Consider the following 48,026-nt stretch of genomic DNA (forward strand, 5'->3'; position numbering starts at 1 on the left):
TTTTAGCTAACTGAACGACTTTGCTCGTGAAGCGGGAGATCTTCGACATAGAGCATCGGCGGTTTCCCGCTTCAACTTCCTAGTTCTGACGGTCGAAGCCGACGCTGTCCAGCGATTCACCAGAGCCGAATCTTCTCATGTCTCGCATAATAGCCGAACGTGATTGAAATTATAAGCTCCATGACTGGAAGACCGAGCGTCCCAACAGAGTTGTCTAGGAGGTCGAGGAACGGTGTCCCCCACACGTAGAGTTGGAACGGCGTGTAACTCAGGAGTGACGGCATCCTGAGGAGGAACACCGAGACAGAGACGAGTATCGTCGCTTGTCGCCGTAAAAACTGTGTTGCACCCCGAACGGTCGAGACACCGACTTCCATCATGGAGACAGCTGAAGTGATCGCAGCCGCGAAGAGGAGACCGAAGAACGCCCCCGCAACAATTCGCCCACGGGGAAGGAGCGAGAACGCTGCAGGAAGGGTGGAGAACGCCAGTTCAGTGCCGAGAGACGGTTCAAGATCGAACGTAAAGACGATGGGAAAGATGACGATGCCGGCCAAGACGGCGACAATCGCGTCCGCCACTGCAATGATAGTCGCGGCTCCGGGAACGTCCATCTCTTCGCCCACGTAACTCCCATACGTGATATCGATCTCATCGTGATGGGGACGCACGGCCGAACTAGCTTAGATAGGTATCTCCTCGGAAGCGTTACCGAAAAGATCGTTCGTGTCGCAGACGTCCCCGTACTGACCGTATCACTACCAGAAGACCACTGAGTCCACATCCGATCATCCATCACGAAACTTGATTTTCTCGACCTTGGGAGATACTGTGGTGGAGGCACCCAGTGGCGAGGATATTGTGATCGAAATCAACACCCAGTCTGAACCTCTTGGTCTCGACTGGCAGCGCGTTTAGGACTAACTCAGAGAAGTGGGTTTGCGGAAAAAGATAAACCTGACGTGAGACCGAATGACACCCGCCTCCGGCCAATAAAAGGCCTCGTCTGTACGTCTGACATACATACTGTCCACGGGGCTATTGGCGAGCGAGAAAAACTAAATGCGGCCTTCGGCACGAGTAATCAGAGGGCGTAGCGGAGCATCGCATAACGCTTCACATGAGCGAATACTTTTTTTAACTTGCCAACCGATATCACGAAACATCTGTCTCGGATACTTTGACATGTCCCACGAATTCACCCACCTGTTTCAGCCTGGTCGCATCGGTTCAACTAACATCCGAAACCGACTCGTGATGGCCCCCATGGGGACGAATTTCGCAAGTGAACGGGGCGAGGTTACAGACCAACTCGTCGAATACTATGCTGAGCGGGCGAACGGTGGGACAGGCTTGATTATTCTTGAGGTGACTGCCGTCGACCATCCGGTGTCTGATACGATAGCTAATCAACTCAGAATCGACGACGACAGCTGTATTCCAGGACTCGCAAGACTCACAACACGACTCCACAACCACGACGCGAAAGTATTCGTCCAGTTACACCACGCGGGTGGCCAGACGACAGAGTCCAAAACTGGGGGCATCCGTCCAGTTGTGCCCTCACAGGCCGAGCAAAGTTATAGTGCCCAGAACCCGAGAGTACTCGAGACTGAAGAAGTCGAAGACTTAGTTGGGGCCTTCGTTGGCGGGGCAAAGCGGGCCCGTAAGGCAGGATTCGATGGCGTTGAACTGCACGGCGCGCATGGATATCTTCTCGAACAATTTATGTCTTCGCGGACGAACAGTAGGGAGGACAAATATGGAGGCAGCCTTCGCGGGCGAATGCAGTTTCCCCTAGAAATTGTCGAGGGTATACGCGACGAACTCAGCACCGACATCAACCTCTCTTTTCGAATGAGTGCAGATGAATTCGTCGAGGACGGGTATGGGGTAAAGCAGAGCAAGCAAATGGCCGAATTACTCGAGGAAGCTGGTGTAGATATCCTTCACGTGTCTGCCGGGACCTACGGATCCGCACCACAAACGCTCGAACCGATGCGATTCGAAGAAGGTTGGCGGAGCTATCTGGCTGCTGAGATCGGTTCCGTTGTCGATATTCCAACCATCGCTGTCGGGGTGGTACGGCAGCCAGAGACTGCAGACAAGATTATCGCAGAGGGCAAAGCAACGTTCGTTGCAATCGGTCGGGGGCATATCAGCGATCCATACTTCGCACGGAAGGCCAAAGAGGGACGGCTAGAGGAGTTAAATCGCTGTATTGGCTGTAATATAGGCTGTATCGGTGAGGGATTTATGGCTGACAAACAGATGGGGTGTACGATCAACCCGGCAGTCGGCCGGGAGCGAGAATTCGCAATCCGAGAGTCAGCAGCCACACCGAAAGATATCATAGTCGTAGGGGCAGGCCCTGCCGGTGTTCAGGCTGCCATTCGGGCGACAGACCGCGGTCACGATGTGATGCTTTACGATGCCGCCGAAAGAATCGGCGGACAACTCCATATCGCAGCGCAACCTCCCGGAAAAGAAAAAATCCAGTGGTACTTAGAGTATCTTAAAGAGCAACTCTCGCACCGAGCGGTCGAGTGTCGCCTGGGTGAACGCGTCGACGCCGAATTGATACGTGACAGTGAACCAGATACGATCGTCGTAGCAACGGGGGCTCGTCCCAGGGAACTTGATATTCCGGGTGTCGATCAATCTCACGTCGTCCAAGCATGGGATATCTTGCGTGAGTCAGTACCTGTTGCTGGTGAAACGGCTGTGATAATTGGTGGTGGAGATGTCGGCTGTGATGTTGCTACCTATCTCGCTGCTCAAGGGACTGCGGTCACCATCGTTGAGCAGACGGATCGAATAGCACCTGACAAAGAGCGAATCAGTCGCATCGATATGCTTCAGCAGTTCGACAAGAACAGACGAATAGACACGAAAACCGGGGAGACAGTCGTTTCAATCGAGGAATCTGCCGTCGTCACTACGACTGAATCCGGCATCGAGTCCACCTACGAGACGGATACTGTCGTCGTAGCTGCGGGACATGAATCGAACAACGACCTCGCCATGGAATTGGAAGCCGACCCAGTTGAGGTGTACATTGTCGGCGATGCACGCGAATCACGAAATATTCTCCGTGCCACACACGAAGGAACTGAAGCAGGCATTTCCATCGGAAGTGCTTATCCCATGTACAGCCCACGATTTTGAGCGCGGTACTGAACTACCGGCGATTTGTGAGCGGAGCGTCGGTTTGACCATGTCAACGCAGGGTAAACGCTTCGAAGAGTCGTTCCCGATATCGGTAGCCGATCGCCGTTACCACGGCTAACCCGACTGCCAGGAGGATAGCTGCGTCGAAACGTCCTGCTTCAACGTACTCCCCGATGACATTCACTAGGAAAAACCCAGGTGCTCGACCAACAACGGCGAGCACGACGAGTTGCCAGAGCGGGAGTCGTGTGAGTCCGCCGACGAAACAGATGGCATCGTCCGGGAGTCCAGGCACCAGAAACATCACAAATAGTGCGAGTCGCTGATGATTGTCGTCAATATCATCGAACTTCATCAGCGTCTCGGCATGACTGATTTGCTCGACGTACGGACGGCCGTACCGTCGTGACAGCCAGAACGCAGCAGTGCTGCCTAGTGTGATACCGAGCATATTGTAAAAGGTCCCCCACCACGCACCGTAGAGATAGCCAGCGACGACGGCTAGAACCTGTCCAGGAACGGGAGCTACCACGACCTGTAGTGCCTGGAGAGCGACGAGTGCGAATGGACCAAGAATCCCGAACTCGCGAATGAGCAGGCGAAGCTCCTGCGGGTTGGTCAACAGAACGAGTTGTTGATGGACCAACAATGTTATCGTACCTACCAGAAGAAGACCCAATGCAGCATGAACGAGAAACCGTCTCCGAGCCCGTGGGGATTCGAATACACGAATTCCGCTCACCGCTGTTCGTAATCGAGCGGTCACAGTGTTCATATCTATACATATATTATCAATTACTTTGCGGTTGGCATGGTGGGAAACGTCGAACTGTCTCGGTTCCTCGAATAAACACCGACCAAACCTCGGAGGAAGGATTGTTCACTTCTGATTTTTCGGCAAGAGTTCATATGCCGACCGCCTGCTCCGGCCAATTGCAGTTGTTATCATATCTGAAGCGTCGAAACTGTACCACAAGGTCTGTTTTTGGGTAAAGTATAATACATTAGTTATCACATACCAAGATATGAGTGTACAAGAAGTAAGTCTCAGAAGTACGGTCGGCGGAATCACGGTTGAAGGACAACTCCACACGCTGAGCGTGTGGTTCATCCTTGCACTGCGGTTGATGATGGGTCTCGCGTTCCTTCAGGCCGGAATGAGCAAACTACTCGGTGACGGGTTTAGTGCAGCGGGCTACTTGGCGAACGCCCCTGCAGCGAACGGCAGTCCGTTCGCCGACCTGTTCATCACGATGTCCCAGATGCCATGGTTTATGGATTTCGTGAATATCGCGGTCCCGTGGGGCCAACTGTTCATCGGACTCGGGTTACTCGTCGGGTGTCTCACTCGGTTGGCGGCGTTCTGGGGAGCGTTTATGATGGTGCTGTTCTACTTCGGTAACTGGGATATCGCTCACGGCTACATCAACGGAGACTTCGCGTATATGCTGGTCTTCGTCTCGGTCGCAGCCTTCGGAGCCGGGCGTATTCTCGGTCTGGACGCGTACATCGAACAGTACGATATTGGGGGTCAACCACTCGTCGAACGGTATCCCTGGATGCGATATATCCTCGGTTGACACTCTCACGGAGGTCATGACCCTGTCTTTGGAGACCTCTTCGAGAGGAGACGTATTTCTGTCAATTCCCCCTGTGTACTGTCATGTCTCCACCACATGGCCTGGCAATCCTCCACCGGTTTCTGAATCGAATCAACCAACCGTCTGTTGGCTGGTTTTCATGAGATGGCTTCGATTTCGATAGAGGCTTCTTCCGGAGGAGCGTCGATCAATACGACTGCTTGTCCTTCGATGACCCGTGTGCCGGAACTGTCAACCACATCGGTTGTGACGAGATATTTATTTCGGCCGACTTCTTTGACAATTTCACAGACGGCAGTGACTGATTCTCCGATATCAACCGGCGCGAGAAAAGAGAGGTCCTGTGAGACGTAGATAGTTACTCCTGGCAAGCGTGCAAGAGCGGCACTGATGAGGCTGCTGACTAGCGTCCCATGAACGATTCGCTGGCCAAACCGGGTCCCGGAAGCGTACTCTTCGTCGAGATGTAAACGGTTTGTATCCCCACTCAGAGCAGCAAAAGATCGAACGTCTTGTTCAGTGATTGCCTTCCCGAATTCGACTCTGTCACCGACAGAGATATTGCGATCAGAAGACGCCATACTTTCGTACGTCCATTCATCGTGTTCATAAGCCGTCCCCGGTCGGACACGGTACCGATGCTTGCCAGACGTACTGGTGAGTTCGCTCCGATGAAGGATCTGTGGGACGGTCTCTGCGATATCGTCTGTTGAGATGAGTCCGACTAGAGATTCGTCTTCAATGACGACCAATCGGCTAATGTCGTTATCGTACATTGTATCGACAGCCTCGCCGAGGGTTGCCTCGGACTGGATAGTCGTGACTGGTGAAGACATGAACTCCGCCACGGCATGGCTTCCGGGATTGGAGATATTTCCGAGTACTTTGACGAAATCCGCACTTGTGACAATGCCAATCGGTCTGGTATCCTCAATGACAACAACTGATCCAATCGCTTCTTGATCACATAACGACGCTGCATCAGCCATGGCTGTTTCAGGACTGATGGTTTGAACTGGCCGACTCATCACGTCACTTACTCTAACTGGAAACGACATATGGCCCCTACGGAGGCAACCTCTTAAGCATTCACTGTGAAAGAGGCAAACCTCAGTTAGTTTTGTTTTTCTTCCTCTTGCCGAGGTGCAAATCCAGGTGGGAGCCCGACATGTCTGATACCAGACCATTCCTTTATTTGGAACTGGAAAAGGTGGGTCCCTTCCATCTCGCTTGCAGTCTCGAAGAGTTCGGGGCGCCACTTCGGATCTGACGACGCCTCGATGTCGGCCCGCTTATCCTCGGGAAGTTTTTGTATCGTTCCCGTCAGAATGACGCTTTGCCAGTGGAACATGGTCTCAGCATTGTAGACGAGAAAACTGGCGGACTCTGACTGCTCTACAAGATTCTCTTTTCGGCTCTCGGCGCCCACGACGAAAAAGAAGTAGAGGCATGAACCTCCGTCAAATCCATACGACATCGGGATCATGTACGGTGCACCGCCAGTGGCTAGGCCCAGGACACCCAAACTCTGACTCGAGAGGAAGCCCTCAACTTCGTCATCACTCATCTTCGACATCCCATATTTACCGAGTTCGTCGATTGTCATCGCAGTAACTATCTACACGACTAACGCGAATAACTGTTCCCCTGCCTACACAAGCATGTCCAGAGTTCGATTTGCGGCAAAGCAACCTTCTATTTAAACTCATGACGGGTTCCAAGGCTCCCGCATTCTGATACTTGTACTCAGAAGATATGGGATAGGGTATGAACCGATGATGCTGTGCGCATCTCGGGAGACCGGAGACATTCTTGAGAGAAATTGCATGGACCCATATTTCAATCTCACCGGCGATCCAATCAGCAAGTAAACGACACTAGCGACAATTTTAGTCCATTTCCAGTAGTGTCAAGAGTAGTGTCAGTTGTAAATTAATACACCTGATAACACGGTAGCAGTAATGTCAATATATTCATTTCCAATTTAGATATATAGTAATATCCAATAATTATATAACAGTAATATTTATATTTCGTTTCAAATGAAAATATATCTAACAAATACTAATAATAATTGTACTACTGTTATATCTATCATCATACTGTGGGTTCTCTGGTGAGCATTTCATAGCAGCACAATCCGGATATACGAGGTTATTGACACCACACTACTGGATTTCCAGTATCGCGAGAATTGCAACTGCAGTTTATCAGCTGACAGCATCGGTTGGTGAACACAACGATGTACGATTCAGTTCTAGTCCCGACCGATGGCAGCGAACACGGGGCCGCCATAGCCCGTGCGTTCAACGCGACTCTGCATATCATTACTGTCATAGACATGCGGACAGCAGGCGGACCATTCAATGCTGGTGGCCTCGAAAATGAAATAATTGACCGCATGGAGGCTGACGCCGAAAAAATCGTGGCCATCACGGACACTGTCGATGTCTCTGAAGAAATCCAGACAGCTGTCAGAAAAGGAAGTCCCGTTGAGGAGATTTTCTCATATCATGACGACCACGATGTGGATCTGATTGCAATGGGAACGCACGGCCGCTCAGGTGTCGGACGATATCTCGCAGGAAGCGTGACAAATAGTAGCATCGATAGGTCGAAGTCCCTGTTCTCACCGCCCGTGCGACCGAACAGAATCCGAATATGGACTCGTACGACGATATCCTCGTCCCGACGGTCGGAAGCGCGTCCGCAGCGGCCGCAGTCAAGCCCGCATGCGAGATAGCATCGCAGTTCGATGCCCGCGTTCACGCTCTGAACGTCATCAATCTCGGCGATGTTGCAGCCGGCTCCGAATACGCGCTGCCGAAAGACCTGATTGACTCACTGGAACCGCAAGATGAGAAAGAGACTGAACGGATCGCAACGCGAGCACGCGAGTCCGGAGTACAAACCGTTACACAGGTCGTGAGCGGGTCCCCGGCGTCAGATATTCTTGATTACGCTGCGGAGAACAATATCGATCTGATCGCGATGGGGACGCCCGGCCGGACTGGACTCAGTCGGTTCCTCCTCGGAAGCACGACAGAGCGGGTCATCAGACACGCCGATGTGCCTGTTCTGGCAGTTAACGCTCAAGATCAGTGAGTTAACTAGTCCTGCAATCAAACTTGCTCTCCCTGATTGTCCTCTTCCGAGTGGGTTCGGAGTCTGCTCGGTTTTCGGTTAGCTAGTCATCAATGACAGACAACTCAATAATGCACTTATTCCTATTCCTGTGGTGATAGTAACTATGTCTGCGGACAGCCCTGTCACGATGACGGACGAGGAAAGAGACGAGTTTCTGGACAACGGTGGGACAGGTGTACTTTCACCCTCTGCTGGTGACGATCCCCCTTATTCGGTTCCAGTCTCATATGGATACGATGTGTCGACCAGCACCTTCTACTTTCGATTGGCTGTTGGTGTACACAGGTCGAAAGGAGAGCTTGAGGACCGGCCGGTAACGTTCGTGACCTATCACGAGACGGATGAGGGGTGGCATAGTGTGGTCGCCAACGGACGGCTCGAAGATGTCGAACGGGAGAGGATTGAAACAGAAACGCTAGGAGGGCTCGAACACGTTGACATGCCCCTGATAGACATTTTCGAACGCCCACTCCGTGAAGTGAGCTTCGAATTTTATCGCCTCGTACCAGATGAAATAACTGGACGAGTCGAATCCTAACGAGACACGTTCCCCCATAGCATCCAGTCAACCGGTGGTTCCGCAGGAACCGATCTGATATTGGCGACGACATGGGTAGATAATGCTACTAACAGAACAGTCTTGGCGGACAAAATACTTGAATACGGGTATCTCAATTCACACACCCACTGAATGCGGAGGAGTTTGGCCCGAATACCTGTTCGCCCATATCTTATACTAGAGTCGCGGAGAAGAACCTTGGTTCGCTTACGGTACGGCAACTCATATGAAGATAGCAGTAGACCACTGATTTATGCCCGAAGACGCCCATATGCAATCGACTACTGATGTCTTTTCAGCACTTGACAGTGCCCCTGATGGGCTGTCGGAATCGGAAGCCCGAAATCGGCGTGAAAGACACGGTGAGAACGACATCACACAAGGTAGCAAACGAGCACCACTCGATATAGTTGTCGCACAGTTCGACAGCGCTCTTATTTGGGTGCTGGTTGCGGCGGCGGGACTTTCTTTGTGGGCGGGACATACTGTCGATGCCGTACTGATAACCGTAATCGTAGTCGTTAACGGTCTGTTTGGCTTCGTACAGGATTACCGCGCAGAGGAAACTCTCGAGTCCTTACGGGAATTGACCGCACCAACAGCGACTGTCAGACGTGACGGGCAGACTGTTGATATTGATGCGACCGAACTCGTTCCGGGTGATGTTGTCGAACTGAAGAGTGGTGATGTCGTTCCAGCCGATGGTCGACTGATCGAAGGACGTTCCATAGAGGTTGATGAGGCAGCACTTACTGGGGAGAGTGCCCCAGTCTCGAAAGGATGTGAACCGGTCGACACCGACGCGCCGCTGGCGGAGCGAGAATCGATGGTGTACAAGGGGACGAACGTCACACGTGGCTCAGGTGTTGCCGTCCTCACGGCAACCGGTATGGACACTGAAGTCGGGGCCATTGCCCGCGAGCTCGCGGGGACCGAGGAAACCGACACACCCCTACAGGAAGAACTCGATTCGTTAGGCCGGACGCTCGGCATCGGTGTGGTGATCCTAGCCGCACTCGTGATCCCACTCTTACTTCTCCGAGGTACCAAACTGGTCCAGGCGGGACTCACAGCGATCTCGCTCGCTGTGGCCGCGGTCCCCGAAGGACTCCCGGCGGTTGTGACGTTAACGCTGGCACTCGGTGTCCGGGCGATGGCTGACGAGAACGCCCTCGTGCGGCGTTTGCCCGCCGTCGAAGCACTAGGGTCCGTCGACGTTATCTGTACAGACAAGACCGGGACACTGACTGAGGGGCGAATGTCAGTCACCCGGGTCTGGGTCAACGATGCAGTTGTTGACCTAGACGTCACGGGTGAAGAATCCCTGTCTGATCGCATTGCCATAGTACTCCGTGGAGGAACACTGTGTAGCGATGCCACTCTTGACCAAGGGGACCCCACAGAACAGGCTATCGTCATGGCGGCTGACAAGACCGGAATCAATGTCGAACGTCTTCGGGAAGAGAATCCCAGAACGGACGAGATTCCGTTCTCGTCGGAGCGCAAATGGATGGGGACTGTTCACGACGACACGGTCTATATAAAAGGCGCCCCTGAAGTAATCCTCTCGAAGTGCTCCCACATCCTCACCGAGGACGGCCCCACGGATCTAACGTCCGACAGAGCCGAGGAGGTCCGGGAGCAGGTCGGGACGTTCGCTGACGACGCGCTCAGGGTCCTCGCGGTAGCTTATACAGAAGACGCAACCGTGGTAGAACGTGACGACGTAACCGGCGATGCTGACGATGTCAGTGCCGACCTGACCTTGGCTGGGCTGGTTGGGATGATCGATCCGGCTCGTGACGAAGTTGCCGACGCGATTGCAGCGACAAAGCGTGCAGGTATTGACGTGAAGATGGTGACTGGTGATAACGTTCGGACCGCCGCTGCTATCGCCGGCGAACTCGGCCTGGGGCAGACGGTTATGGAAGGCCGTGATGTCGAGCACCTCTCTGACGAGGAACTCGGCGAACGCGTTGAGGCAATCGACGTATTTGCACGCACGTCACCAGAGCACAAGGTGCGGATCCTGCAGGCGCTGCAAGCGAACGGCCACACTGTCGCCATGACAGGCGATGGGGTCAACGACGCACCGGCGTTGAAGAACGCCGACGTTGGCGTCGCAATGGGAATACGCGGGACTGACGTGGCCAAACAGGCCAGTGATGTTATTTTATTGGACGACAACTACACGACTATTGAGCGAGCGGTTGAGCGTGGGCGGGCCATCTTCGACAATATCTGGAAATTTGTCGCATACCTACTCAGTGCGAACATCGCTGAGGTCGCAATCGTGTTTCTGGCGTCGCTGTTTGGCTACCTCGTGTTACCGGCAGTGCAACTCCTGTGGATTAACCTGCTCACTGACGGATTGCCAGCCCTGGCACTCGGTGCGGACCCGCAAAGCGGTGACGTGATGGAGCGCCCGCCGCGCGATCCTGATAGGGGTATTGTTGATGGCCGTATGCTCGGGCTTGTCGGAGGAGCTGGAGCTGTCTCGACGGTGGTCATGCTCGGATTGCTGTTCTATCTCCTCAGAGGGGCCCCCGCCATTACCCCATACGCGATGACGATGGTGTTCACGGGATTTGTCGCACTGGAGTTCGAGAAGTTGTACGTCATTCGCTGGCTTCGAGAAACGCCAACGTTCTCGAATCCGTGGCTCGCACTCGCAGTGGGGGTGTCGTTAGTACTACAACTGGCCGTCCTCTATACCCCACTCAATCAGTACTTTGGCACGGTACCGCTGGGACTTGCCGACTGGATACTTATTGGTACTGTACTTACAGTCGCGCTTCCCGGATACCTCGCTGTAGTCAGCGCAATCAAACGGTATATTCCCATCGCCGCTGCCACCGGGACGTCTCCCCGTTAGGAAACTCTCAATCAGATGTCTGGTCCGGTTCAGATTCTCGCATCCATACCACCGGTACTGAGGATGTGCGGACGAGTTTCGCGCTGACACTGCCCATGGTGTACCTGCTGAAATCGGTTTGTCCGTGTGTTCCCATGATTGCGAGATCGATGTCATTCTCGGAAATATAGTTACGAATCACTTTCGATGGGTCACCGTGTTCGGTTACTTTGGTGACGGCGTCAAGCGATGATTCCTCAATCTTCTCGGTGGCTTCGGCCATAATTTCGTCCGCTCGCTCGGTCAATTCCCCCTCTTTCAGGATGGACCGTGCATCGGGACCGAGGCTGCCTGTCTCAACGACGTGAAGCAGATGGAGCGTTGCGCCAGCCGCTTCCGCGACATCGATTCCCTTCATCAATGCGAGTTCTGCACCACGACTTCCATCCGTTGGGACGAGGACGTGCTGGGGAGGATACGTGAGTGGTCGTTCTCTAGCAGGGTTGACTGCAATAACAGGGACTTCTGCAGTGCTGATGACACGCTCGGTGACACTCCCGAGGAGGAACCGTTGAATCCCGCGCCGTCCATGTGTTGGCATGACAATACAATCGATGTTGGACTGGTGGCTGTAATCGACAATCGTTTTGTACGGGTCGCCTTGGTGGACCGCAGAGACAACAGAAATTCCGTGCTCTCTCGCACGGTCAGCGGCTTCCTCAACGATACGTTCCCCTTCCTCTTCAAGGACATCGATGACATCGCCGCGAATGGTGGTGATGCTGTCTCGGCCGGTATCCGCAACGTTGAGGATATGAATCGTGGCTTCGTGTTCGGACGCGATTTGTAGTGCGTACTCGAGGACTGATTCTGCGGGGTCGCTTCCGTCCGTCGGGAATAGGATGGTGTCGTACATACTGGTGTTTTGGTGATGGAACGTGGATCAGCTGTTCGAACCGTCGATCATGCACCGAATTTCCTGGATTGATTGACGGATTCCTCGTCCGGTTGTGTCCTTCTCGAATGCTGCCCAAACCTGGACTGTTGCGCCAATAGCGAGGGTTCAAATCGATTTTTTTCGACGACTTCATCGATATTCAGGGACTCCCCCTAGAGAAGTACGGGCTACGCTATCATAACGTCTTGCCTGCTGGAACGCCATCTGTAGCTCAGAAAAAAGAAAGTCGCATAGAACCCCTGATAGGAGACATCCTGATGCATGGTTCGTCTGTCGCCGAATAGTTGCGGACACACGCTTTTTTAAAGTAAACTGTTATTATATTGAGGCATGGCAACAGTCCGCCGCCTCGTCATCGATGTATTGAAACCACACGATCCACCTCTGCTGGAATTTACCAATCGGGTTGCGGAAACTGAAAGTGTTGAGGGAGTGACGTCGTCTCTCATCGAATTGGATCAGGAGGTTCAGAACATTAAACTCACATTCGAGGGTGAGGACCTAGATTTTGCGACGATAGAAGAGACAATTGAAAATCTCGGTGGGTCAATCCACTCTGTAGACCAAGTTGCTTGTGGTGACTATGTTGTTAAAGATCGACGCACGCTACAGGATACCTGAGATCCGTGCCATCGATTCGACAGCTTCTGCGACGACTCCGCGGGAAAGAGGATGTTCTCGCGATCTCTCGTCGATACTTCATCTCAAACGGGTTCGACGGGACGCTCACAAGCATCGGTATCATTGTTGGTGCCGTCCTTTCGGGAGTTCCTGATGGGCTTACCGTCATCAAGATCGGGCTGGGTGCGGCAGTTGGACTCGGAACATCCGCAGTCTGGAGTGTCTGGGAGATCGAACGTGCCGAAACCCGATCCGAAATAAGACGCATCGAACAAGCAATGCTCACAGACCTTGGTGATACTCGTGTTCAACGGGAACAAAGTGGTGCACGCATCATGCACGCGATAATGAGCGGGCTTGGTCCACTTATCGGGATACTCATCCCGCTAAGCCCGTTCGTCGTTGAGGGGGCCGTTCTCACGATGCAAGAGGCAGCGCTCATTGCAGTCGGTCTAGGTATTGGTGTATTGGCTGTGTTTGGCGCGTATATGGGCTCGATTTCGGGACAGCGATGGTACGTTGCTGCAGCTCGGATGGGACTCGCCGGATTGGTCGTTGCTGTAATCAATTTCTTTCTCCCGGGATGAGGGAGTACCATCCCTCCGTTCCTCACATTTCATTAGTGGCGAAAATCCGATCCTCTTAACCGGTCCGGTAATCAATGTCGGTGAGCGTTCCGCGTCAATACGGTACTTCCCCAGGTCAACAACACGACGGCGATCAACGCGAGTGTCGTCGCCCCCAACGGGACCGTGGACGATTCATTTGATGCGACGGTCGTCCAGACGGACTACGGTCCATTGCTGGAACTCACGACGGAGGAGTTGCGCGTAGAGCCCCGGTATTACCAAATTGTGGAAGAAGACAGTCAAGGACGACGTGAGGAGATATCCCAGTCTGAGTACGACCCATCGAATCCGAACCATCAGAAAGTGTCATTCAGAACGGTCAGCGTCAGCGTCTCTGTGAACGCCGAATACCCGCTCGAAACCCAGAGTCCGATCGGGACAGAGCCGACGTTTTACACTAGAGAGATGGTGACGCGAAACGCAACAGAATGTCGACTCCCGAACCAGGGTGAAACAGTTTGTTTCGCGTACGACGCACCGGCGAACGCCAGTGTTGCTGGTCTCGTGACGTTTGGCGGGTACAACGAGTGGTTTACTGGTGGCTGGACAGGCAACGAGTACACTGACAGAGTTGAGTTCAGCGCCACTGGCCCACAGACGGGCTGGGTGACCGCTGAGGGCTACACCGAAACCGGTCGCGGGAACTATCCCTCACCAGAAACCTGACACCGTGTTGAAGACCTTCCTTTGACTCTCAACCGACCGATTGCGCTTCGGCCTCAGGGATACGGACATTAGCAGTCGGTCATGTTCCGCCTATCTCTCGCTGCTTGCAGACGTTCTTGTGTTCCCAGTAATGGTTAACCCCAGTCCGACTAGGCGTACAATGCACTTGGCTATCCGCTGTTACTCGGTAGTTGAACTGCCGTAGAAGCACAGATAGGCGGCCTGGTAAGCGTCCACCTCGAACTAGGAGTGTTTCTGGGTTTTCTGGTCACTTGGGGATCGTCCCCTCCTCCTTGGGTAACTCAGGTTCCGCCGGGCCGATCTGAGGTAACCAGCCTCGTAGCGTAGAATCCTCTATGATGATGAGTTTCGGGTGTTAGGATGCCGCGGTGTTCAGATAAGGATTGAAGAGTGAGGCGTAGCGTTTTCTGAGTGATTCATGCCCGAAAACGCTAGCCTCAGCGGTAGTATCGATCAACTCGACTTGGAATTTGTGGAGCGAGAAGCGACACCGCGACTGCTGATGAAGCTGAGTATTCAGCTACATCTGGTGGATTGTCACTTTCGAATACTGTTTCAGCTCTTGAAATATTTGGTATCCAACGCGCCCGTTCAACCGTGCATAATTGGGTTCACAAGGCTGATTTACAGCCCGAAGATGGTCAGTCACTGGATCACAATGCGGTTGACGAGACCGTGATCCAACTCAATGATGAGCAGTACTGGCTGTACGCTGCCGTAGATCCGTAGACAAATGAGCTGCTCTATACGAAGGTTAGACCGACCACAACGAAGGTTCTAGCTCATTCGTTCCTTGCTGAACTCAACGAGAAATACGACGTCGACGACGCTGTGTTTCTCGTCGATAGCTCTAAATCGTTACAAGCTGCCTGTCACCGACATGGTTTCGACTTCAGATACGAAAAACATGGAAATCGGAACGCTGTCGAACGTGTTTTCAGAGAAATAAAACGCCGAACTGTATGTTTCTCAAACTGTTTCAGCAATGCCGAAGCAGACACAGCCGGCGATTGGCTCAGATCGTTCAGCTTCGCATGGAATCAGCTAATCTGAACACGATGGTTCTGTCGCATCAAACTTTTAATCGGAAACGTGATTTTGGCCTTCTGTTGAATCTTTGATATCAATCCAACTCCAATTTTTGCCACCCTCTTGGGTGGAGGCACCAGAACGTGTCCAATTCACCAGACCACGGTAATGAGGAAGCACTGCTCACTGAACTCGCAACCTACCAGAACCGAAAGCTCCTGCTCTGGCAGCTCGCAGCCGATGGCCGTTCGTTCTGTGGTGCCCGGGTCGTCGCACAGGAACACGACCTGCAGAATGCACCTGTCGACGAGCAGGTCCAAGCCTTCGTCGATGATCTGCTATCAGACGGCCAGATCTGCCCAGAGTACGACGAATGGACCGACTGGGAAGCGCTGGAAGCGAGCCACGGCGAGACCGCCGACCAGTACCTCTAGGTCGGGCTCACTCTAGTCGCGATTTTGTGCTGCCTCAGTGGCTGGAGGCTTTCCAGTATGTTGCCTACGGTCGAACCACCGTTTGACCCGATCTTCGTCGAGGAACCGCCGCTCAGTCCAAACTATGAAGGAGCGATCATCAGCAAAGTCGGCTTACCGTTCTATGCCGACGTTGACCGTCCTGAGGAAGTTCCTGCTGACGAGCGCGAGCGAACCATCGACCTCGCAGAACGTATCCTGCGTGCCGGCGGCGTCCGAACTGGCTTTGGGCACCACGAAGAGGTCAGAACCTCGATGGAAACGTGGGCTCCCGATGCCGATGAGGATCGCGTCGGTGATCCCGGCTACTGGCGCTCCCACGTCCTCTTGCTGTCGCCCAGGGAACTGAACTTCGGGCAGCTAGACGGCGAACCCGAGGAGCAGTACAAGAAAGCCAAGACAGTGCTTGCCTGGGCCGAGGACTGTATCGACACCAATGTTCTTCAGGAGATCGAGCAGTCTCAAGCGGAGGATATCAAACAAGCATGGCGGGACGCAGCGGAAGCCGAACGGACACGGAGGGAAATCGAGCACTTCGCTGAGGATCCGCCAGACGAATTCGATGGGTGGACGAAACTTGACGCCGACCACGACGCTGTCAAGGTGGCCTACATCGCTGACAATCACGGGACGCCATCAGTTGCGACCGTCTTTGAGAGCGCTGCTGGCGAGTTGAAAGCGCTTGAGTTCACGCTGACGGAGTGGCGGGAGAACGACGGGAAACCTCGCGAGGCAAGGCCAAACCGGTATTGCGTCACGACTGACGGCGATGGGGCCTACGCACAACTCCGGTCCCACTTGCTGACCTTCGAGGTCGAGCCGATGGAGCGACTCGAAGTGTAAGTTACTCCAGCACTGAGTACGGTCAATTCGCAGACTTACCACACCCTGTTTCAAGTGTAACTACCACTGCTGTCTGGTGGTTTTCACTGGAAACGGTGGTGTGTGCACGCGTGAGCAGTAGTCATTTGATGAGGGCAGTGTTGGATCGAATATGTCGTTCAGTGTCAACTGGCATACGCTGTTGGAGGAGGCTGATGAACTTCCATCCGATGCAGTGCTGGTGACGCCACTCTCACACACGCCGTTCCGGATCAGTGAGACCCAGGAACACCGAATCATCATCGACTACGTTGAGAAGGATGAGACACGGCCACTCCAGCGCGAGCAGTTCGAGACGCTGTTTCGGCGGGTGCATGACGAACCATATCAAGAGTTCGCTCTTGACCGATTGCCACCTGACGCCGAATCCTTCGCTGCGGTCTGGTCGCTCCATCCACGAATGGAGATTGATGAAGACGCCGGCATCATCCGACAAAGCGACCTCGAAACTACGACACAGGTCTCCACGACCGGCGATGGGGATGAAGAAACCGAGCGCACTGAACCGGATCTGCAAGTGTACAGCGATGCACTTCTGTTGACTGATGCGCTTGAGCGCCACGACGTCGAACCGTTTGGTGATATCGAGACGGATACGCTGGTGGACCTATACACGATGCTGTCGGATGTCCAACGCAGTGCCAACGACCTTCGGAAAGAGGTCGCTGACGTCATACTGAGTCGGCTCCATCACGACCAGCCAGTGAGCGGGCAGTTTGGCTCCGTCCAGCGAACAGCACGCCGCCAACGCTCGCTCAAAGACGATGAGACTGTGCTGAACGCGCTGGAAGCCGCCGGGATCAACCGGGAGCGCGTGACGAGTGTTGATCGAGACAAGGTAGACGATGCTCTTGAGGTGACTGAACTATCCGAGACGGATCTGTACGACATCGAGAGTACAGAGTACGTCCACAAAGCCGATGTTGACGAGGAGACCAAAGAGACCCGGCTTCAGGGACTGAAAGATCGCCTTGTCGCCAGCGATGCTGACGATGACGAAGTCCAGGAGCTCCAAGACGAGATTGCGGAGCTCGAAGAGCGCATCGAGGAGCTGACCTCGTTTGATTCCGGGGCGTCCTATCACACTTCTTCAGCGACCGAATAAGCGCTCATCAGCTGTCTGCACGAACGGTTTCCTTTGTCAGAACATCTGATACTGGCGGAGAGATGGAATAACCACCCAGTCATCCATTAAGTGAGGATTTTTATCCGGTAGGTGAATACGATTGAATAATATAGATGTCGTCGGGATTGCGGCAGATTGAGTTGGTTGAACACGGGTTGGTTGATACACAACCACCAGTCCAACACGCCAGCCATGTCGTTGGTGTTGATGAGTCTGGAAATCAACACGATGGGCCATTCGTCATGACTGCGGTGCAGTGTCCACGATCATCTGGTGAATCCTTGGCTGAGTTACTTATTGAACTCGGCCTCCAGCCGTGGAAGAGCAAATCAAGTTCGACGCCGGATGGTTTGTCAAATGCGGAGTTGTCTGGAACAGTTGAGGAATTACTTACGTCTCTTGACTCCAGCCCTATTACTTGGTATGCCGTCGCTGGATGGGGTACGTATACTGTCGAGCAACGAGCGGCTACAGCCTGCATCGTCGCCAGTAAAGCTCTAACTGGTGGCTCTGGGACTATACCTAACTACCAGGGGCCTGCAGCACTGGTGCATGATGGCGGTGTCCGAATGTACGGCTCTCGTCAAGAACACCTTAGAAGAGCAGCGACACGGCAATTCAACGGGTTTGGTGACCGGGTTACGCCAGTTTACCTCACGCAACTCCAAGACGGCGACCGGGTTTATCCAGAACTGACGGCAGCTGATTACATTGCTGGATACATAAGAAGCCAGCTCCCCGAAGTTGGTATTGAGGGAATCGGTTATGATCTCCAGCGAATTGATGATTCTTGGAATGTCTCGGATGACCCTCCCTGTACGCTATACAGCCTTCGCTCCCGCGACCGTCGACAGTCACAACAACGGTACGACCGTGCAGCTGCATGGATCGAAGGACGCCGCCCCTCAACAGATGATGTCTGGGGCAGTCAGCCACTCCAGTCACTCGCTAATCGGTTACAATCCGATGTTGTACGGGAGTATCTGCTGAATGAGTTGTAACGGAAAGGAACCGCCGGACGTCAGCACACGTGCGCTGTGACCGCACATGCTTACCAGGTCAGTCCCCGCCACAAAGGCAAGGGAGTGACCTGCGTCCTCATCCGAGGTTAGAGCAGGTGAATATAAAAAAGTTCGCTTGTGATGGATGTGGAGGGCATTAATTTAACCAAATCCTTCCTCCTCAGTAGCCATGTCGGTATACTACGCATGGGAATTGTGAAGGACCGGTGGAACTGGGTCACTCAACATTGTCTTTCCGGAGGATACGCTTAATATCTATCAACTGTCACACCAGTTGTGACGGCCCTCTCAGATGGGTATACCTTGCGTCTGTTAGGATCGCATACATTGCTTCTGAAACCAGGGGGGTCCTACTGAGTCCTGCAGCTAGGAAGGGTGGGCGTCGGCGACGGCAGGGCACGTGGCGTCGCCTTCTATCGTAGTAGTCTTGGGACGATTCGTCGCTGTGGGTGGTCTGTCACAGGGGTCAGGTGGAACTCCCCGTCACAACAGGTGTGACACCTCCAGTCTGTGCTTTGTCGGTGGTTCCCTCCAGCAAATCCAAGCCAATGTAGCGTTTCTCCAGCAGGCCCTGGGCTGTCTCCATGTCCATCGTGAGAATCTCTGTGGACTCCTGTCGTCGACCGACCTGCCGGGACTTTGCTTGGATATCGGTGCCACCCAATTCGTGGAGGGAATCCCAGACGCGGGCGATGGTCTGGCGATGGGGTTGTTTGCCGAGTTCTGCGGTCAACGCTGTGGTGACGTCGTCTTTGGTCAGAAAGACGCCACTGCCATCAGTGCGTTTGGTCGCGAACTCGGGCCAGCGTTTCGCGATGGCAATCGCTCGATAGGTGTTCTGGCGATTGGACTCTTCGACGAACGCTTGCTTGACTTTGGCTTGGCGGCAGTTCGCGAAGAAATCCAGCGGCGAGCTGCTGGGTTCGATCCCCTCGGGCAGCTGCTCGGCGTCCTCTTGACGGTCGCTATCGGCTTCGAGTTGCTGGGCTTTGGCGATGGCACTCTTGGCGACATCGCGGGTGGTCTCCTGCTGGGCTTCGAGGTTGTTGAGGCGGTGGTCGTTCGCGGCGGCGTCACCGACGGCGTGGTGGCAACCTTGTGGGTCTGTTCGAGGTCGTCCTTTAGTTCGGTGACGCGTTCGTGGAGGTCATCGATAGTCGCGACCAGCGTCTCAAGAACACTCGAAACGAGGGGTGACACGTCGCCGTCGAGGTCGCTGACGAGTGACTGGAGTTCGTTGATGCTTGCTCCGCCCTGTCCGATGTCCATGTCGAGTTCGTCGGCGAGCGCCTGATCGGGGGCTGTGCTGTCGGTCCCGCTGTCGTCGGGGGTTGTGTTTCGTGGCATCGTGACCACAGTGCCCGTCCCCGGAATCGAACCGGGCAGTGCCGACCACGGCACGGGCTATCGGTGACGTAGCGGGCGCTATCTGGACGCGGTAGTTGGCTCGTGGCAACTCCGGACAGTCCAGTGGATTTGCCTCGTGGCAACGGACTGGATGCGACCTGCAGGGGTCATCAGGAGCCTCCCTGCAGCGTGGCTCCGGTGTCGGTGGACTCAGACTCTTGTCGCCACCCCGGAGCCTCGCAGTCGTCGTGGTCGACGCCGTAGCGGTTGCCGTGGCCGGTCATCGTTCGACCACCTCCCGTCGCTCGATGACGACATCGTGAGCGTAGTCACCGCGGCGGTACTGGTCGTAGTAGTTATCGATGGTGGGGAAGTCGGTCGTCCACTCGGTGTATGTTCGAGATCACCGACCATGTAGCGGAGTCGTCACAGGCAGGCCTGTGTGGGCGGGCTGTCGCGCTGGCGGAGTTCGGCGACGGGGACACGGAACGTCATGAGGTCCTCTGCTCGGCTGATAGCGGTCGTCAGCTCCTGCCGGCGCTGGGGGCAGTCATGCCAGCACACCCCCTCGTGGCTGGGAGGCTGTGGACCTGAGTGAGCAAGTTTTTTGAGAAACTGTCCTACGGCGGTCGAATGGGTTCCGGCCCCTGTCATCGACACGCCGCACACACTCTCCAATCTCCCTATCCCCTTTCCGTGGGCCCGGACCCCCGTTTTCGGGGTGCTGTGCGCTGTATTCAGAATTGATTACGAGGCGAAAATTACAATTATAGGGGCGACCCAATCTAACAGTACAGGTACAAAGTAGTCCACTTTGTCCTGGAAAATTGTCAGAGGCACACGAAGCAGTCCGCCGTCCACTACGACGGCGGACTGTTCCACGGATTGCTCTGTGATTGATTCCCCGGCAACAACCATTATTTATGAGCTTTGCGTGTATTCTGGTAGGGTACCAGTCGGTCATCACCTGCCCAGTGATTGCGTGCCTCTGACAGCATCGGCCGACTGTGTCCCCAGTTTTGCCCGCTGAGAAACGGCGCTGTACAGGTCGGTGCGCCATTACTGTGCACCCCCATCGACGATGGGCCGGGGCTGGTCACACAGGCCTGCGAGTGTTTCTGCCTGGCGCTGGAGTAGCTGTCTGCCAGCGTCAGTCAGCGTATACACGTTGGTGCGGGCGTCGAGGTCGTCGCGGTTGATGAGGCCCTTGTCGACGAGCTGCTCGAGATTCTGGTAGAGGCGGCTGTGGTTGATGGGGTCGGCGTAGCACTCGTCGAGATAGTCCTTGAGCGCGAGGCCGTAGGGATCGTCGTCGACGGCGGCGATGGCTTCCAGGAGGTCGCGCTGGAAGCCGGTCAGGTCGTGGTAGGTCGTCATTGGTCGCCTCCCGTCTCGACGGTATCGTTGTCGACTCGCCGGAGCGTCGCTGGCTGGGGCTGGTAACAGTCGCCCTGCACAAGCAAATCCAGCAGCGCCGTCATCGCCCGCTTGGCTCCATACTCTTGGGCGAGCGTATCCAGTACGTCGCCGATGGGTGCGCCGTGGCCGTCTTCGGTGGTGGCGATAACGTCGAGCGCGTGGCTGCGGATTGTGGGTTCTGCATGCGTCTCGACGACGAAGCCGTCCGTGTTCCTGAGGTAGGTGCTGACAGCGTCCAGCAGTTCGAGTTCTTCGTCAGCGAGGGCGGGCTCGGCGGCCTGCAGGACGGTGTCGAGTTTGCTGGCCGCCGCCGTGTGTGAGGGGATGGTGGTGCCGCCGTCGGTGACGACCAGGTCGTGGCCGGTGACGATAGCCAGCGACCGGGCGGCCTGGGTGATGGCGTCGTGGCCGTGGTCGGTCAGGGCGTAGGTACCGTCGGTGGTGGTGACAAGGTCGTTCGCTTCGAGGGTGTCGAGAGCGTCCGTGACGCGAGCATCGTCGACGTGGGCATGGCGTCGGACTAACGCACAGTATCTCGGCCAAGATACTGAGTACGTTGGCATCGACATCAGTGATGCGGTGCTCACAGAGGCGGAGCAGCGTCTTGACGACAGCTCACAGGAAACGACACTGTACGAGATGGATGCCCAGGATCTCGACTTTCCAAACGATAGTTTCGATACCGTCATATCCTCACTGTCGACGTGTACGTTTCCCAACCGGGTCGAGGCGCTCTCGGAGATGGGGCGCGTATGTGCGCCGGATGGACGGATTCTACTGTTAGAGCACGGTCGAAGCAGCGTCGGACCCATCGCTCGTTTCCAAGACTGGCGGGCAGACGCACACTTCGAGAAACACAGCTGTCGGTGGAATCAGGATCCACTCGCCGTTGTCGCCGAGTCGCCACTAACGACTATCGAGTCATCGTCCGCCTTCTTCGGTATGATTACAGAGATTCGAGGAGAATGCCTGGCCCTTTAGGGTCAGGATGAATCCGACAATCGGTTACACAACCCACCGTGGATAACCTTGCCTGATATTCCAGCAGATATTTAAAAAAACCCATCTAATTACAAGTGTAATGGTCACGGTGACTGTCACCGCGAAATTCCACAATCCATCTCTCTCGCGGCAGAAAGAGTGGCAACGCGCTACCCACCTCTACCGTGATACCAAGCAGTTCTGCATTGATGGGTGGAAAAACGGTGACTTCGATAAATCTGTGACCACAGCCAGCATCGATAACGATCTCTACTCGGCCATTCAGAATCAAGCCATTCGAGAGGCGAAATCTGACCACAGCAAGGACGGTGAGGTGCGCTACCGAGAGAGTCAACCGTTTGCCGTCAACAACCAGAACTGGGAAATCGACACCACTGAGAGCGGTACGGTGGTTGTCGGCTTCCCGTGTGTCTCCCAATGGTGGTACACGCCTATCGACGTGTACGAAGATATTGCTGCCCCCGTAGACCGTCTCGTCGAAGGTGACGCCAAGAAGACCCGTCTACAGGTCTATCGTCGCGGAGACGACTGGTACTGTACGTTCAATATTGAATACGACGCCGACACCTCGGGTGAGACACCCATCGGTGTCGATATTGGTGAACGCCACATCCTTGCTGTGACAGCCTACGGCGAAGACGAGTCGATGCTTATCTCTGGTGGTGAGGCGAAGTACGTTCGACGCAAATATCGTTCCCTACGCGATTCGCTTTCAGAGGCGGGTGCGCTTCGCGCACGTAACCGTGTGGGTGACAAAGAACAGCGTCGAATCAGAGACCTAAATCACAAACTCTCCCGCCGCCTCATCACGTTCGCAGAACAATTCGAGAACCCCGTTATTCGGATAGAAGACCTCGAAGGAATCCGTGAGAACAGTTCGTGGTCGGGTGTTCATTCCTGGCACTTCCACCAACTCCAACGGTTCATCACGTACAAAGCCGAACGTGCTGGTATCCGTGTCGAAAAAGTCGACGCGTACCAGACCAGTCAGGAGTGTTCGGTCTGTGGTTCGATGGGAACCCGTGATGGCGACCACTTTTCATGTTCAGAGTGCGACCGTGAACGCCACGCCGATCTGAACGCTTCGGAGAACATCGCTCAACGTCAGGGAGAACCATGCACGGCGTAGCAGTTCGGCTGACGCGGACCGTGCTACCTCGCTGGTTGAATAGCCAGTCGTCTTTGACGCTCGCTGTATGCGAGGAGGAAGGCCCCATTGACAGGGCTACACGCGCTGGAAAGCACGTCCTTGGTCACAACTGGACGGTAACCTTCGACGTTCCACGCGAAAGCGTCCTTGAGAACCGAGGAAACGCGCAACCTGAATATCCACTTCGTGGATTCCCGCGTCTTTAGGCGCGGGAGGATGTCAATGTATGGACTCCGAAAAACTCGAACAATAACGTCGGTGGCGTCAGTCCTCGGTCGGTTCGCCATCGTCGACCAGCACCGATTGCCCCTTTTCCTGGCCGGTGTCAGCGAGCAGCGACGGGTCTTTCTCCGGTTCCTCGGCTTCGAGCTGCTCGTCGAATCACTGGAACTCGCGGTCCAGCATCCCGTCACGTTCGAGGTTCCACGGGTCGCCGTCCTCGACTTTCGGTCCTTCGAGCCACGACTGGACGATGTTCCAGACGAAGATGAGCTGACCGACAAGCAGGATGAAGGCGCCCACCGTCGCGAGCTGGTGGAACGTCTGGACCTGCGTCAGCGGCGCGATAGCATCGTCGAATGCGTAGGTGGCGTAGCGCCGCGGCATGCCGAGGTAGCCAAGCGCCAGCATCGCGAAGAACGTGAGGTTGGTCCCGACCATCGAGAGCCAGAAGTGGGCCTTCCCGAGCGTGCGCTGGTACATCCGGCCGGTGAACACTGGGAACCAGTAGTAGATGCCCGCGAAGGCCCCGAAGCCGAGAGCACCCATCACGATGTAGTGGAAGTGGCCCACGACGTAGTAGGTGTCGTGGAGAATCAGGTTAACGGGTATCGAGGCGAGGAACACGCCGGTGACGCCGCCGATGATGAAGTTCGAGACGAAGCCGATACAGAACAGCATCGGCGTCGTCAGGCGCAGGCGGCCGTTCCACATCGTCGTGATCCAGTTGAATGTTTTCACCGCACTCGGTATCGAGATAGCGATGGAGACGGCCATGAACGAGGCCCGGAGCCGCGGGTCCATGCCCGTCGAGAACATGTGGTGGGCCCAGACGCCAAAGGAAAGGACGCCGATGGCAAGCGTCGAGTAGACGACGAACTTGAAGCCGAACAGCTTTCGGCCGGAGAACTTCGGCAGGATGAGGCTGACAAGTCCCATCGGCGGCAGGACGAGGATGTACACCTCGGGGTGGCCGAAGAACCAGAACAGATGCTGCCACAGCAGCGGGCCGCCACCCTCGACGGCGAAGAACGTCGTCGAAAGGTTCCGGTCGAGCAGGAGCATGACGATGGCGCTCCCCAGCAGCGGGAAAGAAAAGAGGATGAGCGCCGACTGGGTGAGGACCGTCCACGAGAAGATATCGAGATTCGCCCAGTTGACCTCGTCGTCCCGTTCCGTGAAGACTGTCGCGATGAAATTGATCGCTCCCATCGTCGCCGCGACCCCTGAAAGGTGCAGGCCGAGCAACATCAGGTCGACGCCTGGATTCGTCTGCTCGACCGACAGCGGCGTGTACATCGTCCAGGCCGTGCGGGCCGGTTCGATCATGTTCTCGGTCACCGGCGCGAGGAAGAAACCCGCCCAGATGAGCAGCGCCGCGGGCGGGAGCAGCCAGAACGCGATGGCGTTGATCCGCGGGAACGCCATGTCGTCGGCCCCGATGAGCAGGGGGATGAAGTAGTTCGCGAACGCCGCGATGATCGGCGTCCCGAACAGGAACAACATCGTGATGCCGTGACTCGTCAAGATAGAGTTGTAGGCGTTGTTGCCCAGAATCGCCCCGCCCGGAACGACGAGCTGGATGCGGATGAGTATCGCCATGACGCCACCGACGGCCAGCGCGATAACTGCGTACACCCCGTACAACAGCCCGATGTCCTTGTGGTCGACGGTTGTTAGCCAGCGAATGATACCTGCGGGCTTTTCCCGGTTGATGACCGGCGTCTCATCGCCCGTGACTGCGCCACCACCCGCCAGCGGGGTGTACGACCGCCAGTTCTCGATGCGCGTGAGTAGTGCGGTGATGCCAACAAGGAGGATGGCCATCAGCCCCGTCAGCACTAGATCTCCTACAGCCATTCTAAGGAATAGAAACCCGTAGTTGTATCATTCTGTAGATTAAACGTATAACACACTTATACCGGATTCAGAAGACTTGGTGGATTCCGTACCTTTCCGGACGTTACAGAGAATGCTGCAAAGGCTTCCAATGTGGTCAAATATGAACGGTAGCCTGCACTGAATCTATCCTTTGTATTACTCGATTTTTCATTCCGTTAGTCGACGTAAGTTAGGTAACTGATTCGTATATGTATGTATCACCAATCTCAAACTCCCACAGATTAAGAAATTCTCGATGCTCTTCCAACTATCAACAAGAACAGCCGGCTCATACCAGCCCACAATCTGTTAATAAAAAACTGTCCCAGCTATCAGCTCACACCTAAATACCGCTGTTTCGATGTAATTAAAAACTCAATAGAAACAGCCCCTCAGTGAAAACGCCTAGCCATTGTCATAACTGCAGAGAGTCTGTCGTCAACAACAGGTAATTTACTAAAACTCAAGGCAAATGTACTTATATACGATAACTCTTGACCGTTTGACTGCACCGAAATCTTGACGCGAGCTAAAACATAGAAGGATAGATTGTATTTAGATATATTCTATCGGGAGATAGGTTATTTCCTAGCAAAATGTAGATAAATAGTAAATATAAGTATGAGACAGAGAAAATGAGGATAGGAATAGAAAATATGGGGGCAAAAGGTAGTTTGTTAATGTATGGTTGATGTAGACAATCCTTTTCGAAAGAAGCGAGATGTAGGTAAACACTTGATCTCGATTAATGCTATTCTGCCGACTACTGTCACCTGTCGAATCTGCACTTTCGAAGACATCGATTCAATGAACGGTGTATCCGTCATTCTGGGCCAATGTGCAGTGGTCGACTCTAACAAATGTACCGGCGATATACATTCACGTAACACATGTACAGACGTTATGTGATCCCGAGTGTTACTACCGTGCCAACGAGGGGTGCGTCCAGTAGACTGGGTTACAGTGAAGACGGTTGACTCTAGAAAGTATAGTGAATAAAATAACAGATGTACATGTGTTATGAAAGGGCGATATATCTATCTCACCGATACTGTGTGAGTACCGAATCAGCGAATCGGAAGAAATCGTAACTTGCCCCAAAGTCCGACGAAGAGATTCTTAATCCACTCTGATGACATCTGAGTACTGTATGGTTAGAATGAGCAGGCCAGTACTTAATACTGCAGAATATCAGTTAAATTAGTCAAATAAAAGCCAATAGAATCCATAGGCTCAGAGAAACATTGATGCTTGAATCGGCTGAGATTGCCGTTTCGAGCCATGTCACTGTATACCAATGATCGATGCTGCAAGTGTATTCACCCATTTAGAATGCTAATTAATGATGTTCAGCAAGAAATGATTGAAAACGGGAGATCTGTGCCATGGGGTACTGTGTAACCGGCTGTCCCCCAAATCTTTAACATGAACCCTGACAGAGTGAGTGACGATGCCAGACTACAGTTCAGATTTCGATGGAGACACTGTCGTGGTCACAGGTGCAACCTCTGGAATCGGACGGGAAATTGCCATTAGATTCGCGAAGGCAGGAGCTACAGTCTTAAACGCAGATATCGAGTCTGAGCCCAAAGATGCTGACACCCCGACACATGAGTACATTCGTGAGCAGGGTGAGACGGCCGAGTTCGTAAAGACAGATGTCTCGAACGCGGACGATGTTCGTGCAGTCGTCGATCACGCTGGAGAGTACGGTGGTGTCGACGTGATGGTGAATAATGCCGGACTGTTTATCGGGGGGAGTCTGCTTGAGGTCAGCGAATCCGAGTTTGAGAAGATACACCAGGTCAACGCGAAAGGAGTGTTCTTCGGTTGTCAGGCCGCGGCACAGGACATGATTGACCGTGGGACAGAGGGTGCAATCGTTAATACAGCCTCAATCAGTTCGTTCGTGGCCCAGCGCGATCAGATACAGTACGATTCAACGAAGGCCGCGGTAAAGATGATCACCCGGGGTGCAGCACTCGAACTGGCAGACCACGACATCCGGGTGAACGCAATCGGCCCTGGACAGATCGCAACTGAATTCATCGACGGTTGGTCCGAGACGGCGCCTGAAGCGGCGGCGAAGGACGACCTCATCAAACCAGTTCCCGCTGGACGTGCAGGCACACCACAAGATGTTGCCGGTGCTGCCCTCTATCTCGCCAGTGACGACGCTTCGTACGTGACTGGCGAGGTGCTGATGGTCGATGGCGGGTGGCGGACGATATGACCGTCGGCTTCCGCCAGGCGAATAATTATATAGATGCATCCACAGGAGTCAATTGTAGCCAATGAGTACAGAGCAACTCCTCGATACTCCATCGGGGAACGCAGTCGTTGTAGCGCTAGATCACGGCCTGAGCCTCGGATCCCCTGACGGGTTCCACAACCCTGACGAGACACTCGACAAAGTGCTGGCCGGAGAGCCGGACGCAGTGCTCGTCGGGCCGCATTTCGCCCGTCACTATCAGGACCGTCTGCAGGAAGCGGGCGTCGACGTTGTCCTCACCGCGGACGTCGTGACCTTCTCGACTAGCCCAGGTCGGGACGACGGCGAAGACCTCTGGACGCCGGCCTTCGACGCGGAGTTCCTCGAGGAACTCGACCCTGTCGGAGTCAAGGTCGTCCTCGTGTTCGGCCGTGACGACAACGAAACCTTCCGGAAGAACATCGAATACATCGGCGAGCTCGCCGAGGACCTTCGTGGCACCGGTGTCCCACTGGTCGTCGAGCCGGTCATGTGGGGCGAACGGATCCCTGACCAGCTGGAGACGGACGCCGACTACGTGGCTGATGCGATGCGGATGGGCTGGGAGTTCGGCGCTGACATCCTCAAGGCGCCGTACACTGGCAGCGTCGAGTCGTTCGAGCCACTCGTGGAGAACTCGCCGGTCCCCGTGATGATTCTCGGCGGGGCAGCCACCGGCACTACCCGAGCGATGCTCGAATCCGTCGAGGGCTCGATGGAGGCGGGTGCACGCGGCCTGATGATTGGCCGGACGATCTGGAAGTCCGATAACCCGGAGCGAACGGTCTCCGCACTCATGGACATCGTCCACGAAGGCGCGTCCGTGGAAGAAGCGTGGGACGAAGCGGAGCCAGCGACTATCGCGAGCGGGCGGGAAAGCTAAATACGAGTCGCCGGTAGGCCTCGGCATGCAAACTGCACCGGTGCAAAAAACGAACGTCCCTCGGGGTGCTGTCCCGTGAATACCCCAGAACAACGCCGTCGGTCTATCACGGAGTTAGTCACAAAACACGGGAGCCTCTCGGTCGAGGAACTGGCCAACCGTCTCGACGTGTCAGAATCGACCATCAGACGCGACCTTCGCGACCTCGCCGATCGAAACCTCGTTGAGCGAACGCACGGCGGCGTCGCCCCAATGACGAACGTTGGCATCGAACGGTCGTTCAATCGGCGCCTCATCCAGCACCTGGAACGCAAACAGGCAATCGCCGACCGGGCCGTTGAGGAAATCTCTGAAGGACACGTCGTGTACTTCGACGCGGGGACGACAACAATGCAAGTCGCGAAGATGGCCCCAGACAATGACTCCATTATCGCGGTCACGAGCTCCCCCATGTTGGTTCTCGAACTGTCGAAATCGGACGGTACGGTGAAAATGACTGGCGGGGAGTATCGAGATGAGACCAAAGCGCTGGTCGGCCCGACGACCGAGGACTACATCCGCAACTCCAACTTCGACCTCGCGTTCATCGGTGTCAACGGTATCGAGCCCGATGGCATGTTGTCGGCACCGAACGAATCCGAAGCGAAAACCAAACAGCTTGTCGTCGAACACTCGGCACGGACTGTCGTTGTCACCACCGCGGAGAAATTCGACGAGCAGAGTTTCCGCCGGTTCGGATCGATTGAGGATATCGACCTCCTCATCACCGACGAACGTGTGCCCGACGACTATCGGGATCTGTTCGACGACACGGAACTCGCGGAAGACGTATTCGACGGAAGCAGCCACGACTGAGGCGTGTAACTCGGCCTCGCATCCCCGTGTATGCGTGTCATCGTCCTGGGAGGTCCATTAAATAGAAAGGATTAAATATGATAGTTTCGACATTGGGAACGAGGCTGTTAACCATGCCCAACGACACTAATCGGCGGACCTTCTTGAAAGCGTCCGGTGTAGCAAGTACAGGAATTCTCGCCTCCCTTGCGGGATGTACCAGAGGCGGTGACGGTGGTTCGAGTGACGGCAGCTCGGGTGGCTCCGGTGACGGTTCGAGCGACGGTAGCTCTGGCGACGGTAGCTCCGGCGATGAACTCGCGATTCCGCTCAGCGAGTACGATAGCGCAGACATCGACTGGCAGCAGTTCGAGGGGTCGTCGATCAACATCGGCGCTGTTCAGCACCCGTGGGTCGACGCGATCAAACCCGCGATTCCTGTCTTCGAAGAACTCACCGGGATTACCGTCAACTGGAACATACTGCCGGAACAGCAGTTCCGAACCAAGCGTCAGACAGACGCCAGTACTGGTGCCGGACAGTTCGACGTCTTCTTTATGGACCAGGTGGTCAATCAGTTCCGCGAAGAAGGGTGGCTCCAGCCGCTTGATCCATACTTCAACGACGGAAGCCTCTACGACGAGAATTTTTACAAGCCAAACGACCTCTTCGAGGCGTCCCGCTGGCAGGCCCACGGCGGGGGCTACAGCGACAACTGGACCGGACTGCCGATTACTGTCGAGGTCCAGACCCAGTTCTACCGACAGGACCTCTACGACAAGCACGGGCTGGAGGTCGCCGAAACCTGGCAACAGCACCGAGATAACGCCAAGGTCATCCACGAAGAGGAGTCCGACATCGTCGGCACGGCCGGGCGTGGCCAGAAGGGTTACGGGATGAACATCTACATCCTGAACACGCTCCTCCGGCAGAAGGGGACCAGCCTCTGGACTGAGTTCCCGACTGACTCCGGACTCGACACCCAGGGCGTCATCGAAGCAGCGGAGTGGTACAGTAAACTGCTTCAGGACTACGGTCCTGAGGGCGCGTCGAGTCAGACCTGGTCAGACGTTCAGGCGACAATGGCGGAAGGCCGCGCCGGCCACATCGTCGCCGATGCCAACATGTTCTGGGGCGGACTGACCAACGACGAGTCCAGTGTCGCCGACACCGTCCGAATCGCGAAAGTGCCCACGCCGGAGGGCGGTGAGCTCAACGCGAACGCGTTCAACTGGCAGATCTCGACGTCGAAAAACGCCTCGAACTCCGAGCAAGGCTTCCTGTTCATGCTGTGGGCGACGTCCCCACCGACTGACCTCTGGATTAACACAGAGAGCAGCGGTGTCTTCTCCGTGCGCCAGTCGGTTTGGGAAAACGACGACTACCGTTCGAAAGTCGGCGAGGACTACGCACAGGTCTCGCTTGAATCTCTGCAGGCCGCTTCTCCTGACCCGTTCGACCGGAAATATCCGCAGTGGGGACAGCGCTACTCCGAGGAACTGCAGCGCGCCATCGCCGGTCAGAAGTCTGCCGAAGAAGCGATGACACAGGCCGCATCGACTGCAGAAGACATCTATAGCGGATAAGGCCCAAAGACAAACCGCACCGGCCTAATTCTGAGAGACATTCATGAGTACACCCACACAAACGGAAACGTCAGACAAGCAGGGTCTTGCCAGGTTGAGCGACCTCTGGAACGAGTATCTCCCGTACTGGTTCATGGCACCGATGGTGGCGGTAATGGTGATGATCACTTTCTTCCCCGGTGCCTATGACCTCTACCTGAGTCTGATCGCGGAACCGACACTGAATCTCTTCCAGGCAGAGTTCGTCGGTCTGCAAAACTACGAGACGGCGTTCACCCGTGGTGGTGCCGTCCATTCGTTCGTCATCACGGTCACCGTCGTCGTCAGCGCGTTGCTCCTCGAAACGGTTCTCGGGTTCTTTTTAGCAGCACTTGTCGCTGGCATCGATTCCGGTCGGGCGAAGTCGTTCTATCGGGTGTTGTTCATCATCCCAATGGCTGTCGCACCCGTCTCGCTCGCGACTATTGGCCGGATCATGCTGAACACTGAGATTGGCATCATTCCCTACGTGATCAATACAGCGACGCCGTTCGCAGCGCCGAGCTTCCTCTCGGACGTTCCGCTGCTGACGGTGATTCTCCTGGATACGTGGAACTGGACGCCGTTCATGTTCATCATCTTCTACGCCGGCCTCTCATCGGTGCCGAAGACGCTTATCGAGGCGTCACGCGTCGACGGTGCGCCGATGTGGCGCCGCTACGTCCACGTCATAATCCCCTACATGAAGCCGGTCGTGTTCGTTGCGACGCTCATCCGGATGATCGACCTGTTCCGGACGTTCGGTGTGGTATACGGGCTCACAAATGGTGGGCCGGGGACGGCGACTCAGCTCGTGAGCATCAACATCTACGAGCAGATGTTCATCAACAATCAAATAACCGTGGCCGCAGCAATCGCCGTCGTCTACCTCATCTTCGTCATCGCGATCGCGAACATCGTTATCGCGAAGGTCGGCTTCGAGGGGGTGTGGGACTGATGGCGACGACAGACGGCGACTCCGCGACCGCGTCACAGCGACTCGACAAGGACACGCGGGAGAAACTCGTCACGGCCGTTCGCCACACCATCCTGCTGACGTGGTCGTTCATCGTGCTGTTCCCGCTGTACTGGCTGGCTTCGATGTCGTTGAAGCCGCCCGGAACAGCGAACGCGCTCCCGCCGGACTGGATCTTCCTGCCGACGGTGTTCAACTACATCCAGCTGTTCCAGGACTCCGGCTTCGTCGCGGCCTTCGCCAACAGCCTGATTATGGTGTCGGCGTCGGTCGTCCTCGTGCTGTTGATCGGCGTTCCCGCCGCGTACGTCCTCTCGCGGTACGACATCCCGATGGAGCGGGACGTGCTCGTGTGGATTCTCTCCTCACGGATGCTCCCGCCCATCGCCGTCGTGCTCCCCTTCTTCATCATCTTCCGGGAGCTCAACCTGTTCGATACGCGAATCGGGATGGTCCTGATGTACGTCAGTATCAACCTCTCGCTCGTGGTCTGGGTGATGAAAGCGTTCTTCGACGGCATCCCCGAGACACTGGAGGAAGCGGCTCGGGTCGACGGCGCGACCCAGTTCCAGGGCTTCAGGAAGGTCGTCCTTCCGGCGGCCAAGCCCGGGATTTTCTCGGTCGCGATCATCAGCTTCATCTTCGCCTGGATCGAGCTACTGTTCGGGCTCGTACTGACGAGTTTCGAGGCCGTGCCGGTGACGCTGTTCGTCTACTCGTTCATCGGCTCCCGTTCGATCGAGTGGGGGATGCTTGCAGCCGCCTCGACGGCGATGATCGTTCCGGTTGTCATCTTCCTCATCGCGGTGAACAAGTACCTCGCCGCCGGACTCAGCTTCGGTGTGGTGATCAAAGAATGACTCCACGACCCGCACCGCGACAGGTATCGCTCGCAAACCACGCCCCTGCGGTGGGCGTAAATAGCCGCACATTGGAGGAACACTAATGGCGAAGATCACAATCGACGAGGTTACGAAGCGATTCGGTGAGAGCGACGAGTCGATCGTTGCGGTCGACGACGTCTCCCTGGACATCAACGACGGCGAGTTCGTCGTCTTCGTCGGTCCCTCGGGGAGCGGGAAGTCGACGCTGATGCGGATCGTCGCTGGACTGGAAACGCAATCAGAAGGCGACATCCACATCGGCGAGGCCGTCGTCAATCAGCTCGGTCCGCGGGCCCGGGACATCGCGATGGTGTTCCAGAACTACGCGCTGTACCCCAACATGACCGTCGAGGAGAACATGTCCTTCGGGCTGAAGATGTCCACGGACATGTCCGCCGCCGAAATCGAAGAGACAGTCACCTCGACTGCGGAGATGATGGATATCGGGAATCTGCTGGACAACAAACCGGGTGAGCTCTCGGGCGGGCAGCAGCAGCGGGTGGCACTCGGTCGCGCGATTGTGCGTGACCCGAACGTCTTCCTGATGGACGAGCCGCTGTCGAACCTGGACGCGAAGCTCCGGGCGGAGATGCGAACGGAAATCAACCGACTCCAGAACGACCTGGATGTGACGACGCTGTACGTCACCCACGATCAGACGGAGGCGATGACGATGGGTGACCGACTCGTCATCCTCAATTACGGCGAGCTTCAGCAGGTCGGGACGCCCCTAGAGTGCTTTTATCGGCCGGCCAACCAGTTCGTCGCCGGCTTCCTCGGCTCCCCCTCGATGAACTTCTTCGCGGGCAGCGTCGAAGGCGGGACGCTCCGAACGGACGGCTTCGACTTCGACTTGACCAACCAGATGCAGGCTTCGGTCGGGAACCGCAACGACCTGGTCCTCGGCGTCCGGCCGGAGGACATGACGCTGCACGACCGGGCGACTGCCAGCCACGAGTTCGAGGCCATCGTCGACGTGGTCGAACCGATGGGCAGCATCTCCTACGTCTATCTACAGGCGCAGTCACAGAGCCACGAACAGACGTTCATCGTCGAGACCGACGGCCAGCGGCCGATTGCCGAAGGCGATACCGTCTACGTCGAGATTCCCGACGCGAACGTCCACCTGTTCGACGCCGAAACCGGCGAGACGATTCACCAGCGCCAGCTCGGCGAGAAGGCCGAAACTGCGCTCGAAGAGCGAATGCAGACTGTCAGTGGCTCCTCGGACTGAACCGCCCCGCACTCCGTCTCTCGTCCGGAGAGCACTGTACCGTCAGGACACGACCGTTTTCGACGGCTGTTGATGTATCGACACGCCCCCTGCCACTTCCTAGACGCTTCGAGAGGTCGCCGGTATCTTTATACTTGGCCGAAACGAGTTTGCAGACGATATTCCCATGAAAAGCGCAGTGCTAACTGACGAGCGAGAAGTCGCAGTTATGGACAGAGAGCGCCCGACACCCGGTGACAAAGACGTCATCGTGGAGGTCGGTGCCTGTGGCGTGTGTATGACCGACTATCACCTGTACCACGGGACGTTCCCGGCGGAGTTTCCCGTGGTTCCCGGTCACGAGAGTGCCGGGGAGGTAGTCGCCACCGGTGATGGCGTGACGAACTTCGAAACGGGTGACCGGGTCGCTATCTTCCCGGGGATTCCCTGCGGGGAGTGCGACTTCTGTAACGACGGGAAGCAGAACCTCTGTGAGAACACGGTCTCGATGGGGGGCGCTGGTGACGAAATCCTCGACGGTGCGTTCGCCGAATATATTCGTGCCCCTGCGCAGTGCCTGCAGGACATCGGTGACCTCTCGTACTCACAGGCGGCCTTCGCGGAACCGCTTGCCTGCTGCATTCACGGCGTCGACAGGGCGGACATCGAGAGCGGGGACACCGTCGTAATTGTGGGTGCCGGACCCATCGGGTTGCTTCTGCTCCAGGCGTTTCTGACGGACGGAGCGGGAACGGTCATCGTCTCCGAACCGATCGAACGCCGCCGAGAGATAGCGACGGAATTGGGTGCCGATCACGTCGTCGACCCGATGGAGCGAGGGCTCCCGGACCAAGTCGACGAACTGGTCGACCGGGTCGACGTCGCCGTCGAGGCCGTTGGCCTTCCGGCGACAATCGAGGAAGCCCACTCGATCACGTCTCCCGGCGGGACGACGGTCGTGTTCGGCGTGCCGCCACAGGACGAGACCATCGAAATCGACCCGTTCGAGCTGTACTATCAAGAACTCGAAATGGTCGGTGTGTTCGCGCTCACCAAGAATACCTTCTCGCGCGCGGTGAAACTGTTACAGGGCGGCCGGATCGAGACGGAGGCACTCATTACGGATGAGTTCGACCTCGGCGGGATTCAGACTGCATTCGACCAGATGGAGAACAACGAAGGGCTGAAAAAGATGGTCTACCCGAACGAGGCGTAGTGACCGGCGACGGAGTCGTCTTTCGGAGCGAGTAGCTGGGGGACAGACAATCAGAGCGGCTCCGACGACGAACGGAGGGATGCTACCGTTCGATTCGTGAGACCGGGCGTCTCCCGGTGAGCACAATACTTATTTTTTCGTGGGGAGTCGGTTCTATCATGTTCGATTCAAACAGAGTCATCGAACTGTCCAACCCGATCCGTGAGAACATCCCCGTGTGGCCGAGCTTTCCACCGGTCGAGGTCGAACAGACCGCCATCGCCGCCCGCGACGGCTTCACGATGGAACGGTTCGAGATGCGGAGCCACACGGCGACCCACATCGACGCCCCGGCGCACTTCATCCCCGAGGGGAAGACCCTCGACGACTTCTCCATCGAGCGGTTCATGGGCGAGGGCGTCGTCGTCGACCTGACGCCGAAAGAGCCCGAGGAGGCGATTACCCGCGCCGACATCGAGGCCTACGAGTCGGAGATACAGCCCGGTGACGTCCTCATGCTCCACACCGGCTGGGACGAGTACTACGGCCAGACGCCCGAGTACCTCTTCGAGTTCCCCTACCTGACCGGCGAGGCCGCGGAGTACGTCGCCTCGCTGGAGCCGAAGGCGGTCGGGACGGAGGGAGCCAGCGTCGGCGGCTGGTACGACGAGGTCCCGGCCCACGGCCCGTCGACCGACGTCCACCCGGCCGACTCACACCTCCCGCTGCTCGAAAACGAGGTCATCCCTATCGAGGAACTGCGCAACCTCGACCAGGTGCTCGACGGCGCAGACAGCCGCCGGGCGAACTTCTTTTTTCCGCCGCTCAACGTCGAGGGGACTGGCGGGTGTTCGGTCCGTGCCTTCGCGCTCGTGTAGTTCGCAGGATGTGCGCAGGCGACAGACCTGAATCGCAGGACGCGAAAACCGTGTCTACCGGGCGAGCCTGACGGCCGTCGACACCGCATCGATCATGCTCTGCTCGGAGGCGACCCCTTCTCCGGCGATGTCGAAGGCCGTACCGTGGTCGACGCTCGTCCGGACGATCGGGAGTCCGATGGTGACGTTGACGCCGCTCACCGCGTCGCCGTCGCCGGTGAAGCCGAGCATCTTGATCGGGATGTGCCCTTGGTCGTGGTACATAGAGACGACGCAGTCGAACTCGCCTGATGCGGCCCGAACATAGACCGTGTCCGGGGGGAGTGGACCGGTCACGTCGACGCCGGTCTCGGCGACGCGGTCGACCGCCGGTTCGATGATGTCCGCTTCCTCGTCACCGAGGAGGCCGCCGTCGCTTGCATGGGGGTTCAACCCCGCAACGGCGACCGACGGGTCGTCGATACCGAGGTCACGGAGCGCCTCGTCGGTCACGGCGATGGTCGAGGCGACATCGTCGACATCGAGGTCGCAGGCCTCCCGCAGCGGAACGTGCGTACTGACGTGTGTCACCGTCAGGTCGTCCTCGATGAGCATCATCGAGTAGTCGTCGGTACCGGTGTAGTCCGCGAGCATTCCAGTGTGGCCCGCGTACTCGCTCCCCGCCATCCGGGTCGCCTGCTTGTTGATCGGGGCGGTGGATATCGCGTCGATTTCGCCAGCTTGTGCCAGTTTGATCGCCCGCTCGACGTATTCGAGGCTCGCCGCACCGTTCGCTTGTGAGAGCTCGCCGTACTCGTGAGCAGACACGTTGTCGAGGTCAATAACCGGGAGCACCGCGGGGTCGGCAGCCGCCTCGCCCGGCGCGTCGACGCGGCGGACAGTCAGACCCGACGCAAACCGATCCGCCGCGTCCGCCAGGACGGACGCGTCGCCGATGACGACGACGGTCGCCGTCTCGACGAGTTTCGGATACGACTTGACGATGACTTCGCTTCCGATACCCGCGGGGTCACCCATAGTGACGCCTACAGTAAGGGATCGATCACTCATCACGAAAACCCAGACGACCGAGTGACTTAATTATTGCCTGCTGGTCGCCGAACCCGCCGGCCTTCGTAACGACAGCTGTCCCGTCGGCGACGCCGCCTTCGACGGTCGCAAGAGGTATCCCCGGAGCAACGTCTTCGCCGGCCATGCGGAGCGCCGTCGCGTCGAGGGCATCGAGGACCGCCCGAGCGGTCTCCCCGCCAGTCAAGAATAGATTCGACGCTCGACCGTCGCCGACGGCCGTCGCGGCGCCGTGGGCAAGCGCGTCCGTGACTCGACGCCGGACGGTGGAACCGTCGATGCCTGCCCGCTCACCGGCCTCCATCGCCCGGTCAACGTCGCTACGTGCGTCGGCGCTATGGAGCAACACTCCTCCGTGCTCCTCGACACTGGCGGCGCCGCGAGCGGCCAGGTCGGCCCCCGCCGTCACTGGGTCGGTGACTGCCGTCTCGAGGTCGAGGTGTCGCCGTCTCTCCGTCGCCACTCGCCCGACCTGTCCGAGCGTCTCCGGTGCGACGCTCCCCGAGATGCCCACGACGGACCGGGTCGGGTCGACGTCGATTCCGGCACCGGACGGCGCTCCGGGAACGGCGACGTGGCGTGCGAGCCCGCCACTTCCGACGTACAGACATCGCTCAGCGAGTTCGTCGGCTGCTGCGGCGATTGTCGCGAGGTGGCTGTCCGTGACAGCGTCGCAGGTGACGATGACCGGGCGGTCTGTCGAGGACAGCGACTCCAAGGAGTCACGAACGGCGGCGCTGCCGCGTGCGACGGTCCCGACACCGAGGTGCGCCACGGGATACTCGCTCGACGCGAAGATATCCGAGAGCGAATCGTGTGTCGGCGGTCGCTCTTCGTCCTGGCCAGGCGGCGACTCGGTCACCAGCCGGCCATCGACGAGATGGTACCCACTCGCCGTCACCCGCCCGTTGCCCGGAAACGCTGGTGCAACGATGACGAGAGCGGGTTCGACAGCCTGCGTTGCGGCGTCCACCTCCACGCAGACGTTCCCGCGAAGGGTCGAATCGATCTTTTTGAACACGACCGATCCGTCTGTGTCTTCCAGGACGGCTCGGACGCGCTTGGCGGCGATAGCGGGATCCGCGTAGCGTGATTCTGTGTCGTACACGGTGACGTCTCCCCCTGCCGTCGCGTCGGTCTGTGTGGGGAGTACGACCCGAGTATCGTACCCACGCACCGCGAACTCGTGACCCGCGTCACAGCTCCCGGTCAGGTCGTCTGCGACGACGAGACAGCGGGTCATCGGTGCCCCTCCTGCCCGCAGGGCGTCCCCCGGGCTTGCATGTGACAGTCCATAGGTCGTATGGCGACGTACATCGTAAAGAAACATTCGCACAGACGCCGACCAGTGGGGGAGAGGGGCAAAACATAAGCCGCGGATGCGTAATAATATGGTATCCATGGAGTTCGAGTTTCCAGACCGTGACCGGTTGGAGGCGACCAACGACGCCGAACCGTCCGACCTACCCCGTGCCTACCGTGTCAGTTGCACCCGGAACCAGCCTACCGTGCAGGATGTCACAGCGGCCTCGGTCGATGCGGTGACCGATATTCCTGAACTCGCCGACCTCGAACCGGGGAGCAGCGTCGCGATCACCGCCGGAAGCAGGGGTATCGACATCCTCCCGGAGGTGCTCGAAGCCATCGTTTCGGAGCTGCAGTCGCGAGGGCTCAAGCCATTCGTCTTCCCAGCGATGGGTAGCCATGGCGGCGCGACCCCCGAGGGCCAACGTGAGACGCTCGCGACGCTCGGTATCACCCCCGACCGACTGGGCTGTGAGATTCGCTCCTCGCTCGCTGTCGAAGCGGTGGGAACCGACTCGACGGGACGGCAGGTATATGCGGCCGAGGACGCGCTCGGGGCCGACGCAGTCCTGCTGGTCAACCGAATCAAACTGCATACCGATTTTCGGGGAGACGTCGAGAGCGGCCTCTGCAAGATGGCTGTCGTCGGACTGGGCAAACAACACGGTGCCGACAACATGCACAACGCCGCACTTGAGCGCGGCTTTCACGAGGTCATCCCGGAGTGGGCAGGCATCCTCGTCGAGGAGACGCCTATCGTCGGCGGTGTGGGTATCATCGAGAATGCCGACGAGCAGGCCGCCGAAATCCACGGCCTCCCCGCGGCGGACCTCCTAGAGGCGGAGCCGGCGCTGCTGGAGCGGTCGAAAGAATTCTTCCCCGAACTTCCAGTCGAGGACCTCGACTTGCTTGTCGTCGACGAAATGGGCAAGGAAATCAGCGGGACTGGACTAGATACGAACGTCATCGGGCGGGTCCGGTTCCACAACCAGGCGGAGGTCGACGAGCCGTCCCTGACCCGTGTCTACGTCCGGTCGTTGACACCAGCGTCTCACGGAAACTCCCTTGGTATGGGTCTCGCCGACCTTGTCCACCGCGACCTCGCGTCAACTGTCGACTTCGAGGACACGTACGTCAACATCGTGACCAGCGGCGAACCGAACAGGGCCAAGCTTCCGTTCGTCGTCCCGAGCGACACGACGGCGTTCGTCCTCTCAGCGTCGATGACCGGCGTCGCCAGCCCGAGTGACCTCCGGATTGCCCGCATCAAGAGCACGATGGAACCTGGAGAGCTGTGGGTGTCCGAACCGGTCGCCGAGGAACTCGCTGACCGAGACGACATCCACGTCCACGAAGATAGTCCGTGGCTGTTCGACGAGCACGGCGAACTCGAGATGTCCTGGGACTGATATCACGTCGTCGGGTTTGCCGACAACACCCCTGTCTCCGGCAACGATGGTAGGCCCGTATTGAAATACCCTCCAGTGGCCTACTCGAACTGTGCGGCGTAGGCAGTGACAGCCGAGACGACGTCGTCGTAAGACGGTGTCTCCCCTGTCCGGACAAACTCACGGGCGAGTGCGTTGCCCAGCACCACGGCGGCCGCGTCCGGAACTCCTTCGACGAGACCGAGGGACAACCCTGCATTGAAATGGTCGCCGGCGCTGGTAGTCAGCTCTGGCGACTCGACTGGGGCGACGCGTACGCTCGTCGTTCCGTCATCGCTTACGACCACGGACTCGTCCACGCTGTGCCCGACGAATCGGTCGACGGCCAAGGAGTCGAACGCGACGCGGGCGTCCGCTACGATTTCGTCGCTCGTGTGCCCACCGAGTGCAGCCGCGAGCTCTTTCGTCTCGTAGCGATTCGCCGAGACCGTCATGTCGACCTCGTCGGCGAGGCGGCGCGTCGCCGCGACGATCGACTCCAGTATCTCGGGGTCGAGTTCCCGGATGTTCGCTGGGTCGAGCAGGACGTGCTCCGGTGGATCTGTCAGTTCCGGAAAGACCATTTCGCGGAGCCCATCGAGGATGCCTGCCATCTCGGGCATCACCGCCCAGTAGCCGATACCGAGTAGCTTCGCCCCTTCGAGCTCATCGACGAGCGTTTCGACTCCGACACGTGACCGGATCGTTTCCCAGTCCAGCGTCGCAGCACCGCCGTTCTCCATCAGCATGAGCTTCCCGTCATCGAACTCGATTGCGTCGGTGATACCCGGGTCACCCAGCGAATACAGGGTACAGGCTTCGAACTCCTGTTCGAAGATATCGCGAACCGGATCTCCACACATACCTACGAGCGTCGGATCAAACCCAAGAGTCTGGTACGCGCGAGACAGGTGGCTGACGTGCCCGCCGGTCCGCTGGCCGTGACGCTCCCAGGAGATGGAAAGCGAACTATCGGCGGCCGCCGACGTCACGATCTCCTCGCCGAACTCGCTCAGCGTCGTGATGCGGTCGCTGTCTGACGCGCCGGCGTTCGTCCCCGCCCGTCGGACGTTGTCGACGTACCCGTCAAAGCCAAATACCACGTCTCCACCGCTTGGCCTGGATGGAAGCTGCTTCTGACACAAAACCACTGCATCACGTGTCTGGGAATCTGGATACTTATTCACCATTCGTGTCACACCCCGAGACCGCTTTCGTACGTCTTCGAAGCGTTTCCACGACGCCCCCTCCAAGAGAAGCATTTACTGGCGTAGCAGATCGTAACTCATTAGCGTGACATCGTTGCTCAGTATCGCCTGACCGCTGCAGTGTCCGTTGACGAGCGTCTACACCTATCGTTTCGAGTCCAACCGGTATACGCAATTCTGCTGACGAACCCATACACTGCGTTATATCGGGGGGTATATAAAAAATTAGGGCGCAGTGCAACTGTCTCGCCGCTATCGAGTGTCCAGTCGCCAGCTATCGATGGGGACTTGTCCGCCGTCAACGCGGAGTTCGTGGCCGTTGACGTAGTCGCTGGCGGGTGCGGCCAGGAAGGCGACGACCTGTGCCACGTCTTCGGGTTCCGCGAACCGTCCCAGTGGGTTATTGTCGAGGATCTGTTCGGTGACGGCATCGCTGAAGCCCTCTACCATCCTTGTGTTCGCCCAGCCCGGCGCGACGGCGTTGACACGGACGCCTTCCCGGCCGAGTTCAAGCGCTAGACTCTTTGTGAGTCCAAGCAGACTGTACTTCCCGACGTCGTATGCGGGCGACATGCCCACACCGTTTTTTGTGTGTATCGACGTGAAGTTCACAATCTTGCCGTACCCCTCTTCGACCATCCCATCAACGACAGCCCGCGTGCAGTTCAGCGCCCCGTAGAGGTGAACGTCGAGGTTCAGATCAAAGGTGTCGTCGTACTGTTCGTCGAGAAAGGGGCCTGCGTCACCGACGCCCGCGTTGTTAACGAGGATGTCGATCTGACCAAGTTCCTCTGTCGCGGTTTCGACCATCGCTTCGACGGCCGCCTCGTCGCTCACGTCTGCGGGAAGTCCGACGGTGTCGACGCCGAGTTCGGCGATTTCAGTCGCCGTCTCTTCGGCGACTTCGTCGTCAATGTCGTTGATGACGACGTCCGCCCCATTCTCCGCGAGTTCCGTTGCAGTTGCTTTGCCCATACCTCTGCCCGATCCGGTGACAAGCGCAGTCTTACCCGTCAGGTCGAGTTGCATACACATATCAGTTCTATACCTCACTTGATAAATATTTGGGGCCAGCCGGTGCATAATTCTACCGTCTATTGTGGCCGTTAGATAGCGACACGTCAATTCTCTATACTGCGACCTCCATAGCCATTTTATAACTGCTGGAAAAGGAGTATGAACCCGAACTGGGGCGAGAATAACTGAACAGGTTCTGAAACGGTAGATTTCGTTTCCCTCTACGGCTACTACGAACTCGGGTTCACCGACGAGCGGATTGAGTTCCTAGAAGTGTGGGTCTGGCCATTGCTCCATACAAAATAGGTTGCGTGAATTAGGGATAACTGAACTGTAATACACTTTGACTCCCTCAAAAAATAGGATAACGACTGCTATACATGGGAGTCGTTAGTGGAACAATTCAAACACATCTACCGTGACGAACCACACAGAACTTGAACACAGAAGCAGTCGAAGACGGAAACCACGATGCCTCGCTCCAAAATCTCTTTTATACGGACTGACTGAGATATAACGTCCCGGAGTACGAGTGATTTCAGCAGTATATCATCGACATATCTGTCTAGTCAAATGCAAAATGGCACAATTCACAATCAACTTATATATTTTATACACAAAATGGGAAGAAACAGATATATAAGATATTATATCTATGTATTGGTGGGCGTGAAACAGGTTACGGTCCTTGGCAGCCGTACCTAATAAACACATCAAATATGAGAACGGTTCGTCAGAGCTAGTGGTATACCGTCTCAGAATGAAGATGGTACCGAAGATTTCTCGCGGCGTTTTTTGTGTTGGTAGTCGTCTTTTTGTTTTGCTCCTTGTTTTTCTCACTGGTCCCACTGAACGACGTGTGGGAGGGGTCAGGAATGCATGGCATCTTTTAAACTGGTTTAAATGGGTTATACGGTTAATCTATAGACCGATGCGGCTCCCGGTCTTTTTTCGGGGTAGATGCCACAGAGAACTCATCCCGATGGTGCAGACAGGGCTACTGAATCGAAATTCTACCTGCCCGCTGGCGTCACCCCGTCATTCGATGCCAGTCGGGTCAGGCGTGTCTGGGCGACGCTATTCAATCATCAGGTTGAACCCCCGAAATAGATTGCAATGACAGGAGATCAACACCATCCAGACCACACGAGGGTGGACCAGTCAGACCGCTCCGTCCCCAGAAATCTGCGCCAGACGGGTGACGCGGAAATCGATCTCGTGATCTCGAATCGAGTCCGGAAGTCCCCGTTTTGGCATCTCTCCGTTGAGGAAGGCTGTCATGAGGCGACGGTGTACAACCACATGTATCATCCTCGGGCCTTCATTGACCCCGAAGACGGGGGGGCAGAAGCCGAGTACGACTTGCTGGTCAATCACGTCGCGCTGTGGGACGTTGCGGTCGAGCGCCAGATTCGTGTCAAGGGCCCCGACGCGGAGGCCTTCGTTGACTTCGTCATCACGCGAGACGCGACCGATATCGAACCGATGCGTGGCAAATACGCCATCTGCTGTACGGAGGACGGTGGTATCCTCAATGACTTCGTCCTGTTGCGGCCGGATGACGACGAGTTCTGGTTCTCTATCGCCGATTCGGATCTCTTGCAGTGGTTGAAGGGCGTCACGGTCGGGAACGACTTCTCGGTCACCGTCGACGAGGTCGACGTCTCGCCGATGCAGGTCCAGGGTCCGAAATCGCCCGACGTGATTGAGTCGCTCATCGAAGCTGGAGTTGAAGACGTTCCGTACTACGGACTGTTGGAAGCGACTATTAACGACATCCCGGTGTTGGTGAGTCAAACCGGCTTTTCTGGTGAGGCGGGCTTCGAGATATACGTCCGTGAGGCGACGACGAACGCTGAAGGAGTTTGGAATCCGGTCCTCGAAACGGTCAAAGACCACGGTGGTGCCGCGGCGCCGGTAAACGGTCGGCGACGGATCGCCGCCGGAATCCTCTCGTTGGGGCAGGATATGGACCACGAGACCTCGCCGTTCCAGGTCAATCTCGGCTATCAGGTTCCAGACAACAAGGACGCCGACTACATCGGCAAAGCCGAACTGGAACGCCAGAAGGAAGCTATCGAAAACGGCGAGTTCCCGTTCACGCATAAACTGGTCGGGCTGAAACTGGCCGGCGAGCCGATCCTTGAGTGGGCCTCGGACTTCTGGCTCATCTCGGACCCGGAGACAGGCGAGGAGTGTGGCTACATGACGTCGGCGGGATGGAATCCGGAACTCGAGACCAACATCGGCCTCGGGTTCGTGCCAGCGGCGAAACTGCAGGCTGCGACCGACGTGCCGCTTGACGACTCGATATATGACGTGGATGTAGATGTGGAGTTTGAGGTCCACCTCCCGGATAAGTACGCTGAGACACCCAGCGAACCCGTATATGCGACGACAGCGATGGTGCCGTTCAAGCAATCGGTCAATCCCAGTGCTCGCGAACAGGCTAAAATTCATGCCAGGGATGAAATAGACGATTGAGAGTCGTTGCACCGAGGTCGAGTCGTGGGGAGTACAGCGGTGTACGACTCCGATACCCAAATCGAAGTCAGGACGGACGACCGACCGACTCAGTTAAGCCACTACACGGCCACCAGTACAATCTCAGTCGCACAGTTTGCCCTATCGATTTCAACCAACCGTCACACACAACATTCAATTGAATGGTTCTGTACAGTAAGACGCCGACCCGACAGCCCAATGACCGATATTAGAGCAGTCGTCCGAGCAAAACACCCTGACATAGTGCTTACAGGAACAGTGACCCACGACCAGAGTTCGAACGTCACTTCGTTGTCAGAAGCTGGAACGGACCCCACGTCAGGGAAATTCTTTTATCGTATCGAATCAGCTAATTTCGACCGATTCGAAGCGGGACTCCGAAACGATCGTACCGTTGGTGCATTTGAACGCGTCATCGAAACCAGAGACGACGAAGCGATCTACAGTTTCGAGTACACGGACGAAGCGAAGCTCCTCTCACCGGTGATTTCGGCGGCCAACGGTGTCATCCTCGATATGAAAAATGACGGCGCTGCCTGGATGCTGACGGTATGGATCTCCGAGCGAACGGACCTGGTCCATCTCTGGGACTATGCACAACAGAACGACATCGATATCGACCTACTGGGCGTGAATAATTACGCGAGTGTCGGGAATACGGACGCAGGGTTGACCGATAGCCAACGAGACGCCCTCCTCGTCGCGTGCGACATGGGGCATTTCGAAGAACCACGGGACGCCACACTCGGCGAGGTCGCCGCTGAACTGGACATCTCCCAACCTGCAGCTAGTGGGTTGCTTCGGCGCGGCATCAAACGACTCATCGTATCATCGCTGATGGACGACAGGGAAACGTCGGAGTGATCGACGGCTCCTCACTCTAGTAGGGGGATAGTAATTTCGGGCCACGTTCCGTGGCTCTACGCCACCCGCACACAGATAAGCAGGGTGGGGGTCTGCTCGCTGCGTTTCGGAAGTGCACGAAGCCGTCCGGATTCTGATAAGGGGGTTATACGATTAAGGAACAGAACGATACGGTTACGGGCCCTGGATTGGTATGTATCGACATGCCAGATCCAGTAATTGCGTCGGTCGGTGCCTCACCGCTCGGCCGCACGGACCTCCCGGGGCGTGACCTGTTCTCGGTCGCTTTAGCGGAGGCGTTCGACGACCTCCCCGACCCGGCCGAACTCGTCGAAGCAGTGTATGTCGGTAACCAGTCGGAGAGCTACGAACACCAGATCATGCACGGGACGCTTCTGGCCGAGTGGGCCGGTCTCCGGCACGTTCCCGCCGAGCGGGTCGAGGGATGTGCCGCCGCGGGAGCGCTCGCGCTACGCCACGCGGTCAAGGATGTCCGCAACGGCGAACACGAGGCCGTGCTCGCGTGCGGCGTCGAGAAGATGACCTCCGCAGGCACCAGCGGTGCGACAGACGCGCTGTCAGCGGCCTTCGACCGCGCCATCGAGCAACGTTCCGGTGTCACCGCCCCCAGCCAGTACGCACTGCTCGCACAGCGGTACCTCCACGAGACGGACGCCACGGAACGCGACCTCGCCGAAATCGCAGTGAAGAACCACGCCAACGCCGCTCGCAATCCCCGAGCACAGTTCCCCAAAGAGATTGACGTGGCGACGGTCCTGGATTCTGACCCCATTGCCCCGCCGTTGAAGCTCTACGACTGTGCGCCGGTCGGGGACGGTGCCGCGGCCGTTCTGGTGACGACCGCCGAACTGGCGGCCGACCTCGACCGCCCGCAGGTGCGCGTCGCGGGCAGCGGGGCGTCCGCGAACAACATCGCGGTCGCCGAGCGGGACATGACCGACATCGCGGGCGCGCGCATCGCCGCAGAGACAGCCTACGAAGAGGCGGGTATCGACGCCACGGACGTCGACATCGCGGAGGTGCACGACGCCTTCACCGTCTGCGAGGCACTGCTCGCGGAGGCCGTCGGGTTTGCCCCCACGGGAATGGGCTATCAGAGCTACCTGCCACCTGCAGAGCGGGCTGACGGCTGGACGGACGTGCAGGTGAGTCCAAGCGGTGGACTGAAAGCTCGCGGTCACCCCATCGGCGCGACCGGGCTCCTGCAGGCACTCGAAGCGTACGAGCAGCTTACGGGAGCGGCCGGTGATCGCGCGGTCGAGGGTGCTGAGACAGCGTTGTTGCTCAACGAAGGCGGCGTCGCGGACGCCGTCACCGTCGGCCACGTGCTTACGACGGCGGGGGCACCATGACCGACGGCAGCCTCGATGCGAGTGATCCGCGGACACTGCCGGGCTTCTTCGACGCCCTGGCGGACGGAGATCTCCTGGGGGGAGTCTGTACAGACTGTGGGCAGGTACTGTTCCCGCCGCGACCGGCCTGCTACGCCTGTGGCAGTCGCGCCGTCGACGTCGAACCGCAGTCACGCGAGGGACAGATTTTCTCGTACACGGCAGTCCAGACGCCGCCGCCAGCGTTCGAAGCGGACGCACCATACACAATTGCCGTCGTGGAACTCGCTAACGGTGGCCGCTTGCTTGGGCGCGTGGCCGCCGACTACGCTGATGTCGCCATCGGTGATCCGGTTGAACTCACGGTACGAGAGCCAACAGCCGCGGAGCGGGAGGTCGCGCTCGACTACGAGGCTGACTGGCCGGTCCACGTTTTCGAGCCACGGTGAGAGACGGGGCGGCCCCGTCGGATGTCGGTGGTTTCGTCACGTAACTCGCCGTCCGTTGGGTTCTTGAACTGGCACCATACACGATATTGTGTTCAATCAGTGTATGTCTCTCTGGACCTGAGTGCGCATCGCGCGTGCGGTGTGATTTCAAGGCTCACAACGACGAACGAGGATATATTTAACCTACTACTCCCACTCATGTGAATTGGTAGGCTCTGTAGTTTCGATACACTGCGCTGGATTTCACGGATATCGGACGCTCCGACGAAGGTTGTAGACGGTGGCTTTGAGGATGATTTCACGGAATTCGAGCCACCAGCTTCGCGCACGCACGGC

The 48,026-nt window shown here is 57.0% G+C and carries 38 protein-coding genes and 6 pseudogenes; 30 read left to right on the forward strand and 14 right to left on the reverse strand.

The annotated features are described in order from the left end of the window. Positions 1–116: 116 nt before the first annotated feature. Positions 117–626 carry a hypothetical protein gene (locus NDI54_RS18755; protein ID WP_310897928.1) on the reverse strand — a complete coding sequence of 170 codons (510 nt, stop codon included), beginning with the start codon at positions 624–626 and terminating at the stop codon, positions 117–119. Between the two features lie 15 nt (positions 627–641). Between NDI54_RS18755 and NDI54_RS18760 the strand changes: the two are divergent. Continuing rightward, a pseudogene (locus NDI54_RS18760) lies at positions 642–776 on the forward strand (universal stress protein); the annotation flags it as partial. 409 nt (positions 777–1,185) lie between these two features. Continuing rightward, positions 1,186–3,168, forward strand: coding sequence for an oxidoreductase (locus NDI54_RS18765; RefSeq protein ID WP_310897929.1), 1,983 nt, complete (start codon positions 1,186–1,188; stop codon positions 3,166–3,168). A 52-nt stretch (positions 3,169–3,220) separates the two neighbouring features. On the opposite strand, the gene NDI54_RS18770 is transcribed toward NDI54_RS18765, so the two are convergent. Next, positions 3,221–3,793 carry a TVP38/TMEM64 family protein gene (locus NDI54_RS18770; protein WP_310897930.1) on the reverse strand — a complete coding sequence of 191 codons (573 nt, stop codon included), beginning with the start codon at positions 3,791–3,793 and terminating at the stop codon, positions 3,221–3,223. A 403-nt stretch (positions 3,794–4,196) separates the two neighbouring features. On the opposite strand from NDI54_RS18770, the gene NDI54_RS18775 reads away from it, so the two are divergent. Further along, positions 4,197–4,751, forward strand: coding sequence for a DoxX family protein (locus NDI54_RS18775; RefSeq protein ID WP_310897931.1), 555 nt, complete (start codon positions 4,197–4,199; stop codon positions 4,749–4,751). A gap of 158 nt (positions 4,752–4,909) precedes the next feature. Here the strand turns inward: NDI54_RS18775 and NDI54_RS18780 are convergent, their stop codons facing one another. Beyond that, positions 4,910–5,800, reverse strand: a complete 891-nt coding sequence (locus NDI54_RS18780) for a CBS domain-containing protein (protein WP_310897932.1) — start codon at positions 5,798–5,800, stop codon at positions 4,910–4,912. A gap of 86 nt (positions 5,801–5,886) precedes the next feature. Next, positions 5,887–6,378, reverse strand: a complete 492-nt coding sequence (locus NDI54_RS18785; RefSeq protein ID WP_310897933.1) for a pyridoxamine 5'-phosphate oxidase family protein — start codon at positions 6,376–6,378, stop codon at positions 5,887–5,889. A gap of 636 nt (positions 6,379–7,014) precedes the next feature. On the opposite strand from NDI54_RS18785, the pseudogene NDI54_RS18790 reads away from it, so the two are divergent. The 3 genes and pseudogenes from NDI54_RS18790 (at position 7,015) to NDI54_RS18800 (ending at position 11,353) form a co-directional block, all read left to right on the forward strand. Then, positions 7,015–7,877 (forward strand): annotated as a pseudogene (locus tag NDI54_RS18790) (universal stress protein). A gap of 145 nt (positions 7,878–8,022) precedes the next feature. After that, positions 8,023–8,457: a pyridoxamine 5'-phosphate oxidase family protein gene (locus NDI54_RS18795; protein ID WP_310897934.1), complete on the forward strand. Its 435-nt coding sequence runs from the start codon at positions 8,023–8,025 to the stop codon at positions 8,455–8,457. A 274-nt stretch (positions 8,458–8,731) separates the two neighbouring features. Next, complete coding sequence (locus NDI54_RS18800; protein ID WP_310897935.1) at positions 8,732–11,353, forward strand: calcium-translocating P-type ATPase, PMCA-type; 2,622 nt, start codon at positions 8,732–8,734, stop codon at positions 11,351–11,353. 7 nt (positions 11,354–11,360) lie between these two features. Here NDI54_RS18800 and NDI54_RS18805 read toward each other — a convergent pair whose 3' ends face one another. Continuing rightward, positions 11,361–12,248: a universal stress protein gene (locus NDI54_RS18805; RefSeq protein WP_310897936.1), complete on the reverse strand. Its 888-nt coding sequence runs from the start codon at positions 12,246–12,248 to the stop codon at positions 11,361–11,363. A 372-nt stretch (positions 12,249–12,620) separates the two neighbouring features. Here NDI54_RS18805 and NDI54_RS18810 point away from each other — a divergent pair, with 372 nt between their 5' ends. The 8 genes and pseudogenes from NDI54_RS18810 to NDI54_RS18845 all read left to right on the forward strand — a co-directional run bounded on the left by NDI54_RS18810 (position 12,621) and on the right by NDI54_RS18845 (position 18,738). After that, positions 12,621–12,911 (forward strand): DUF211 domain-containing protein, encoded by a 291-nt coding sequence (locus NDI54_RS18810; RefSeq protein WP_310897937.1) that lies wholly within the window; start codon positions 12,621–12,623, stop codon positions 12,909–12,911. Between the two features lie 5 nt (positions 12,912–12,916). Further along, the gene (locus NDI54_RS18815; protein ID WP_310897938.1) at positions 12,917–13,498 is read left to right on the forward strand and encodes a VIT1/CCC1 transporter family protein; all 582 of its coding nucleotides are present in this window, start codon (positions 12,917–12,919) and stop codon (positions 13,496–13,498) included. 165 nt (positions 13,499–13,663) lie between these two features. After that, entirely contained in the window at positions 13,664–14,206 is a 543-nt protein-coding gene (locus NDI54_RS18820; protein ID WP_310897939.1) for a hypothetical protein, read from the forward strand. Positions 14,207–14,645: 439 nt separating this feature from the next. Next, positions 14,646–15,280: pseudogene (locus tag NDI54_RS18825) on the forward strand (IS6 family transposase). A 119-nt stretch (positions 15,281–15,399) separates the two neighbouring features. Beyond that, entirely contained in the window at positions 15,400–15,690 is a 291-nt protein-coding gene (locus NDI54_RS18830) for a hypothetical protein (RefSeq protein WP_310897940.1), read from the forward strand. 57 nt (positions 15,691–15,747) lie between these two features. Then, positions 15,748–16,572, forward strand: a complete 825-nt coding sequence (locus NDI54_RS18835; protein ID WP_310897941.1) for a hypothetical protein — start codon at positions 15,748–15,750, stop codon at positions 16,570–16,572. Between the two features lie 151 nt (positions 16,573–16,723). Beyond that, on the forward strand, positions 16,724–17,716 hold the full coding sequence (locus tag NDI54_RS18840; protein ID WP_310897942.1) for a hypothetical protein: 993 nt from the start codon (positions 16,724–16,726) through the stop codon (positions 17,714–17,716). Between the two features lie 134 nt (positions 17,717–17,850). After that, positions 17,851–18,738, forward strand: a complete 888-nt coding sequence (locus NDI54_RS18845) for a hypothetical protein (protein ID WP_310897943.1) — start codon at positions 17,851–17,853, stop codon at positions 18,736–18,738. A 487-nt stretch (positions 18,739–19,225) separates the two neighbouring features. On the opposite strand, the pseudogene NDI54_RS18850 reads toward NDI54_RS18845, so the two are convergent. The 3 genes and pseudogenes from NDI54_RS18850 to NDI54_RS18865 all read right to left on the reverse strand — a co-directional run bounded on the left by NDI54_RS18850 (position 19,226) and on the right by NDI54_RS18865 (position 22,088). Further along, a pseudogene (locus NDI54_RS18850) lies at positions 19,226–20,106 on the reverse strand (hypothetical protein). Between the two features lie 1,059 nt (positions 20,107–21,165). Beyond that, entirely contained in the window at positions 21,166–21,483 is a 318-nt protein-coding gene (locus NDI54_RS18860) for a PadR family transcriptional regulator (RefSeq protein ID WP_310897944.1), read from the reverse strand. Further along, a complete protein-coding gene (locus tag NDI54_RS18865) occupies positions 21,480–22,088 on the reverse strand; it encodes a transcriptional regulator (RefSeq protein WP_310897945.1) in 609 nt (202 codons plus the stop codon). The genes NDI54_RS18860 and NDI54_RS18865 overlap by 4 nt, the downstream gene beginning before the upstream one ends. Before the next feature lie 16 nt (positions 22,089–22,104). On the opposite strand from NDI54_RS18865, the gene NDI54_RS18870 reads away from it, so the two are divergent. After that, positions 22,105–22,506, forward strand: coding sequence for a class I SAM-dependent methyltransferase (locus NDI54_RS18870; RefSeq protein ID WP_310897946.1), 402 nt, complete (start codon positions 22,105–22,107; stop codon positions 22,504–22,506). A 100-nt stretch (positions 22,507–22,606) separates the two neighbouring features. After that, entirely contained in the window at positions 22,607–23,656 is a 1,050-nt protein-coding gene (locus NDI54_RS18875; RefSeq protein ID WP_310897947.1) for an RNA-guided endonuclease InsQ/TnpB family protein, read from the forward strand. A 285-nt stretch (positions 23,657–23,941) separates the two neighbouring features. Here NDI54_RS18875 and NDI54_RS18880 read toward each other — a convergent pair. After that, positions 23,942–25,756 (reverse strand): annotated as a pseudogene (locus tag NDI54_RS18880) (cytochrome c oxidase subunit I). Positions 25,757–27,227: 1,471 nt separating this feature from the next. On the opposite strand from NDI54_RS18880, the gene NDI54_RS18885 reads away from it, so the two are divergent. The 9 genes from NDI54_RS18885 (at position 27,228) to NDI54_RS18925 (ending at position 36,495) form a co-directional block, all read left to right on the forward strand. Further along, the gene (locus NDI54_RS18885; protein ID WP_310897948.1) at positions 27,228–28,010 is read left to right on the forward strand and encodes an SDR family NAD(P)-dependent oxidoreductase; all 783 of its coding nucleotides are present in this window, start codon (positions 27,228–27,230) and stop codon (positions 28,008–28,010) included. Between the two features lie 61 nt (positions 28,011–28,071). Continuing rightward, the gene (locus tag NDI54_RS18890) at positions 28,072–28,911 is read left to right on the forward strand and encodes a class I fructose-bisphosphate aldolase (protein ID WP_310897949.1); all 840 of its coding nucleotides are present in this window, start codon (positions 28,072–28,074) and stop codon (positions 28,909–28,911) included. Positions 28,912–28,986: 75 nt separating this feature from the next. Further along, a complete protein-coding gene (glpR, locus tag NDI54_RS18895) occupies positions 28,987–29,766 on the forward strand; it encodes an HTH-type transcriptional regulator GlpR (protein WP_310897950.1) in 780 nt (259 codons plus the stop codon). Between the two features lie 113 nt (positions 29,767–29,879). Next, positions 29,880–31,331, forward strand: a complete 1,452-nt coding sequence (locus NDI54_RS18900) for a substrate-binding domain-containing protein (RefSeq protein ID WP_310897951.1) — start codon at positions 29,880–29,882, stop codon at positions 31,329–31,331. Positions 31,332–31,374: 43 nt separating this feature from the next. Continuing rightward, a complete protein-coding gene (locus tag NDI54_RS18905; protein ID WP_310897952.1) occupies positions 31,375–32,307 on the forward strand; it encodes a carbohydrate ABC transporter permease in 933 nt (310 codons plus the stop codon). Continuing rightward, positions 32,307–33,185: a carbohydrate ABC transporter permease gene (locus NDI54_RS18910; protein ID WP_310897953.1), complete on the forward strand. Its 879-nt coding sequence runs from the start codon at positions 32,307–32,309 to the stop codon at positions 33,183–33,185. Before NDI54_RS18905 ends, NDI54_RS18910 begins: the two co-directional genes overlap by 1 nt. An 85-nt stretch (positions 33,186–33,270) precedes the next feature. Then, entirely contained in the window at positions 33,271–34,443 is a 1,173-nt protein-coding gene (locus NDI54_RS18915) for an ABC transporter ATP-binding protein (RefSeq protein ID WP_310897954.1), read from the forward strand. A 208-nt stretch (positions 34,444–34,651) separates the two neighbouring features. Next, positions 34,652–35,638 (forward strand): zinc-dependent alcohol dehydrogenase family protein, encoded by a 987-nt coding sequence (locus NDI54_RS18920; protein WP_310897955.1) that lies wholly within the window; start codon positions 34,652–34,654, stop codon positions 35,636–35,638. A 158-nt stretch (positions 35,639–35,796) separates the two neighbouring features. Next, a complete protein-coding gene (locus NDI54_RS18925) occupies positions 35,797–36,495 on the forward strand; it encodes a cyclase family protein (protein WP_310897956.1) in 699 nt (232 codons plus the stop codon). Positions 36,496–36,549: 54 nt separating this feature from the next. On the opposite strand, the gene pdxA is transcribed toward NDI54_RS18925, so the two are convergent. Then, positions 36,550–37,545, reverse strand: a complete 996-nt coding sequence (gene pdxA / locus NDI54_RS18930) for a 4-hydroxythreonine-4-phosphate dehydrogenase PdxA (RefSeq protein ID WP_310897957.1) — start codon at positions 37,543–37,545, stop codon at positions 36,550–36,552. Continuing rightward, a complete protein-coding gene (locus NDI54_RS18935) occupies positions 37,538–38,806 on the reverse strand; it encodes a four-carbon acid sugar kinase family protein (RefSeq protein ID WP_310897958.1) in 1,269 nt (422 codons plus the stop codon). Before NDI54_RS18935 ends, pdxA begins: the two co-directional genes overlap by 8 nt. Positions 38,807–38,963: 157 nt before the next feature. Here NDI54_RS18935 and NDI54_RS18940 point away from each other — a divergent pair, with 157 nt between their 5' ends. Then, on the forward strand, positions 38,964–40,277 hold the full coding sequence (locus tag NDI54_RS18940; RefSeq protein ID WP_310897959.1) for a DUF362 domain-containing protein: 1,314 nt from the start codon (positions 38,964–38,966) through the stop codon (positions 40,275–40,277). A gap of 80 nt (positions 40,278–40,357) precedes the next feature. On the opposite strand, the gene NDI54_RS18945 is transcribed toward NDI54_RS18940, so the two are convergent. Continuing rightward, a complete protein-coding gene (locus NDI54_RS18945; RefSeq protein ID WP_455032227.1) occupies positions 40,358–41,485 on the reverse strand; it encodes a PfkB family carbohydrate kinase in 1,128 nt (375 codons plus the stop codon). Between the two features lie 270 nt (positions 41,486–41,755). Continuing rightward, a complete protein-coding gene (locus NDI54_RS18950; RefSeq protein ID WP_310897961.1) occupies positions 41,756–42,532 on the reverse strand; it encodes an SDR family NAD(P)-dependent oxidoreductase in 777 nt (258 codons plus the stop codon). Between the two features lie 1,104 nt (positions 42,533–43,636). Here NDI54_RS18950 and NDI54_RS18955 point away from each other — a divergent pair. From NDI54_RS18955 to NDI54_RS18970, 4 genes are all read left to right on the forward strand, one after another. Beyond that, complete coding sequence (locus NDI54_RS18955) at positions 43,637–45,004, forward strand: glycine cleavage T C-terminal barrel domain-containing protein (protein ID WP_310897962.1); 1,368 nt, start codon at positions 43,637–43,639, stop codon at positions 45,002–45,004. 219 nt (positions 45,005–45,223) lie between these two features. Beyond that, entirely contained in the window at positions 45,224–45,889 is a 666-nt protein-coding gene (locus NDI54_RS18960) for a helix-turn-helix domain-containing protein (RefSeq protein ID WP_310897963.1), read from the forward strand. 203 nt (positions 45,890–46,092) lie between these two features. Continuing rightward, on the forward strand, positions 46,093–47,262 hold the full coding sequence (locus NDI54_RS18965) for a thiolase C-terminal domain-containing protein (RefSeq protein WP_310897964.1): 1,170 nt from the start codon (positions 46,093–46,095) through the stop codon (positions 47,260–47,262). Beyond that, positions 47,259–47,690: a Zn-ribbon domain-containing OB-fold protein gene (locus NDI54_RS18970; protein ID WP_310897965.1), complete on the forward strand. Its 432-nt coding sequence runs from the start codon at positions 47,259–47,261 to the stop codon at positions 47,688–47,690. Before NDI54_RS18965 ends, NDI54_RS18970 begins: the two co-directional genes overlap by 4 nt. Before the next feature lie 243 nt (positions 47,691–47,933). On the opposite strand, the pseudogene NDI54_RS18975 reads toward NDI54_RS18970, so the two are convergent. Next, positions 47,934–48,026, reverse strand: a pseudogene (locus NDI54_RS18975) (IS5/IS1182 family transposase); the annotation flags it as partial.

It is taken from the genome of Haloarcula terrestris (assembly GCF_031624315.1).
In the GTDB taxonomy this organism is placed as follows: domain Archaea; phylum Halobacteriota; class Halobacteria; order Halobacteriales; family Haloarculaceae; genus Haloarcula; species Haloarcula terrestris.

Bases quoted from the DNA above. Each gene is read 5' to 3' on its own strand.
- NDI54_RS18765 (WP_310897929.1), top strand. From the start codon at position 1,186: ATGTCCCACGAATTCACCCACCTGTTTCAGCCTGGTCGCATCGGTTCA.
- NDI54_RS18775 (WP_310897931.1), top strand. From the start codon at position 4,197: ATGAGTGTACAAGAAGTAAGTCTCAGAAGTACGGTCGGCGGAATCACG.
- NDI54_RS18780 (WP_310897932.1), bottom strand. From the start codon at position 5,800: ATGAGTCGGCCAGTTCAAACCATCAGTCCTGAAACAGCCATGGCTGAT.
- NDI54_RS18785 (WP_310897933.1), bottom strand. From the start codon at position 6,378: ATGACAATCGACGAACTCGGTAAATATGGGATGTCGAAGATGAGTGAT.
- NDI54_RS18795 (WP_310897934.1), top strand. From the start codon at position 8,023: ATGTCTGCGGACAGCCCTGTCACGATGACGGACGAGGAAAGAGACGAG.
- NDI54_RS18800 (WP_310897935.1), top strand. From the start codon at position 8,732: ATGCCCGAAGACGCCCATATGCAATCGACTACTGATGTCTTTTCAGCA.
- NDI54_RS18805 (WP_310897936.1), bottom strand. From the start codon at position 12,248: ATGTACGACACCATCCTATTCCCGACGGACGGAAGCGACCCCGCAGAA.
- NDI54_RS18810 (WP_310897937.1), top strand. From the start codon at position 12,621: ATGGCAACAGTCCGCCGCCTCGTCATCGATGTATTGAAACCACACGAT.
- NDI54_RS18835 (WP_310897941.1), top strand. From the start codon at position 15,748: ATGTTGCCTACGGTCGAACCACCGTTTGACCCGATCTTCGTCGAGGAA.
- NDI54_RS18840 (WP_310897942.1), top strand. From the start codon at position 16,724: ATGTCGTTCAGTGTCAACTGGCATACGCTGTTGGAGGAGGCTGATGAA.
- NDI54_RS18845 (WP_310897943.1), top strand. From the start codon at position 17,851: ATGTCGTCGGGATTGCGGCAGATTGAGTTGGTTGAACACGGGTTGGTT.
- NDI54_RS18860 (WP_310897944.1), bottom strand. From the start codon at position 21,483: ATGACGACCTACCACGACCTGACCGGCTTCCAGCGCGACCTCCTGGAA.
- NDI54_RS18865 (WP_310897945.1), bottom strand. From the start codon at position 22,088: ATGCCAACGTACTCAGTATCTTGGCCGAGATACTGTGCGTTAGTCCGA.
- NDI54_RS18875 (WP_310897947.1), top strand. From the start codon at position 22,607: ATGGTCACGGTGACTGTCACCGCGAAATTCCACAATCCATCTCTCTCG.
- NDI54_RS18885 (WP_310897948.1), top strand. From the start codon at position 27,228: ATGCCAGACTACAGTTCAGATTTCGATGGAGACACTGTCGTGGTCACA.
- NDI54_RS18890 (WP_310897949.1), top strand. From the start codon at position 28,072: ATGAGTACAGAGCAACTCCTCGATACTCCATCGGGGAACGCAGTCGTT.
- NDI54_RS18900 (WP_310897951.1), top strand. From the start codon at position 29,880: ATGCCCAACGACACTAATCGGCGGACCTTCTTGAAAGCGTCCGGTGTA.
- NDI54_RS18905 (WP_310897952.1), top strand. From the start codon at position 31,375: ATGAGTACACCCACACAAACGGAAACGTCAGACAAGCAGGGTCTTGCC.
- NDI54_RS18910 (WP_310897953.1), top strand. From the start codon at position 32,307: ATGGCGACGACAGACGGCGACTCCGCGACCGCGTCACAGCGACTCGAC.
- NDI54_RS18915 (WP_310897954.1), top strand. From the start codon at position 33,271: ATGGCGAAGATCACAATCGACGAGGTTACGAAGCGATTCGGTGAGAGC.
- NDI54_RS18920 (WP_310897955.1), top strand. From the start codon at position 34,652: ATGGACAGAGAGCGCCCGACACCCGGTGACAAAGACGTCATCGTGGAG.
- NDI54_RS18925 (WP_310897956.1), top strand. From the start codon at position 35,797: ATGTTCGATTCAAACAGAGTCATCGAACTGTCCAACCCGATCCGTGAG.
- pdxA (WP_310897957.1), bottom strand. From the start codon at position 37,545: ATGAGTGATCGATCCCTTACTGTAGGCGTCACTATGGGTGACCCCGCG.
- NDI54_RS18935 (WP_310897958.1), bottom strand. From the start codon at position 38,806: ATGACCCGCTGTCTCGTCGTCGCAGACGACCTGACCGGGAGCTGTGAC.
- NDI54_RS18940 (WP_310897959.1), top strand. From the start codon at position 38,964: ATGGAGTTCGAGTTTCCAGACCGTGACCGGTTGGAGGCGACCAACGAC.
- NDI54_RS18945 (WP_455032227.1), bottom strand. From the start codon at position 41,485: ATGGTGAATAAGTATCCAGATTCCCAGACACGTGATGCAGTGGTTTTG.
- NDI54_RS18950 (WP_310897961.1), bottom strand. From the start codon at position 42,532: ATGCAACTCGACCTGACGGGTAAGACTGCGCTTGTCACCGGATCGGGC.
- NDI54_RS18955 (WP_310897962.1), top strand. From the start codon at position 43,637: ATGACAGGAGATCAACACCATCCAGACCACACGAGGGTGGACCAGTCA.
- NDI54_RS18960 (WP_310897963.1), top strand. From the start codon at position 45,224: ATGACCGATATTAGAGCAGTCGTCCGAGCAAAACACCCTGACATAGTG.
- NDI54_RS18965 (WP_310897964.1), top strand. From the start codon at position 46,093: ATGCCAGATCCAGTAATTGCGTCGGTCGGTGCCTCACCGCTCGGCCGC.
- NDI54_RS18970 (WP_310897965.1), top strand. From the start codon at position 47,259: ATGACCGACGGCAGCCTCGATGCGAGTGATCCGCGGACACTGCCGGGC.